Origin of the sequence: Streptomyces sp. NBC_01410 (assembly GCF_045040195.1) — a bacterium.
Classification (GTDB): domain Bacteria; phylum Actinomycetota; class Actinomycetes; order Streptomycetales; family Streptomycetaceae; genus Streptomyces.
Genome location: NZ_CP109530.1, coordinates 6646633 through 6702691, shown reverse-complemented (window position 1 = coordinate 6702691; position 56059 = coordinate 6646633). Strand labels below are relative to the sequence as shown.

General features: G+C 70.6%; 55 protein-coding genes (2 of these 55 running past the window's edge). 28 read left to right on the top strand and 27 right to left on the bottom strand.

Annotated features, from left to right (window positions below):
- Window positions 1–971 carry the 5' portion of a protein phosphatase 2C domain-containing protein gene (locus tag OG741_RS30755; RefSeq protein ID WP_405603229.1) on the bottom strand. The gene continues 457 nt to the left of window position 1, outside the view, so the window shows 971 of its 1428 coding nt (coding positions 1–971); its start codon is at window positions 969–971; its stop codon lies off the left edge, out of view.
- Between the two features lie 317 nt (window positions 972–1288).
- Between OG741_RS30755 and OG741_RS30750 the strand changes: the two genes are divergently transcribed.
- The 3 genes from OG741_RS30750 to OG741_RS30740 all read left to right on the top strand — a co-directional run bounded on the left by OG741_RS30750 (window position 1289) and on the right by OG741_RS30740 (window position 3277).
- Window positions 1289–2281: a helix-turn-helix domain-containing protein gene (locus tag OG741_RS30750; RefSeq protein WP_405603228.1), complete on the top strand. Its 993-nt coding sequence runs from the start codon at window positions 1289–1291 to the stop codon at window positions 2279–2281.
- 23 nt (window positions 2282–2304) lie between these two features.
- Window positions 2305–2787, top strand: a complete 483-nt coding sequence (locus OG741_RS30745) for a DUF456 domain-containing protein (protein WP_405603227.1) — start codon at window positions 2305–2307, stop codon at window positions 2785–2787.
- Between the two features lie 124 nt (window positions 2788–2911).
- Window positions 2912–3277, top strand: a complete 366-nt coding sequence (locus tag OG741_RS30740) for a PPOX class F420-dependent oxidoreductase (RefSeq protein WP_405603226.1) — start codon at window positions 2912–2914, stop codon at window positions 3275–3277.
- 152 nt (window positions 3278–3429) lie between these two features.
- On the opposite strand, the gene rsgA is transcribed toward OG741_RS30740, so the two are convergent.
- Window positions 3430–4539, bottom strand: a complete 1110-nt coding sequence (gene rsgA, locus OG741_RS30735; RefSeq protein ID WP_405603224.1) for a ribosome small subunit-dependent GTPase A — start codon at window positions 4537–4539, stop codon at window positions 3430–3432.
- Between the two features lie 430 nt (window positions 4540–4969).
- Between rsgA and OG741_RS30730 the strand changes: the two genes are divergently transcribed.
- Complete coding sequence (locus tag OG741_RS30730) at window positions 4970–6034, top strand: nitrous oxide reductase family maturation protein NosD (RefSeq protein WP_405603223.1); 1065 nt, start codon at window positions 4970–4972, stop codon at window positions 6032–6034.
- A gap of 35 nt (window positions 6035–6069) precedes the next feature.
- Window positions 6070–7137, top strand: coding sequence for a methyltransferase (locus OG741_RS30725; protein ID WP_405603222.1), 1068 nt, complete (start codon window positions 6070–6072; stop codon window positions 7135–7137).
- A gap of 74 nt (window positions 7138–7211) precedes the next feature.
- Here the strand turns inward: OG741_RS30725 and OG741_RS30720 are convergent, their stop codons facing one another.
- The 7 genes from OG741_RS30720 to OG741_RS30690 all read right to left on the bottom strand — a co-directional run bounded on the left by OG741_RS30720 (window position 7212) and on the right by OG741_RS30690 (window position 12516).
- Window positions 7212–7544, bottom strand: coding sequence for a TcmI family type II polyketide cyclase (locus tag OG741_RS30720; RefSeq protein WP_405603221.1), 333 nt, complete (start codon window positions 7542–7544; stop codon window positions 7212–7214).
- A 75-nt stretch (window positions 7545–7619) separates the two neighbouring features.
- Window positions 7620–8093 (bottom strand): SRPBCC family protein, encoded by a 474-nt coding sequence (locus OG741_RS30715; RefSeq protein WP_266482450.1) that lies wholly within the window; start codon window positions 8091–8093, stop codon window positions 7620–7622.
- A 1-nt stretch (window position 8094) separates the two neighbouring features.
- Window positions 8095–8352 (bottom strand): acyl carrier protein, encoded by a 258-nt coding sequence (locus OG741_RS30710; protein ID WP_142213054.1) that lies wholly within the window; start codon window positions 8350–8352, stop codon window positions 8095–8097.
- Between the two features lie 16 nt (window positions 8353–8368).
- Window positions 8369–9619 (bottom strand): ketosynthase chain-length factor, encoded by a 1251-nt coding sequence (locus tag OG741_RS30705; protein ID WP_405603220.1) that lies wholly within the window; start codon window positions 9617–9619, stop codon window positions 8369–8371.
- A complete protein-coding gene (locus tag OG741_RS30700; protein ID WP_405603219.1) occupies window positions 9616–10884 on the bottom strand; it encodes a beta-ketoacyl-[acyl-carrier-protein] synthase family protein in 1269 nt (422 codons plus the stop codon). Before OG741_RS30700 ends, OG741_RS30705 begins: the two co-directional genes overlap by 4 nt.
- Complete coding sequence (locus OG741_RS30695; protein WP_405603218.1) at window positions 10881–11324, bottom strand: cupin domain-containing protein; 444 nt, start codon at window positions 11322–11324, stop codon at window positions 10881–10883. The genes OG741_RS30700 and OG741_RS30695 overlap by 4 nt, the downstream gene beginning before the upstream one ends.
- A gap of 70 nt (window positions 11325–11394) precedes the next feature.
- Window positions 11395–12516, bottom strand: a complete 1122-nt coding sequence (locus OG741_RS30690) for a SchA/CurD-like domain-containing protein (protein ID WP_405603217.1) — start codon at window positions 12514–12516, stop codon at window positions 11395–11397.
- 216 nt (window positions 12517–12732) lie between these two features.
- On the opposite strand from OG741_RS30690, the gene OG741_RS30685 reads away from it, so the two are divergent.
- Window positions 12733–14373, top strand: coding sequence for an FAD-dependent oxidoreductase (locus OG741_RS30685; protein WP_405603215.1), 1641 nt, complete (start codon window positions 12733–12735; stop codon window positions 14371–14373).
- Window positions 14374–14555: 182 nt separating this feature from the next.
- The gene (locus OG741_RS30680) at window positions 14556–17258 is read left to right on the top strand and encodes a SpoIIE family protein phosphatase (protein WP_405603214.1); all 2703 of its coding nucleotides are present in this window, start codon (window positions 14556–14558) and stop codon (window positions 17256–17258) included.
- A 45-nt stretch (window positions 17259–17303) separates the two neighbouring features.
- On the opposite strand, the gene OG741_RS30675 is transcribed toward OG741_RS30680, so the two are convergent.
- The 3 genes from OG741_RS30675 to OG741_RS30665 all read right to left on the bottom strand — a co-directional run bounded on the left by OG741_RS30675 (window position 17304) and on the right by OG741_RS30665 (window position 19644).
- Entirely contained in the window at window positions 17304–18002 is a 699-nt protein-coding gene (locus OG741_RS30675; protein WP_405603213.1) for a DUF1775 domain-containing protein, read from the bottom strand.
- Between the two features lie 32 nt (window positions 18003–18034).
- Entirely contained in the window at window positions 18035–18649 is a 615-nt protein-coding gene (locus OG741_RS30670; RefSeq protein WP_405603211.1) for a hypothetical protein, read from the bottom strand.
- Window positions 18650–19047: 398 nt separating this feature from the next.
- Window positions 19048–19644, bottom strand: coding sequence for a histidine phosphatase family protein (locus OG741_RS30665; protein ID WP_405603210.1), 597 nt, complete (start codon window positions 19642–19644; stop codon window positions 19048–19050).
- Between the two features lie 270 nt (window positions 19645–19914).
- Here OG741_RS30665 and OG741_RS30660 point away from each other — a divergent pair, with 270 nt between their 5' ends.
- Window positions 19915–20130, top strand: a complete 216-nt coding sequence (locus tag OG741_RS30660; RefSeq protein WP_266482417.1) for a CbtB-domain containing protein — start codon at window positions 19915–19917, stop codon at window positions 20128–20130.
- Window positions 20131–20161: 31 nt separating this feature from the next.
- Entirely contained in the window at window positions 20162–20929 is a 768-nt protein-coding gene (locus OG741_RS30655; RefSeq protein WP_405603209.1) for a CbtA family protein, read from the top strand.
- Between the two features lie 94 nt (window positions 20930–21023).
- On the opposite strand, the gene OG741_RS30650 is transcribed toward OG741_RS30655, so the two are convergent.
- From OG741_RS30650 to OG741_RS30635, 4 genes are read right to left on the bottom strand one after another with little or no spacing between them, the layout of a single operon-like run.
- Complete coding sequence (locus OG741_RS30650; protein ID WP_405603208.1) at window positions 21024–22130, bottom strand: sensor histidine kinase; 1107 nt, start codon at window positions 22128–22130, stop codon at window positions 21024–21026.
- A 5-nt stretch (window positions 22131–22135) separates the two neighbouring features.
- Entirely contained in the window at window positions 22136–22933 is a 798-nt protein-coding gene (locus tag OG741_RS30645; RefSeq protein WP_405603206.1) for a response regulator transcription factor, read from the bottom strand.
- A 47-nt stretch (window positions 22934–22980) separates the two neighbouring features.
- Window positions 22981–25704, bottom strand: coding sequence for a LuxR C-terminal-related transcriptional regulator (locus tag OG741_RS30640; RefSeq protein ID WP_405603205.1), 2724 nt, complete (start codon window positions 25702–25704; stop codon window positions 22981–22983).
- Entirely contained in the window at window positions 25701–26249 is a 549-nt protein-coding gene (locus tag OG741_RS30635; protein WP_405603204.1) for a TetR/AcrR family transcriptional regulator, read from the bottom strand. Before OG741_RS30635 ends, OG741_RS30640 begins: the two co-directional genes overlap by 4 nt.
- A gap of 283 nt (window positions 26250–26532) precedes the next feature.
- Between OG741_RS30635 and OG741_RS30630 the strand changes: the two genes are divergently transcribed.
- Both OG741_RS30630 and OG741_RS30625 read left to right on the top strand, forming a co-directional pair.
- Complete coding sequence (locus tag OG741_RS30630; protein ID WP_405603203.1) at window positions 26533–29115, top strand: molybdopterin-dependent oxidoreductase; 2583 nt, start codon at window positions 26533–26535, stop codon at window positions 29113–29115.
- Complete coding sequence (locus tag OG741_RS30625) at window positions 29112–30068, top strand: FAD binding domain-containing protein (protein WP_405603201.1); 957 nt, start codon at window positions 29112–29114, stop codon at window positions 30066–30068. Before OG741_RS30630 ends, OG741_RS30625 begins: the two co-directional genes overlap by 4 nt.
- 70 nt (window positions 30069–30138) lie before the next feature.
- Here the strand turns inward: OG741_RS30625 and OG741_RS30620 are convergent, their stop codons facing one another.
- Window positions 30139–31326, bottom strand: coding sequence for a YihY/virulence factor BrkB family protein (locus OG741_RS30620; protein ID WP_405603199.1), 1188 nt, complete (start codon window positions 31324–31326; stop codon window positions 30139–30141).
- A gap of 17 nt (window positions 31327–31343) precedes the next feature.
- Here OG741_RS30620 and OG741_RS30615 point away from each other — a divergent pair, with 17 nt between their 5' ends.
- The 14 genes from OG741_RS30615 to OG741_RS30550 all read left to right on the top strand — a co-directional run bounded on the left by OG741_RS30615 (window position 31344) and on the right by OG741_RS30550 (window position 44696).
- Entirely contained in the window at window positions 31344–32978 is a 1635-nt protein-coding gene (locus OG741_RS30615; protein ID WP_405603197.1) for an acyl-CoA dehydrogenase family protein, read from the top strand.
- A gap of 304 nt (window positions 32979–33282) precedes the next feature.
- On the top strand, window positions 33283–34560 hold the full coding sequence (locus OG741_RS30610; RefSeq protein WP_405603196.1) for a GAF domain-containing protein: 1278 nt from the start codon (window positions 33283–33285) through the stop codon (window positions 34558–34560).
- A 63-nt stretch (window positions 34561–34623) separates the two neighbouring features.
- On the top strand, window positions 34624–35190 hold the full coding sequence (locus tag OG741_RS30605) for a GNAT family N-acetyltransferase (protein WP_405603194.1): 567 nt from the start codon (window positions 34624–34626) through the stop codon (window positions 35188–35190).
- A gap of 96 nt (window positions 35191–35286) precedes the next feature.
- Entirely contained in the window at window positions 35287–35370 is an 84-nt protein-coding gene (locus tag OG741_RS30600) for a putative leader peptide (RefSeq protein ID WP_313904670.1), read from the top strand.
- Window positions 35371–35486: 116 nt separating this feature from the next.
- The gene (locus tag OG741_RS30595) at window positions 35487–37184 is read left to right on the top strand and encodes a nitrite/sulfite reductase (protein WP_405603193.1); all 1698 of its coding nucleotides are present in this window, start codon (window positions 35487–35489) and stop codon (window positions 37182–37184) included.
- Window positions 37181–37360 carry a hypothetical protein gene (locus OG741_RS30590; RefSeq protein WP_361912163.1) on the top strand — a complete coding sequence of 60 codons (180 nt, stop codon included), beginning with the start codon at window positions 37181–37183 and terminating at the stop codon, window positions 37358–37360. The genes OG741_RS30595 and OG741_RS30590 overlap by 4 nt, the downstream gene beginning before the upstream one ends.
- Window positions 37357–38055, top strand: a complete 699-nt coding sequence (locus OG741_RS30585) for a phosphoadenylyl-sulfate reductase (RefSeq protein WP_405603192.1) — start codon at window positions 37357–37359, stop codon at window positions 38053–38055. Before OG741_RS30590 ends, OG741_RS30585 begins: the two co-directional genes overlap by 4 nt.
- A complete protein-coding gene (cysC, locus tag OG741_RS30580) occupies window positions 38037–38609 on the top strand; it encodes an adenylyl-sulfate kinase (RefSeq protein ID WP_405603191.1) in 573 nt (190 codons plus the stop codon). The genes OG741_RS30585 and cysC overlap by 19 nt, the downstream gene beginning before the upstream one ends.
- Complete coding sequence (gene cysD, locus OG741_RS30575) at window positions 38606–39556, top strand: sulfate adenylyltransferase subunit CysD (RefSeq protein ID WP_405603190.1); 951 nt, start codon at window positions 38606–38608, stop codon at window positions 39554–39556. The genes cysC and cysD overlap by 4 nt, the downstream gene beginning before the upstream one ends.
- A 2-nt stretch (window positions 39557–39558) precedes the next feature.
- Window positions 39559–40902, top strand: coding sequence for a sulfate adenylyltransferase subunit 1 (locus OG741_RS30570; RefSeq protein ID WP_405603188.1), 1344 nt, complete (start codon window positions 39559–39561; stop codon window positions 40900–40902).
- A gap of 218 nt (window positions 40903–41120) precedes the next feature.
- A complete protein-coding gene (locus tag OG741_RS30565; protein ID WP_405603186.1) occupies window positions 41121–42230 on the top strand; it encodes an aliphatic sulfonate ABC transporter substrate-binding protein in 1110 nt (369 codons plus the stop codon).
- Window positions 42231–42278: 48 nt separating this feature from the next.
- Entirely contained in the window at window positions 42279–43067 is a 789-nt protein-coding gene (locus OG741_RS30560) for an ABC transporter ATP-binding protein (RefSeq protein ID WP_405603185.1), read from the top strand.
- Window positions 43054–43944, top strand: coding sequence for an ABC transporter permease (locus OG741_RS30555; RefSeq protein ID WP_266482357.1), 891 nt, complete (start codon window positions 43054–43056; stop codon window positions 43942–43944). Before OG741_RS30560 ends, OG741_RS30555 begins: the two co-directional genes overlap by 14 nt.
- A gap of 8 nt (window positions 43945–43952) precedes the next feature.
- Window positions 43953–44696 carry a sirohydrochlorin chelatase gene (locus OG741_RS30550; RefSeq protein WP_405603184.1) on the top strand — a complete coding sequence of 248 codons (744 nt, stop codon included), beginning with the start codon at window positions 43953–43955 and terminating at the stop codon, window positions 44694–44696.
- 19 nt (window positions 44697–44715) lie between these two features.
- Here OG741_RS30550 and OG741_RS30545 read toward each other — a convergent pair whose 3' ends face one another.
- The 7 genes from OG741_RS30545 to OG741_RS30515 form a co-directional block, all read right to left on the bottom strand.
- Entirely contained in the window at window positions 44716–44952 is a 237-nt protein-coding gene (locus OG741_RS30545; protein ID WP_405603183.1) for a hypothetical protein, read from the bottom strand.
- Window positions 44939–45190 carry a DUF6400 family protein gene (locus OG741_RS30540; RefSeq protein WP_405603182.1) on the bottom strand — a complete coding sequence of 84 codons (252 nt, stop codon included), beginning with the start codon at window positions 45188–45190 and terminating at the stop codon, window positions 44939–44941. Before OG741_RS30540 ends, OG741_RS30545 begins: the two co-directional genes overlap by 14 nt.
- A gap of 245 nt (window positions 45191–45435) precedes the next feature.
- Window positions 45436–46008: a TIGR03086 family metal-binding protein gene (locus tag OG741_RS30535; RefSeq protein WP_405603181.1), complete on the bottom strand. Its 573-nt coding sequence runs from the start codon at window positions 46006–46008 to the stop codon at window positions 45436–45438.
- Window positions 46009–46082: 74 nt separating this feature from the next.
- On the bottom strand, window positions 46083–46712 hold the full coding sequence (locus OG741_RS30530; protein WP_405603180.1) for a DsbA family protein: 630 nt from the start codon (window positions 46710–46712) through the stop codon (window positions 46083–46085).
- 71 nt (window positions 46713–46783) lie between these two features.
- Window positions 46784–47152 (bottom strand): DUF4440 domain-containing protein, encoded by a 369-nt coding sequence (locus tag OG741_RS30525; protein WP_405603179.1) that lies wholly within the window; start codon window positions 47150–47152, stop codon window positions 46784–46786.
- Window positions 47145–47693: a DUF1697 domain-containing protein gene (locus OG741_RS30520; protein WP_405603177.1), complete on the bottom strand. Its 549-nt coding sequence runs from the start codon at window positions 47691–47693 to the stop codon at window positions 47145–47147. Before OG741_RS30520 ends, OG741_RS30525 begins: the two co-directional genes overlap by 8 nt.
- Before the next feature lie 77 nt (window positions 47694–47770).
- The gene (locus OG741_RS30515) at window positions 47771–48970 is read right to left on the bottom strand and encodes a S8 family peptidase (RefSeq protein WP_405603176.1); all 1200 of its coding nucleotides are present in this window, start codon (window positions 48968–48970) and stop codon (window positions 47771–47773) included.
- A gap of 370 nt (window positions 48971–49340) precedes the next feature.
- Here OG741_RS30515 and OG741_RS30510 point away from each other — a divergent pair, with 370 nt between their 5' ends.
- Window positions 49341–51611: an MMPL family transporter gene (locus OG741_RS30510; RefSeq protein ID WP_405603175.1), complete on the top strand. Its 2271-nt coding sequence runs from the start codon at window positions 49341–49343 to the stop codon at window positions 51609–51611.
- A gap of 182 nt (window positions 51612–51793) precedes the next feature.
- On the opposite strand, the gene OG741_RS30505 is transcribed toward OG741_RS30510, so the two are convergent.
- The 3 genes from OG741_RS30505 to OG741_RS30495 are packed head-to-tail and all read right to left on the bottom strand — an operon-like array spanning window position 51794 to window position 54869.
- A complete protein-coding gene (locus tag OG741_RS30505; RefSeq protein ID WP_405603174.1) occupies window positions 51794–53089 on the bottom strand; it encodes an ABC transporter substrate-binding protein in 1296 nt (431 codons plus the stop codon).
- Window positions 53089–53931 carry a carbohydrate ABC transporter permease gene (locus OG741_RS30500; protein ID WP_405603173.1) on the bottom strand — a complete coding sequence of 281 codons (843 nt, stop codon included), beginning with the start codon at window positions 53929–53931 and terminating at the stop codon, window positions 53089–53091. Before OG741_RS30500 ends, OG741_RS30505 begins: the two co-directional genes overlap by 1 nt.
- Complete coding sequence (locus tag OG741_RS30495) at window positions 53928–54869, bottom strand: carbohydrate ABC transporter permease (RefSeq protein WP_405605849.1); 942 nt, start codon at window positions 54867–54869, stop codon at window positions 53928–53930. Before OG741_RS30495 ends, OG741_RS30500 begins: the two co-directional genes overlap by 4 nt.
- 113 nt (window positions 54870–54982) lie before the next feature.
- Here OG741_RS30495 and OG741_RS30490 point away from each other — a divergent pair, with 113 nt between their 5' ends.
- Window positions 54983–55834, top strand: coding sequence for a phosphotransferase enzyme family protein (locus tag OG741_RS30490; RefSeq protein ID WP_405603172.1), 852 nt, complete (start codon window positions 54983–54985; stop codon window positions 55832–55834).
- A 151-nt stretch (window positions 55835–55985) separates the two neighbouring features.
- Window positions 55986–56059, top strand: the 5' end (the start) of a protein-coding gene (locus OG741_RS30485) for a hypothetical protein (protein ID WP_405603171.1). It continues 370 nt past the right edge of the window; only the first 74 of its 444 coding nucleotides appear in the window; the start codon lies at window positions 55986–55988; its stop codon lies beyond the right edge, outside the window.

Sequence of the window (56059 nt, the reverse complement as noted above, 5' to 3'; positions counted from 1 at the left end):
CGGCACTCGGGATCGGCGGAGAGCAGCAGACAGCGCAGATGGGCGGTGTACTCCTCCGGCTGCACGCCGAGCTCGGCGGCGCCGGCGCGCAGTTTGCCGAAGGTGCGGTCGGTGAGCCGGTGCAGCCCGGACTTGAGGTCGCCGCGGCGGCCTGCCCTGATGTCCTCGGAGAGCCGGGCGTGGCTGCGGCCGACGGCTTCGCCGATCCAGCGGCAGGCGTCGGCGGCGGCGAGATGGGCGCCCTCGGCGGCGCGGGCGCCGCTGGCGACGGCGACCAGGACGAGTGCGGCATCGCCGGTGCCGAATCGGGCGGTGAGCAGGGCGTCGCGGCGCGGCTCGCCGCGGTAGCGGGCGGAGTCGCCGCGACTGGAGACGGCGCGCAGGGTGTACGTGCCGTAGCGGGCGCCGTCGAGCACGGTGTCGGCGACGAGTTCGTCCAGGTCCTGGGGCTCGGCCGGGGGCAGGGCGGTGGGCTCGGCGTCGTAGGTGGGCGGGCCGTCGCCGATGTGGCCGGCCTGGGGACGGGCGGGAGGCGTGGGCGGCGGCGCGGCAGGAGGACCGGCCGACTCCTGGGGAGGGAGCGGGACTTGGGCACGCGGGAGGTGCGGGGGCGGGGGCTCGGTGCGCGGCGGCTCCCACGACGCGCGTTGCCTCGGGGGCGCGGCCGGCCGGTCCGGGGTGCTCGGCAACGCGGCGGGCGGAGCGGGAGCGGAGACGTCCGCGGGGTGCGTCTCCCACCAGGCGCGCGGGCGCACCCGGTCCGGCGTCAGACCCGGTTCCGGGTACCGCTCCGGGTCCGGTTCTCGCGACTCGGGTGCGTCGTCCGCAGCCACCGCATCCGCCGCCGAGTCGAATCGGTCGTCAAGCGTGTCGCCCGCTCTCGACGCGGGCCCGGTGTCCGGGGCGGACGCGTCGTACAGCCGGTTCCACCAGTCGTCCTCGGTGGCCGGCCTCTCCCCCTGCTGACTCATGCCCTTATTGTCCACCGCAAGGGCCGTACGAAAACGGGGCATCCGGAAAATAGGCGTCCGACGGGTGGCCCGCCGGGCGTCCCAACCCCCCACGGGAAGGACGTCCGGCGGACCGCTTCGTGGTCGGCGCAGGGCGTATGCGCCGGCCACGAGCTGTGCGCGAAATGCGCCTTTTCCGGGGGTTGTTGGTACTGCGGTGGCGCCACATTGGCAGAGCGGCGGCCGGAGCAGGGATGATGTGCGAGGCGGAAATACGCCGTGGCCTGTTTCCGCCATCGCGGCCGAAGAAGTGCACGTCCGGGGAGGGGTGGGGTCTGGTGCTGGGAGCGATAGGTCTCGACGAGAGACAGGAGTCGGCCTACCGCGCGCTCGTCGCGCTCGGAGCCGCGGAGGTCACCGATCTCGCGCACCGGCTGGCCCTGCCGGAGCCGGACACGGAACGCGCGCTGCGCCGACTGGAGCAACAGGGCCTCGCCGCGCAGTCCTCGGCGCGTACGGGACGCTGGGTGGCGGCGCCGCCGGGAGTGGCGCTGGGGGCGCTGCTGACCCAGCAGCGGCACGAGCTGGATCAGGCCGAACTGGCGGCGGCGCTGCTCGCCGAGGAGTACCGCGCGGAGGCCGCCGAGCCCGCCGTGCACGATCTGGTCGAGGTGGTGACGGGCGCGAGCGCCGTCGCGCACCGTTTCCTACAACTGCAGCTGGGTGCGACCGAGGAGGTCTGCGCCCTGGTCACCGGCAATCCGGTCGTGGTCACCGGAACGGACAACGAGGCGGAGGAGAAGGCGGCGGCGCGCGGCGTCACCTACCGCGTGGTGGTCGAGCGCGAGGTGCTGGCCATGCCCGGTGGGATCACCGAACTGAGCGCGGCACTCGGCCGCGACGAACAGGTCAGGGTGGTGGAGCGGGTCCCGACCAAGCTGGTCGTCGCGGACCGGACCCTGGCGATGGTGCCGCTGACCGGGCAGGGAGCCGAGCCCGCGGCCCTCGTCGTCCATGCGAGCGGGCTCCTCGAATCGCTGACGGGCCTGTTCGAGGCGGTGTGGCGGGACGCCCTGCCGATACGGCTGGGCGCGCGCGGCGACATCTGTGAGGAGGCGGCTCCCGGGCCCGACGCCACGGATCTGGAGATCCTTTCGCTGCTGCTCGCCGGGATGACGGACGCGAGTGCGGCCAAGCAGCTGGACCTGGGACTGAGGACCGTTCAGCGCCGGGTGAAGGGGCTGATGGAGCTGACGGGCGTGACGACCCGGCTGCAGCTCGGCTGGCATGCCTACGCGAAGGGCTGGGTGGCTCGCGACCTGCGCGGTTGAGCGGGATCCTGCACCCTTGGCAGATGGGCGTGTGGCAGCTCCTGCTGGTCGGCCTGGTGATGCTGCTGGGCCTGCTCGGGGTACTCGTTCCCGGTGTGCCCGGGCGGTGGCTGGTGTGGGCCGCGGTCATGTGGTGGTCGCTGCACGAGAAGACCGGAACGGCCTGGGCCCTGCTGGTGGGCGCGACGGTGGTCCTGCTCGTCGACCAGGTGCTGGTGTGGCTGCTGCCGCCGCGCCGGCTGCGCGGGGTCGGGGTCACCCGCCGGATGGTCGTGTCCGCGGGTGTGGGGGCGCTGATCGGCTTCTTCCTGATACCGGTGGTGGGCGCGATCCCGGGATTCATCGGAGGGATCTACGGATCCGAACGGCTGCGGCTGGGCGGGCACGGGCCCGCGGCGGCCTCGACGCGAACGGTGATGCGGGCGGTGGGGACGAGCGTGCTGGTGGAGCTGTTCGCGTGTCTGCTGGTCATGGGGGCATGGCTGGGCGCGGTGCTGGCGAACTGAGCGGTTCCCGTCATCGGGGGCTCCGCCCCCGCACCCCCGCGCCTGAACCCGGACAGAAGTCCTAGGACCCGACTGGGTCCCGTATCCGATGCGGCGGACGAGGTACGCGTGTGAGGCTGCGTACATGACCGAATTCAGCGAGGCCGAGCGCGCGTATCTCGCGTCCCAGCGGCTGGGACGGCTGGCGACCGTCGACCCGAAGGGCCAGCCGCAGGCGAACCCGGTCGGCTTCTTCCCCCAGGACGACGGGACGATCCTGATCGGCGGGTACGCCCTCGCGACGACGAAGAAGTGGCGCAACCTGCAGGCGAATCCGAAGGTGGCGCTGGTTGTCGACGACATTGTGAGCCTGCGCCCGTGGAGGGTGCGGGGGGTGGACATCCGGGGGGACGCGGAACTGGTGACGGGGCCGCATGAGCTGGGGCCGCACTTCAGTGAGGAGCTGATCCGGATCCACCCGAAGAAGATCCACAGCTGGGGCTTGGAGTAGGGGGTGCTTTGGGGCTTCGCCCCCTGGACCCCGTATGCGACCTCCGGCCGCATGTCCTCAATCGCCGGACGGGCTGAATGTGCGGCCCTGCCGCACATTCCAGCCCCGCCGGCGATTGAGGCGCGGGGGTCCGGGGGCAGCGCCCCCCGGTGTTACCGCACGCCGCCGCGCTTCGCCTCAAACGCCGCCCGGCCCTCCGCCCCCTTCTGCTTCCAGTCGCGCCGGATCTCCGCCCGCAGCCTCGCGTCCGTCTTCGCGACGATGCGCTTGTTCTCCCGCAGCAGCTTGCGGTAGCTGTCCAGCCGCCGCTCCGGCAGCGAACCGTCCTCGACCGCGGCGAGCACCGCGCACCCCGGTTCCGCTGCGTGCGCGCAGTCGTGGAAGCGGCACTCCTGCGCGAGCTCCTCGATCTCGGAGAAGACCTGCCCGACGCCGGCTTCGGCGTCCCAGAGCCCGACGCCCCGCAGCCCCGGGGTGTCGATGAGTACGCCCCCGCCGGGCAGGGCGAGGAGGTTGCGGGTCGTGGTGGTGTGGCGACCCTTGCCGTCGATGTCGCGGATGGCCTGCACGTCCATCACGTCTTCGCCGAGCAGCGCGTTCGCGAGCGTCGACTTGCCCGCCCCGGACACGCCGAGCAGCACGCTCGTCCCGCCGGACACGACCGCGGCGAGCACTTCGACGCCTTCGCCGGTCGCCGAACTGACGGGCAGCACCTGTACGCCGGGCGCCGTCGTCTCCACGTCCTGTACGAGATACGAAAGCCCCATCACGTCGGGCACGAGGTCGGCCTTGGTGAGCACGACGAGCGGCTGCGCCCCGCTCTCCCACGCGAGCGCGAGGAAGCGCTCGATCCGCCCGAGGTCGAGTTCGGCGGCGAGCGAGACCGCGATGATCGCGTGGTCGACGTTGGCGGCGAGGATCTGCCCCTCGGAGCGGTTCGACGAGGTGGAGCGTACGAAGGCGGTACGGCGCGGCAGATACGTCCGTACGAATCGGGGGTCGCCGTCCCGGTCGACGGCGGCCCAGTCACCCGTGCAGATCACCCGCAGCGGATCGTGCGGGGTCACGAACGCGGTGTCGGCGCGGACGAGTCCGTCGGCGGTGACGACATCGCACTGCCCTCGGTCGACCCGTACGACCCGGCCGGGCAGCAGCCCCTGCTCGGCGTACGGAGCGAATGCGGCGTCCCAGCTCCCGTCCCAGCCGTAGCCGGACAGCGGGTGCGAGGAAGCCTGAGAAGAAGTGGAAGAAGAGAAAGACAAGGGGAAACCCTTCACAGGGGTGGCCCCGGCATCGCGCGCGTCGGCGCGCAGGGAGAAGGAAGGTCAGCCGGAGACCACAGGGGTGGGCATGATGATCTTCTGGACCTGGGCAGCACCCAGCGCAGCGACAGTCATCACGGTCCTCACCTCCTGTTCTCCTACGGCGACCCCGTGCGGCGATGTCGTACCGCCGCCGGGAACGAGGCAACGATGCCCGGCGGCGGTGTGAGGCGTCAACCTGTTTTCCGGCCCGGCGGCGCTGCCTGAACAAGCCCCCGGCCCCGGGGAGTTCCCCTCGCGGCCGGCGCCGACGGTGGAGCCTCGCCCCGTCACCTGTTCGGCCGCCCCCGCTTGGGCCACTCGCGCACGTTATGTATCCATACGCTCACGCCGTGTGGCGAGCCCCCATGATCGCCCATAGCTTCGCCTCATGACGAAACGACAGCTCATGTGCCTGACATGCATCGCAGTCGTCGTGGTCTCGGGACTGGGCGCAGCCGCCCCGTCCTCCGCCGCGGCCATGCACACGGTGCACCCGGGCGAATCGATCCAGGAAGCGGTGGACGCCGCCGAGCCGGGAGACACCATCGTCGTCTCACCCGGTACGTACCGTGAGAGCGTCCTTGTCACCAAGGCGGACCTGACCCTGCGCGGCTGGGGGTCGGCGACCGTCATCAAGCCGGCGGCGGCCACCACACCTGCGGCCAACTCCTGCGCCGCGAGCGGCAACGGCATCTGTGTGATGGGCACGGCGGCCAAGACGGTCGACGGCGTGACCATCCGGGGACTGACTCTCACAGGCTTCAAGAAGAACGCCGTCTGGGCCTCCGACACCGACCGTCTGTCGGTCCGGAACGTGATCGCGGAGAAGAACGGGGTCTGGGGCATCGCCCAGCAGAGGTCCACCCGTGCCGTGTTCAAGGGCAATATCGTCCGGGACAACGGCGATGCGGGAATCTTCATCGCGAACACGGTCGACGCAGAGGGTGGGGCGACCGACACCGGGGGCGCGGTGATCGCGGGCAACCAGCTGACCGGGAACCGTATCGGAGTCACCGTCAGACGGGTCCGGAACCTCACGGTCCGCGGCAATCACATCAGCGGGAACTGCGCGGGCGTGTTCGTCGTGGGCGACGAGTCGAAGCCCGCGGCCGGCGCGATGACCCTGCGAGCCAACATGATCGTCGCGAACAACAAGTCGTGCCCGGCCACCCCCCGGCTCCCCGCCATCCAGGGCTCCGGAATCGTCCTGACCGGCTCCGAGTCGACGGAGATCCGTGCCAACTACGTCGCGGACAACGTCGGGGCCTCGCCCCTGTCCGGCGGAATCGTGCTGTTCCAGAGCTTCGTGGGCGCCCAGAACACCGCCAATGTCATCAAGAACAACCAGCTGGAGGGCAATAAGCCCGCGGACCTCGCCAATCGCGGCAGCGGTACGGGCAACACGTTCGTCGGCAATGTCTGCCAGGCCTCCGAGCCCGCAGGAATGTGCTGACCGGTGTTCCCCTTCACCTGGAGAATCGAGGCGGTATGACCACCGTAAGTCCCAGACCCACGCCGGCGGCCGGCGCCACTGCCGAGCCGGCCGCTCCCCCGCCGGCCATGCGGCTGCGGGAGCTCGTGTTCGGGGCGGCCTGCGCCGCCGCCGTACGCGCGGCGGCCCGGCTGGGTGTCGCCGACGCCCTCGGCGAGGAACCCGCGACGGCCGAGGAACTCGCCGCCGAGCTGAACACCGAGCCGCAGCCGCTGCGCCGGCTGCTGCGCGCCCTGTCCTGCTACGGCGTCTTCGCCGAGACACAGGACGGGAGCTTCTCCCACACCCAGATGTCCCGGATGCTGCGCGAGGACGATCCGGGCAGCCTGCGCTACATCGCCCTGTGGTGTACGGAGCCGTGGACCTGGGACGCCTGGCCCCGCCTCGACGAGGCGGTGCGTTCGGGCGGGAACGTGTTCCAGGAGCTCTACGGCAAGGGCTTCTTCGAGTATCTGCACCAGGACGCGCACGAGTCGGCGCATGTGTTCAACCGGGCCATGACCACGTCCAGCGTGCAGTCGGCGCTGGAGGTCGCGGAGCTCCTCGACCTCACCGGCGTGGGCGTGGTCGCCGACATCGGCGGCGGCCAGGGCCATGTGCTGGCCAGCCTGCTGGAGAAGCACCCGGGCCTGCGGGGCACGCTGCTGGATCTGCCCGATGTGGTGGCGAAGGCGGATCCCCGGCTGCTTCCGGGCGGTTCGCTCGCCGAGCGGGTGCGCATCGTGCCCGGGGACTGCCGTGAGGACATCCCGGTCGAGGCCGATCTCTACATCATCAAGAACATCCTGGAGTGGGACGACGAGTCCACCCGCAGGACCCTGCGGAACATCGTCTCGGCGGCCCGCCCCGGGGCGAGGGTCGTCGTCATCGAGAACCTCGTCGACGACACCCCCTCGATGAAGTTCACCACCGCGATGGATCTGCTTCTGCTGCTCAACGTCGGAGGCGCCAAGCACACCAGGGCGAGCATGGTGGAGCGCATCACCCGGGCGGGACTGCTGATCAGTGAGGTCCGCCCCGTCAACGCGTATCTGCACGCCTTCGAGTCGGTCGTCCCCGGCTGATCCGGCTCTGGCACGAACGCCTCGGGCCCGGCTCCCATCGGAGCCGGGCCCGGGGCGTTGTGCCGTGTCGGGTGTCAGACGGCTGCGTCGCGCTCCCAGGCGTAGAACTGACGGGCCATCGCGTCCTTCGGGCTCCGCCAGGTCTCCGGGTCGTACGGGCTGACGAAGGCCTGGAGCCGGTCGCTGATGTCCTTGAACGAGGGGTGTTCCGTCACCTTGGCGATCTCGGGGCCAGGTGGCCGTTCCGACTCGATCAGATGCAGATACACGTCGCCGAACTGGAACAGCTTGCGCCGGGTCACCCCGACGAGGTGCGGCAGTTCGCCGGCGTCGGAGGCCGCGAACAGCTTGGCGATGTCCGGAGCCGATTCCGGCGCCATACGGGCGACGATCAGAGCGTGGTGCACAGGAGGTTCCTTTCCCGGCCGGGCTCCTCGCCCGGCCTGGTTTCCTCGTCGGACGGCTTCAGTTGACGGACGGCGTCAGTTGACGGCGGCGGAGCGGCGCTCGCGGTCGCGCTGCTCGATCTTGTCCCGGATGAGCTCCAGCTGGATCTTGGAGTTGCGGTTGATGTTGTCGGTCATCCAGTCGTCGTCGACCGGGGCGTCCGGCTTCATCGCGAAGTCCTGCGTCCAGTGCATCCGGGTGCCGCCCGGGACCTCCGTGTACTCCCAGCGGATGTTCATGTGCTCGAAGGGGCCCGTCTCGACCCGGCGGGCCGTGACCTTGCGCTTCTTGCGGTCGGTCGTACGCTCCGAGACCCAGCTCCAGACCTTGCCGTTGTCGTCGGGGTGCATGGTGAGGCGGAAGGTGGTGGTGCTGCCCTTCCGCTCCATGATGTCGACCGACGCGTACTCGCTGAACAGGCCGGGCCAGTTCTCGATGTCGTTGGTCATGTCCCAGACGAGGTCCAGGGGGGCGGCGACGGTGATCTCGTTCTCGGTGTGTCCGGGCACGTCAGGCTCCAGTCATGAGGGTGTTGTTGACGAGGTCGAGGAACTCCCGCGGGGTCTTGCAGCGGTCCGCGTCGGGAGGCAGCGGACGGCCGTGCCGGTTCTCCAGCTCGCCGACGATGCCGAGCAGGCCCAGGGAGTCGAGGCCGAACTCGTCGAAGCCGGAGTCGGGCCGGTTCGCGAGGTCGACGGGGTCCACGGTGAGACCGGCGCCCTTCTTCATCAGGGCGGCCAGTTCTTCGATGGTCAGTCGGTCGGACATGGGGGACTCTCCTTCTTCACTCGGGGGTGTCGGTGGCGCCGCGCAGCACCAGGGCCGCGTTCGAGCCCATGAGGCCGCGGCTGAGCACCAGGGCGGTCCGCAGCTGCGCCGGACGGGCCCGGCCGGTCACGACGCTGAGGTCGTGGCAGACGTCGAAGACGTTGGGCGTGGGCGGCACGACGCCGTGTTCCATGGCCAGTACCGCGGCGGCCACATCCAGCACCGGTCCTCCGCAATAGGCCCGCCCGATGCCCGTCTTGGGCGCCGTGACCGGTACGCGCCGGCCGTGTGCACCCAGCGCGTCGGCGATCGCCAGCGCCTCGGCGCGGTCCGCCTCCGGCACGCCGAGCGCGTCCGCGAAGACCACGTCGATCTCCTCGGGCGCGCACCGGGCCTCCGCCAGCGCCCCGCGGATCGCCTGGGCCAGCCCCGCGCGGGACTGCTCCCACCGGGAAGGACCGGTGAAGGTCGCGCCGTGGCCGGCCACCACGGCACGCGGCTTGGCACCGCGCCGCAGGGCCGCCGCCTCCTCCTCGACCACGAGCATCGCGCCGCCCTCCGCGGGCACGAATCCACACGCGTCCGAGGTGAACGGCCGGTAGGCGCGCGCCGGGTCCTCACAGGTGCTCAGATCCTCGTACCCGAGCTGGCAGACGACCGAGTACGGCGCCAGGGGCGCTTCCGCGGAGCCGACGACGACCGCGTCGGCTCCGTTGCGTACGGCTCTCGCGGCATGCGCGAACGCGTCGAGCCCGCCCGCTTCGTCGCTGGCCACGACGCCGCAGGGGCCCTTGAACCCGGCCCGGATGGAGATCTGGCCGGTGCTCGCCGCGTAGAACCAGGCGATGGACTGGTACGGGCCGACATAGCGGGGGCCCTGCCCCCACAGCCGCTGCAGTTCGCGCTGGCCGAACTCACCGCCGCCGGACCCGGCGGCGGTCACCACACCGACCGCGAACGGCGAGCCCTCGTAGTCGGCGCGGCCCAGCCGGGCGTCGTCGAGGGCGAGATCGGCCGCGGCCATCGCGAAGTGCGAGAACCGGTCCGTCTGGACGAGATAGCGCTCCTCGATCAGCGAACCGGGGTCGAAGTCCCGCACCTCGCCCGCGACCCGGAGCGGCAGGTGCTCGCACCCCTCCCGGGTGACCCGGTCGAGCACACTGAGGCCCTCCAGGGTCGACTTCCAGAAGACCTCGGTGCCGGCCCCGTTGGGGGCTATGGCGCCTATACCTGTGACGACCGTCCGCCGGATCCGGCTGGGGCTCATCGCGCCCTCCCATTCGGTCTGGTCATGACGACCGCGGACTGGAAACCGCCGAACCCACTGCCGACGGAGAGCACACTGCGCAGCTTCCGGGGGCGTGCGGTGCGCGGCACATAGTCCAGGTCGCACTCGGGATCGGGGGTCTCGTAGTTCGCGGTCGGCGGGACCACTTGATGGGCCATGGCCAGGACGCAGGCCACGAGTTCGATCGCGCCGATGGCGCCCAGCGAGTGACCCACCATGGATTTGATGGAGCTCATGGGCGTCTTGAAGGCGTGTTCGCCCAGGGAGCGTTTGACCGCGGCCGTCTCGTGACGGTCGTTCTGCTTGGTGCCCGAGCCGTGCGCGTTGACGTAGTCGATCGCCGTGGCGTTCAGCCCGGCGTGATCGAGCGCGGTGTTGATGGCCCGGGCCATTTCCAGGCCCTCGGGGGTCAGTCCCGTCATGTGGTAGGCGTTGCCGAAGGTGGCGTAGCCCCCGATCTCGCAGTAGACGGTCGCTCCGCGGGCCCTGGCGTGTTCCAGTTCCTCCAGGATGAGGACCGCGCCGCCCTCGCCCATCACGAACCCGTCGCGGTTGAGGTCGAACGGCCGCGACGCGTGGGCCGGGTCGTCGTTGTTCGGCGACGTCGCCTTGATCGCGTCGAAGCAGGCCACCGTGATCGGTGAGATGGGCGAGTCCGACGCGCCGGCTATGCAGACATCGACCCGGCCCTCCTGGACGGAGGCGAAGGCATAGCCGATCGCGTCGAGTCCCGAGGTGCAGCCGGTCGAGACGGTCTGTACCGGGCCGTGGGCGCCGGCCTGTTCGGCGACCGCGGAGGCGAGGGTGCTCGGCGAGAACGCGCGGTGCAGATGCGCTCCCGCCGGGCGGTGGTCCACGTCCCAGCGGGCGCCGGATTCGCTGACCGCGACGTAGTCGTGCTCCAGGCGAGTGGTGCCGCCGACGGCCGTGCCCAGAGAGACACCGATCCGCCAGGGGTCCTCCTTCTCGGGGTCGAGCCCGGCGTCGGACATCGCCTCACGTGCGGCCACCAGCGCGAACTGGATGTACCGGTCCGAGCGCGCCACCTGGTCCCGGTCGAGACCGTGGGCCTCGGGGTCGAAGTCGACCTCGGCGGCGATGCGGGAGCGGAAGCCCTCCGGGTTGAAGAGCGTGATGCCCCGCGTCGCCGTACGGCCGTTCGCGAGCAGGTCCCAGAACTGCCGGGCGCCCACTCCTCCGGGGGCGACGATACCGACCCCGGTGACCGCCACCCGCCGGTTCACGAAACGGCCCCAGTCCGTTCCGGCGGCCTGCCCTGCTCGGCGCCTTCGCTGTTTTCGGTGGGCTCGGTGTCGACATGCCCGAGCTCGGGGCGCGGGGCCAGCGGGCCGAGGTGGAAGACCATGCGGGCCTCCACGTCCCCCACGTTGCGGAACCGGTGGCGCATGTTCAGGGGGATCATGAGCCCCTGATCGGGCCGCATCGCGTGCGTCTCGCCGTCAAGGTCCACCTCGAGGAGACCGCTCACCACGTACACGAATTCCTCGGAGTACGGGTGGTAGTGCTCGCCGATGCGCTCACCGGGCTGCACGATGGCAAGGCCCATGAAGCCGCTGGTCGCGCCCACCGCGGTCGGGGTGAGCATGGCGCGCAGGTCACCGCCGCGCCGACGGTTGGGCTGGGTCTCGCTGAGATCCACAATGCGTGGGCTGTGCTTCGTCATGTCTGGTTCCTCCAGGTGCGGTGCCCCCGACGGCTCGGCCTGCCAGGCCGCGACGCGCCGGACGTACGGGTCAGGACTCCGGCGGCGCGTTGCGGTCGGTGATCAGCTCCATGGCGGAGTGCTTGAGGAAGCGCGCCATCTCCTTGTCGGTCTCCGAGACGCCCTCCTCGCCGACGGCGAGCAGCCGGGCGAGCGTGGCGGCCTTGCGGGGACCGCTCATGCCGAGCGCGAGCGCGGGCTGCGCCTCGAGCTTTCCGGTCATGTCGACCAGCCGGACCACGATGTCGTCGCGCTGGAAGATCGTGCTGCTCGCGATGGGGCTGTCCGGGCTCTGTGCCGCCGCCTCGTCCTGCTTGGCGAGCAGCCGGGCCAGCGCCATGCCGCAGCCTTCCTTGGCCGGGTAGTACAGCGCGTGCCGCGTGAGCTCGGCCGAGTGCTGCCCGTCCGCCGCCACATGGTGTACGGCGGGCAGTGCGGCCCGGGTGAAGAACACCCGCGCGGAGTTGGGGTCGTTGAGGTCCCGGTCCTGCTCCAGATACGGGTTGATGGCCTCCTCCACCTCACGGACCTCGGGCTGCTTGGCCACGTGGCGCAGTGCGGCGAGAAGGTCGCCCTGCACCTCGATGGCCCGTACGACCCGGTTGCCGTGCATGAAGAGGGAGGTGCGGCGCAGCCGGGTGTGTTCGTCGACCCTGGCCGAAGGCGAGGTGTAGCCGGAAAGGATCTTCGCGACCTTCTTCTCGGTGCCCGGCTTCACCGTGAAGGTGAGGGCGTGCCGGACGATTCCGTCGCCGAGCCTGGGCGATGCCTGGAGGCGGCCCTTGAGCTCCTCGGGCGCGGAGGTGACGGTCTTTCCGGTCTCGCGCAGAACGCTGAAGCGCAGCGAGCGGGTGTCGCGTACGCAGCTGTGCAGCGGCTGGACCGTCTCGACGTGCTCCTCGCTGTTCACCCAGGCCAGGAAGGGCGGCGCGCTCTCCCACTCGCTGGTGATGAGCCACTGGGAGGGGTTCTCGATGGACTGGCACAGCTGGTCGCTGATGTGGCCGGGGACCGACGCGACCTGGTTGCGCAGGTGCTCGTACGCCTCCAGGAACTGGTTCTGTGCGCCGTCGTGGAGATCGAGCAGCAGAACGACTCGAAGCCTTGAGCCGTCGAAGGCGGACTGAGATATCCGTTCCGACAGGGTTGTCATCTCTCACACTCCTTAGCGTCACCGCGCGGGTCAACAGCCCTGCGGATACGGACGGTCCGCCTCCCGTGAGTCGGGGGCGCTCCCGAAAACGATCGTGGTCCGGTACTTCGACTGGCGCGAGAGCTGAGAACCAAGCGGGTGAATGCGCGAGGCAACCGCCGTCGCACAGGGCATGGAAAGTGCATCCCCCAAGGGCGGCAGGAGCTGGAGTTACTGATGGATGAAAACGTCGGCCAAAGCGCTGAGCGCGTGCAGGTCCTCATCGTGGGCGGGTCCCTGGTGGGCCTGTCCACCTCGGTGTTTCTGGGCCGCCACGGCGTCAGACCTCTGCTGGTCGAGAAGCATTCGGGCACTTCGACCCACCCGCGCGGCCGCGGCATGAACGTGCGCACCATGGAGCTGTTCCGGATTGCCGGGGTGGAGGCACAGATCCGGCAGGCCGCGTCGGTCCTCGCGGACAATCACGGGATCCTGCAGGCCGGATCGCTGACCGGCGACGACCAGGAGTGGCTGTTCAAGGAGATCGACCCGGGTGGCAAGCTCGCCCGGTTCAGCCCGTCCACATGGTGTCTGTGCAGCCAGAACGACATCGAGCCGCAGCTCATGGCCCGCTCGCGCGAGCAGGGAGCCGATCTGCGGTTCTCCACCGAGCTGCTCTCCTTCGAACAGGACGAGACGGGTGTCACGGCGATCGTGAAGAACCGGGAGACCGGCGACCACTCCACCATTCGGGCGGACTATCTGGTGGCGGCGGACGGGCCGCGCAGCCCGGTCAGGGAGCAGCTGAGGATCGGGCAGAGCGGCAACGGCGATCTGTTCCACAACGTGAGCATCACCTTCCGTTCCCGGGAGCTCATCGACGTACTGGGCGACAAGCGCTTCATCGTCTGCTACCTGACCAAGCCGGGAGCGGACGGCGCCCTGCTGCCGGTGGACAACGCGCAGCAGTGGGTCTTCCACGCGCCCTGGCACCCCGAGCAGGGCGAGCCCCTCGAGGACTTCACCGACGAGCGCTGCGTCGAGCACATCCGGCGGGCCGTCGGCGCGCCCGGCCTGGATGTCGAGATCACCGGCAAGGCGCCGTGGCACGCGGCGGAACGCGTGGCCGACCGGTACGGCTCCGGGCGGGTCTTCCTGGCCGGGGACTCGGCGCACGAGATGTCCCCGACCGGCGCTTTCGGCTCCAACACCGGAATCCAGGACGCCCACAACCTGGCGTGGAAGCTGGCGATGGTGCTGGACGGCTCGGCGGGTCCCGGACTGCTCGACACCTACAGCGCGGAGCGGCAGCCGGTGGCCCGGGCGACGAGCGAGCGGGCCTCGGCGCGCTCGGCGGAACACAGCCACCCGGGCTATGCCCCGGCACCCACGCAGGCCGGTGGCCCCAAGGGCGGGATCCTCTCGGTGGCCATGGGGTACGGCTATCCGCGCGGCGCGGTCCTCGGCGCCGATCCCGAGCGTCCCGTGGTGCCGGAACGGATGCGGCTGGCGGGCGACCCGGGCACCCGGTCTCCGCACATGTGGGTGAGCAGTCCCGGTGGCCGGCAGTCGACGCTTGACCTCTACGAGCGGTCGTTCGTGCTGCTGAGTGCCGAGGGCGGCGAGTGGCGTGCGGCGGCGCGGAAGGTCGCCGAGCGGCTGTCCGTGCGGCTGGACGCGTACGCGATCGGCGAGGGTCCGGACGCCGATCTGGTTCCGGAGGGTGACACCGACTGGGCCGCGTTGCACAGCGTGACGGAGCAGGGCGCGGTGCTGGTGCGCCCCGACGGCTTCGTGGCCTGGCGGTCGCCGGGAGCGGTGAGTGATCCCGAAGGGGTGCTGCACGAGGTCATGGCGACGGTGCTGAGCCGGTCCTGAGGCCGCCGAGCGCGCCCTGAACGCGTCCTGATCATCCCGCCGAGTCCCTTTGGTCGCCCGTGCGACCAAGGGGACTCGATCGTTCCGGTTACGGAATCTGTCGCGAACACGTCGCGCAGGCGGCCTTCGCGCTCTACGGTTCGCAGATAGCTCACCGTAGGCGGGAGGTGTAGAAATAGGACATGGCCGGACGCTACGGCCGCCCGCGCTCGGTTCTGAGAATGCGAACTGTCGCAGGTCAGGTCTTTCTCCTGCAGCTGGCGATCGTGGTGTTGCTGGTGGCGGCCGCCATGGTGGCGCTGGTGCTGCAGTCCAGGTCCGACAGCGAGCGCGAGGCCAAGAACCGGTCCGTCGCCGTCGCCGAGACCTTCGCCAATTCGCCGGGTATCGAAGCAGCGCTCAAGGCTGCCAACCCGACCCTCGTGCTGCAGCCGCGCGCCGAAGAGGCCCGTATCCGCTCCGGGGTCGACTTCATCGTCGTACTCAACACCGAAGGGATCCGCTACACGCATCCGCTGCCCGACCGGATCGGCAAGAAGTTCGTCGGCAATCTGCAGCCCGCGCTCGCGGGTGAGGTCACCACCGAGAAGATCATCGGGACCATCGGGCCGCTCGTCCAGGCCGTCGTCCCGGTCATCGGCTCCAACGGCAAGGTTGTCGGGCTGGTCTCCGCCGGGATCACCATCGAGCATGTCAGCGGAGTCGTCGAGGACCAGTTCCCGCTGCTGTTCGGCGCCACCGGGGCGGTGCTGCTCGTCACCACGGGCGGTACGGCGCTGGTGAGCAGGCGGCTGCGCCGCCAGACGCACGGTCTCGGGCCGCTGGAGATGACCCGCATGTACGAGCACCACGACGCGGTGCTCCATGCCGTGCGGGAAGGCGTGCTCATCGTCGGCGGCGACGGCCGGCTGCTGCTCGCCAATGACGAGGCACGACGGCTGCTCGCCCTTCCGGAGCATGTGGAAGGCGTCCCGGTCACCGAACTCGGGCTCGATCCGCTCACCGCCCGGCTGCTGGCCTCGGGGCGGACCGCCACCGACGAACTGCATCTCGTCGGCGAACGGCTGCTCGCCGTGAACCAGCGGTCGACCGACCAGGCCGGCGGGCCCCCCGGAAGCGTTGCGACCCTGCGGGACACCACCGAGCTGCAGGCCCTGAGCGGAAAGGCCGATGTGGCGCGGGGGCGGCTCAAGCTGCTGTACGACGCGGGCACCGAGATCGGCACCACGCTGGATGTGGTGCGCACCTGCGAGGAGCTGGCGGAGTTCGCGGCGGCCCGGTTCGCGGACTACGCCACCGTCGACCTGGTGGAGGCCGTTCTGCGCGGCGAGGAGCCGCCGGTCACCGGCGCGGGCACGGACATGCGCCGCACCGCCTTCAGCGGTCTGCGCGAGGACACCGCGCTCTACCCGCTGGGCAAACTTATCCGCTTCGTGCCGTCCACCCCGCTCGGCTTCGGCATCCGCATGGGCGAGGCCGTCCTGGAAGCGGATCTGTCCGCGTACACCGGATGGCAGGACCAGGACCCGGACCGGGCGCGCAAGCTCGTCGAGTACGGCATCCATTCGATGATCGCGGTGCCGCTGCGGGCCCGCGGGGTGATCCTCGGCGTGGCGATGTTCTGGCGCTCCGAGAAGCCCGAGCCGTTCGAGGAGGAGGACCTCTCACTCGCCGAGGAGCTGGTCGCGCGGGCCGCGGTGAGCGTCGACAACGCCCGCCGCTACACCCGCGAGCACACCATGGCGGTGACCCTGCAGCGCAGCCTTCTGCCCCGCGTCCTGCCCGAGCAGAACGCCCTCGACGTCGCCTACCGCTACCGGCCCGCGCAGGCCGGACTCGGCGGGCTCGGCGGCGTCGGCGGCGACTGGTTCGACATCATCCCGCTGCCCGGCGCGCGGGTCGCGCTCGTGGTGGGCGACGTCGTCGGCCACGGTCTGCACGCCGCCGCCACCATGGGCCGGCTGCGCACGGCGGTCCACAACTTCTCGACGCTGGACCTGCCGCCCGACGAGCTGCTGTGGCATCTCGACGAGCTCGTCGCCCGTATCGACCAGGACGAGGCGGGCGACGGCTCGGCGGGCTCGAACGGCTCGGACGCCTCAGTCACCGGAGCCACCTGCGTCTACGCGATCTACGACCCCGTCACCGGGATCTGCGCGATGGCGCGCGCCGGCCATCTCCAGCCGGCGATCGTCCACGCCGACGGCACCGCGGTCTTCGCCGATGTGCCCGGCGGCCCGCCGCTCGGGCTCGGCGGTCTGCCCTTCGAGACGCTGGAGCTTCAGCTGCCCGAGGACAGCCGGCTGGTGCTGTACACGGACGGCCTGGTCGAGGACCGTGACCGGGACATCGACGAGGGCCTGACGCTGCTGCGCCACACGCTGGCGGACAACGCGGACCGCACGCCGGAGGAGACTTGCGAGGCGGTGCTCAAGGCGCTGCTGCCGGCGCGCCCTCGCGACGACATCGCGCTGCTGGTGGGCCGTACGCGCGTACTGGACTCCACCAGGGTGGCCGACTGGGACGTGCCGCCCGATCCCGCGGCCGTGCGGCGCGTACGGGCCGCGGTGACGGGCAAGCTGGCCGAGTGGGAGCTGGAGGAGGAGGCGTTCACGACGGAGCTGATCCTCAGCGAGCTGGTCACCAACGCGATCCGGTACGCCACGGGCCCGATCCGGGTACGCCTGATCCGTGACCGCACCCTGATCTGCGAGGTCTCCGACCACAGCAGTACGTCCCCGCATCTGCGGCAGGCGGCGATCACGGACGAGGGGGGCCGGGGCCTGTTCCTGGTCGCGCAGTTCGCGGACCGCTGGGGCACGCGGTACACGCCCGACGGCAAGGTCATCTGGACGGAACAGCCGCTGAACTCCGGCGGGGAGTGACGCAGGGCGGGCCGGGCGAGCCGCTTGACGCGCCCGGCCCGGACATCAGGCGGAGCCGGTTCCCCGGTTGCGCCTGAACCACCAGAGGGCGAGGCCCGCGGCGACCACCACGGCGGCGACGACGATCGCGACGGTGGTTCCGTTGCCGTCGTCGTCCTTCTCGGCCGCTTTCTCGGTTGTGGAGGTGCTCGGCTCCGTCGTGGGCGCGGAGGCGGACGGGGTCGGGGTCGGGGTCGGTGCGGCCGTGCTCGCCGTCGCACCCGGCGCCGCCGGCTTCAGGGCGAGGACCGGGGCCGGGTTCTCCGGCTCCGCGCCGCCGCTCGGAAGCTCGATCCAGCGGTCCACCGAACCGTCGCCGTACGTCTCGATGGTCTTGAAGGCGAGCGACTTGGCGTCCGGCAGCTGGGTGACGGTGATGCTGTACACCGCGTCCGTGCCGGTGGCCAGCGCCTTTCCGCCGACGGTGTAGCCGCCTTCCGACGGCGTCAGCTTCCAGCCCGCGGGCGCCTTCGCGAGACTCACCGCGTCGGGCGCGATGCCCTTGGGCAGCACGATCTGGAGCTTTGCGATGCCCGACGTGTCCGACTCCGCCTCGGACGTGAACGTCAGGGTGACGTTCTTCGCCAGGGCGCGCGGGTCGGATGCGCTCACCTCGACATGGGCCGCAGCCGGTCCGGCCAGGGCGAGCACCGCGGCGAAGGCCGCCGCGGCGGCCGCGGGCAGGGTGAAGGTCCTTCTGGTCATGGGGGTCAACTCCCGTGAAACAGCACGAACGGTCAGGGGCGGAACGACAACTGCCCATGACCGGGCGGCCCCCGGCGGACGACGTCATACGCGAGGACGGCACACGCGGGCCCGCCCGGGTGCCGCCGTGGTCCGGCCGCAGCGGGCGCGCCGTCCGGGCCCTGGCACGGATGCGTAAGCCAACTTCCCGTCCAGCGCGCGACGGTGGAGCGGACCGTGGCGGCGAGCTGGCCCAACGCACGGGGGATCGCGGCCAGTTGGTCGTCCGTCTGCTGAAGCAGCACGGCGACGGCGAGGGCGGCCAGCGTGTGCGCGAAGAGCATCGGCATCGGGTGGGTCCCGTGGGCGCCGTGGTGGTCGGGTCCGGTCCGCGCCAGCAGTTCGTGGAGAACCAGCTGGGCGGCGCAGGTCGCGGCCACCACCACGCCGAGCGAACGGCGCCGCCGGGCCCAGGGCAGCGCGCCGAGAAAGACGAGGCCCGCGGCGGCCAACAGCAGCGGCCAGGCGACGGGTTCCGCTGCGGCGACATGATGACCCGCGCCGGCGAGACCCGCGCTCGCGACGCCGAACACACCGGCGCGGGCGCTCCGCACGCCCCAGCGGGTGCGCGGCGCGCGGCGAGACGGGGGGTCGAGGGTCTGCGGCATGCCGGAGCCATCATTCACGAGGCGGGGGGTTGTTCCCCACCCCGCCCCTTCCCGTAACCAAGGGGCTTCGCCCCCTGGACCCCCCGCATACGGCCTTCGGCCGCATGTCCTCAATCGCCGGACGGGCTGAATGTGCGGCCCAGCCGCACATATCAGCCCCGCCGGCGATTGAGGCGTGGTCCCGGACGCGACATTCAGCCCCGTGGGGGTCCCCCCGGACGAAGTCTGGGGGAGTTTGAGGCGCGGGGGTCCGGGGGCGGAGCCCCCGCAAGGGGTCCGGGGCGGAGCCCCGGTGGGGGCTGGGGACTTGCCCCCAGTTCGGGATGGGGGTACCTCCCACGGCCGCCAGGCCGTAGGGGGAGGGCGGGTCGGGGAACAGCCCCGCCGCAGGCGCACCCTCAGCCCGAGTCCGCGCCCAAAGACCTCCCGCACCGCAGGTTCCACCGCCCCGCCCGCCCGCTCAGTTCCGTCAGCGTCAGCGGTGCGACGTCCAGCCTCCAGAACGCCTCCGCGGGCAGCGACAGCGCGTGCACGACCGCCGCCCGTGCCACCGCCGGTTCGACGACCGCCAGCACCCGCCCGGCGTCGTCCGGCAGCGACCGCAGCCAGCCGCCCACCCGTTCGCACAGCGCCAGCAGCGACTCGCCGCCGTGCGGCGCGGCCGCCGGGTCGGTCAGCCAGGCCGACACCGCCTCCGGTTCGCTGGCGCCGACCTCGTCCAGCCGCCGCCCCCGCCAGCGCCCCATGTCCCAGTCGCCGAGTTCCCCCAGGACCTCGGCGGGAGGTGCCGCCGCCCCCAACTCCGCGGCCGTCTCCCGGCAGCGCCGGGAGGGCCCGCTCAGGAACCGGTCCGCCCTCGCCACCACACCCGCCGCGGCCCGCGCGCGCCGCGCTCCCGCCTCGTCCAGCGGACCGCCGTCACCGTCGCCGTCGAAGCGGGCCTCCCGCAGTGCCGCACTTGTCGCAGGTGAGACCAACATCACCCGTACCGTCATCCCGTACGCCCTTCTCCCGCCGCGGCCCATGGCCCAAGCACATCACGGGTGTTGGGGCGCCCCGTTACGCCCCCGTGCGCCGTAGCGTCGCAGGCCGACAAGCGGTACGGTCGCGTGGACATGACGACGGTGTGACGGAAGTCCGGTGAGAATCCGGCACGGTCGCGCCACTGTGAACCCGTTCCCCTGTGGGAAGCGCGGGAAGTCAGACCCAGCACCTTCGTCTGAGGCACCACGATCGGGACGCGTGTTCCCCCAGGAGGTTCTGCCATGGCACATTCTGCCGCGCCCGCCACCGCCGCACCGGCCATCACCCCCATCTCTCTGACGGCGATCGCTCCGTGGGCGCTGTTCTTCGGCGTTCTGATGCTCGTCCTGCTCTACTTCGTCGGCGCCGAGCAGGGAGCCACCTCGCTCATCTCCGGTGAGAACGTGCACGAGTGGGTCCATGACGGACGCCATCTGCTCGGCTTCCCCTGCCACTGATTCCCCTGCCACTGAAATCTAGGGGAACCTCATGAACTCCATTTCTGTCAGAGCCCTGCTCGTCCGCGGCATGCTCGCGGGCCTGATCGCGGGCGTCTTCGCGATGGCCGTCGCCTATCTGCTCGGCGAGGGTCCGGTCGATGCCGCCATCGCGTTCGAGGAGAGCCACGCCCATGAGCACGGCGGCGAGGAACTCGTCAGCCGCACCATGCAGTCCACGGGCGGTCTCGCCACGGGTGTGCTGGTCTTCGGCGTCGCGATCGGCGGCATTGCCGCCCTCGCGTACTGTTTCGCGCTCGGCCGCATCGGCCGGTTCGGCCCGCGTGCCACGGCCGCGCTGGTCTCGCTCGGCGCGCTGCTGAGCGTGTACGTCGTGCCGTATCTGAAGTACCCGCCGAATCCGCCCGCCGTCGGCGACCCCGACACCATCGGCAAGCGGACGACGCTGTACTTCCTGATGATCCTGCTCAGCGTCCTGCTCTCGATCGCCGCCGTGATCCTCGGCAAGCGCCTGGCCCCCAGGCTGGGCAACTGGAACGCGACCGTCGCCGCCGCGGCCGCGTTCGTCGTCGCCGCCGGGGTCGCGTTCGCCTTCCTGCCCTCGTTCAACGAGGTACCGAAGGGCTTCCCGGCCTCGGTGGTCTGGGAGTTCCGACTGGCGACGCTCGCGATCCAGGTCACGGTCTGGACCGTCTTCGGACTGGTCTTCGGCCACTTCGCCGAGCGGCTTCTCGCTCCTGCGCCCGCAGCGGCGGAGGGGAAGAGCACGGCGTCGCCGGCGCCGGCCGCAGCGAACTGACCCACCGGGGCTCCGCCCCGGACCTCGCATCTCAAAGGCCGGACGGGCTGAATTCTCAGCCCGTCCGGCCTTTGACGACAACGCCCCACACGACCTACGCCGCGGGCAGCGACACCTCGAAGCGGCAGCCGCCGGTCACATTGTGTACGTCGGCCTTGCCCGCGTGCGCCTCGACGATGCCGCGGACGATGGCGAGGCCGAGACCCGCGCCCGCCGGGGGCGTACGAGCTTGGGTGCCGCGCCACCCGGTGTCGAAGACCCGCGGCAGGTCCTCCTCCGGGATGCCGCCGCAGCCGTCGGTGACGGAGAGGACCACCCAGTCCTCGCGGCGTTCGGCGGCGACGGCGACCGTGCCGTCGGCGGGTGTCCGGCGGATGGCGTTGACCAGGAGGTTGGCCAGGACACGGGTCATCTCCTTGCCGTCCACCTCGACCGGGACCTGCTCGACCATGTCCCCGACGAGCCGTACGCCGTGTTCGCGGGCCAGCGGGTCGGCACCGGCCAGCGCCTCCCCCACCAGGTCGTACACCGACATCCGGGTGGGTGTCAGGGCCAGTGTGCCCGCGTGGATGCGCGAGAGCTCGAAGAGGTCGCCGACCATGGAGTTGAGGCGGTCGACCTCGGTGCGCATCTGGCGGTGGTAGCGGGCCGGGTCGGCGACCATCCCGTCCTCCAGGGCCTCGGACATGGCGCGAAGTCCGGCGAGCGGGGTGCGCAGATCGTGCGAGATCCAGGCGACGAGTTCGCGACGGGAGGTCTCCAGGGCGCGTTCGCGCTCGCGGGACGCGGCGAGCCGGTCGCTGGTGGCGGCCAGTTCGCGGCTGAGCGCGGCCAGTTCCGCGGTGGAGGTGCCGTCGGGGGCGGAGAAGGAGCCGCCGTCGCCGAACGAGCGTGCCGCCAGGGTGAGTTCACGGCTCCGCGCGACGACCCAGCGGCCGAGCAGCAGTGCGGTGGCGAGCGAGACGACCGCCGCCATGGCGACGACCGTGGTGACGACGGTGAGGTCGTGCGGGGACAGGAACATCGCCTGGGCGACGGCGAGCGTCCCGGCGAGCATGGCGGTGACCGCGACGGCGGCGACGACGGTGAGCGAGACGGCGACGGACCGGTGGCGCAGCAGACGCAGGGCCAGCGCCCCGAGCAGACCGCTGGCGGCGGCCCCGAGGAAGGCGAACAGGGCGATGAGAAGCATGTCGTTCATGGTGGTCAGGCCTCTTCTCGCGGCAGCGCGCCGCGGTCCTGCGGCACCTCTTCGCGCGGACCGTCTTGCCGCGGCACGTCTTCCGGCGGACCGCCATCCCCCCGTACCTCTTCCCGCGGCACGTCGAAGCGGTAGCCCACGCCCCACACCGTCTGGATCAGCCGGGGCCTGGCCGGATCGTCCTCGATCTTGCCGCGCAGCCGCCGTACATGGACCGTCACGGTGGACAGGTCGCCGAACTCCCAGCCCCACACGTCCTGCATCAGCCGCTCCCGGCCGATCGCCTCGCCGGGGTGCCGCATCAGATGCGCGAGCAAGTCGAACTCCCGCAGGGTCAGGCCCAGTTCACGCCCGTCCTTGGTGGCGCGCCGGGCCGCCGGGTCCAGCACGATGCCCGCGGCGGTCAGCTCGGGCCCTGTCCGCCGTTCGCCGACGGCGCCCCTGCGCCGCAGTACGGACTCGACCCTCAGCACCAGCTCGCGCGGGCTGAACGGCTTGGTCACATAGTCGTCCGCCCCGATTTCGAGCCCGAGGATCCGGTCGTCCTCGTCGCCGCGGGCGGTCAGCATGATCACCGGAACGTTGGCGGAGGAACCGGCCCTGAGCCTGCGGCACACCTCCAGGCCGTCCATCCCCGGCAGCATCAGATCGAGGACGACCAGATCGGGCAGCCGGTCGGCGGCGATCCGCAGCGCCTGCAGCCCGTCGGCGGCCCGGTCCACGGTGAAGCCCGCGCGCTGCAGATAGCCGGTGACGACTTCGGCGACGGTCGGATCGTCGTCGACGACGAGAATGTTGTGCATACCGCAAGTGTGCTCTGTGCCGCCAGCGGTCCGGGCCCCGGTCCCCCTTACGAATCTGTGACGCCCCGGGAAAAGCCCATGTGCCCGACGACATCCGATTCGTCCGCCTGAACACGTCGATCGAGGGCGGTGGCGAGTTCGCGGCGGGTGGTGACGCCGAGTTTGGCGTAGGCGTGCTGGAGGTGGTTGTTGACGGTGCGCACCGACAGCTGCAGCCCGTCGGCGATGTCCTTGCTGCGGGTGCCGACGGCGGCGAGGAGAGCGACTTCGCGTTCGCGGGCGGTGAGCGCGGCGGTGGGCGCCGCGGCGGTCAGCAGAGCGGTACGCGCGTTCTCGCAGCGGCCGGCGATGGCGGCGGCCCGGCCGGCGGCAGCGGTGGCACGGCGGGACCGGCCGGCGTGTTGCCACGCGGAAGCGGCTGCCGCGGCCGCTTCGGCGGCCGGCAGGTCGGCACCGGCCTGCTCGAATACGGCGGCGACGGCGAGGAGTTGGTCGGGGGCGTCGGCGGCCAGGGCGGCGGCCAGGCGGGCGCCGGCGCGGGTGAGGGCGCTGTCACTGTGCCGGGCGAGTTCGGACAGCCGCCCGGAAACCTCCTTGGCGCCGCCGAGACGGGCGATGTCCGTGAGCAGGATGGCCTCAGGGGTGACCAGGCCGGCGGCGCGGGCGCGCCGGGCCGCGCCGGTCAGGACGGTGCGGGCCTGGGCGAAGTGTCCCCGGGCGGCATGCAGCCAGGCCTCTCCCAGGAGCTCCTCGCCCGCGAAGACGTCCGGCCACAGGCAGTCCCGGGCCTCGGCACAGGCCTGTTCGGCCGCGTCGAGGTCGCCGAGTACCGCCGCGCAGGCCGCCAGGCCGCTCAGCGCCGGGCCGAGCGGTCTGATGTGCTGGTGCGTACGGGCCAGCGCGGCGGCCTCGGCGTACCAGCGGCGCGCGCTCGCCGGATGCCCGGCCAGCCACTCGGTGCGGCCCAGACTGAAGGCCAGCCAGATCTGGTGGACGGGAGTCGTGCTGGCCCCGGCCAGTTCCGCGTATCCGCGCAGGCCCGCCTCACGGGCTTCGGCCAGCCGTCCGAGGCTGCTCAGAGCATGGTTCACCAAGGTGAGCTGGACTGCCGGGTGGGGACTGAGGGTCTGGTGGCCGACCGAGAGATGGGCGGCGTGGGCGCGTTCGGCCCAGGCCACCGCGTCGCCGGTGCGGCCGACCAGTTCAAGCCCGAGCGGTTTCATCATGGCGCCGGTGAGCCAGGCCACCGGGTCCGGAGCCTGGTGGATGTCTTCCTCCAGGTCCTCCAGCAGGGCCAGCCCACGGGCGGGCTCGCCCGAGGCGATCCGCATGGACCCCTCGTTGTGGTCCAGCATCCGCAGGCCGTCCGCGGTCGTGACCCGGGCGCGGGCGGCGTCATTGACCTTCAGTGCCTCGTCCGGCTGCGCGGCTCCCCAGAAGAGATTGAAGCTCCGCGCCATCGCGACGGCCAGCTGGTCCTGCTCGCCCGTGGTATCCGCGGCGGCGTAGGCCAGTACGGCTTCGGCCCGCTGCGGATCCCCCAGCTCGAAGTACGTCTCGCCCAGCATCAGCCGGGTGGCGGTGGTGTGATGCTCTTCGGGCAGGGCCACCAGCAGCAGGCCGGCCTGCCTGTAATCGTGGGCGTACCGGGCCTGCGCCGCCGCCCGGACCAGCATCGCCGGATCGGCCGTGCCGGTCGCCGCCAGCCGCCAGGACGCGACGTGCAGTGCGTCGTCACGGCGCTTCAGCCCGCGCGCCTCGACCCGCGCCGCCTGCCGGCACAGCAATTCCCGCCGCCGCAGCACCGGCAGCTCCGCCCGCAGCACCTCCCCGTACAGCCGATGTGCCAGCGTCACCGATGTGCGGCGTCCGTCCAGCCCCGCGCGCACCAGACCGGCGGACTCCAGACCGGCCACCACCGCGGGCGACGCGGCCTGCTCCGCATCGGCCAGTGGCAGCGGCTCGCACAGCGCCAGCAGTTCCAGTACGGGACGTGCCGCGGCACCGGCGGCGGCCAGCCGAGCGCCGATCAGCTCGGCCAGCCGTGCTGTCCCCCGGACCGGCCCCCGCTCCAGCTGCCAGATCTCCCCGTCGCTGACGAGGGCACCCCGCTCGAGCGCCCCGGTGACCAACTCCCGCAGATACAGCGCATTGCCGCCGCAGGCCTCGTGCAACTCCCGTACTGCCCACTGGGCCACGGGACCACCCAGCACCGCCCCCAGCAGCTCCTCGGCCTCGCCACGGTCCAGCTCCGCCAGCTCCACGCGCCACACCGCGTCCCCGCGGCACAGCGCGTCCACCGCCTCCCCCACCGGCGCGCCGGTACACAAGGTCCCGAGGAGTCGCACCACACCCGCATCCATCAACTGCCGCAGCAGCACCGCGGAGGCGGCATCCAGCAGGTGCAGGTCATCGATCAGCAGCACCAGCGCTCGTGCGTCCGGTCCGGCCAACCGCCGCGCCACCGCCGCGAAGCCGACCACCGGATCCGACAGATCCACCCCCGCCGGCACCAGATGCGCGATCGCGCCCAAGGGCACCGCCCCCGCGGCGGCACTCGCCGTCGCGCGCGCAACCCGGAACCCCGCCCCCTCCGCCCGCGCCAGACACTCCTCCACCAGCCGCGACTTGCCCACACCCGCCGACCCGGCCACCACGAATCCCCGGCACCGCCGGTCGGCCAGCCCGCGGGCGAACAGCTCCAACTGCCCGCCCCGGCCCACGAACACATCCGTGAAGCCGGGCGCTGTCACCGGGCCGGCCATCGTCATGGGCCGTCTTCCCCGGTGAGTCCGACGATGAGGGCGTCGGCGGCGGGGCGCAGCAGCACGGCGGCCTCGGGCGTCAGTTCCAGCCCCCGGACGAGGGCGATGGCGATGTCGGCGGCCTGGGCCGGGGTCACGGTCCGGGTGCCGGCCGTCGCGAAAGCCTCGGCGAGCAATGCGTGCAGGTCCTTGGTGAACTGCTGCACGATCGGCCCGCACAGCCGGTCGGCGGCATCGATCAGCTCCGCGGCGTGCGGAGAGTCCTCGACGACCTTCTGGAAGAGGCCGAGCTTGACCCCGAGGATCCCCTGGACGCGTTCGCGGGCGGTGCCGTCGGCGGCCGCGGCCTCTCTGGCCCGGACCAGCGCCTGGCCGTGCAGGCGCTCGGCGAGCCGCCGGAAGGCGTCGTCCTTGTTGCGTACGTACTGATAGACGGCGGCGCGGGACATGCCCGCCGCCTTGGCTATGTCCTCCATGGTCGCGCGGCGCACACCGTGCTTGGTGAAGGTCTCGTATGCCGCGTCGAGTACCTGGTCGAGTCGGGAGCTCACACTGACACTCTATGCACGAAACGTCAGAATGCTCAAGGCGCTGGACGGTACGGGCGACCGCGAGGGGTGCCCGGTTTCGCCGACGAGCGGCCGCGCGATCGCGACGGTTTACTGGCGGGAGGAGCTGATCGGAGCCGCGCGCCAGAGCGAAATGAGCAAAAGTTACTCATCCCGTCGCGCCCCCGAACCACCACAGTGGTCCCGACTGCAACAAGCGGGCCGCGCGGCAGCGGCAGGCCGAAGAGCCACTTCTCCCCTCCCAGATCTTTCAAGGACTTTGCCCATGGATGTCACGGTCAATGGATCCGCCCGTCAGGTCGGAGATGAAGCGGACGCCACCGCGGTCCAGCTCCTGCGCGAGACGCTGGGTCTGACGGGGACCAAGCTGGTCTGCGGGGCGGGCGTGTGCGGGGCGTGCACCGTGCACGTCGACGGTGTCCCCACGGTGGCGTGCCTGACCCCGGCGTCGGCCCTGGAGGGCGCGTCCGTCACCACCGTGGAAGGTCTGCACGGCAAGCACCCTGTGCAGAGGGCGTTCGCCGCCCATGACGCGCTGCAGTGCGGCTACTGCACGCCCGGTTTCGTCATGGAGGCGACGAGCTTCGTGGACCGCTGGCGGGCCGAGCACGGCGACACCGCCCCGTCGCGGGCCGAGATCGCCTCCGCGCTGGCGGGACACCTGTGCCGCTGTGGCGCGTACGAGGGGATCTACGCCGCCGTCGCCGCGGCCTGTACCGGCGCCCACGACACCGATGACGCTCCGCCACCCCGCGTGGAGGCGATGGCGAAGATCAACGGCACAGCGCTGTACACGACGGATGTCCACATGGACGGCCTCCTCGAAGGGGTCATCGTCCGCTCCCGGCACCCGCACGCCCGGGTCACGTCGGTGACGGGCGGCGACCGGGTGGTCGATCTCCTGCCCGCCGACCGTACGGTCCGCTACGTCGGCCAGCCGATCGCCGCCGTGGCCGCCGAGAGCCTGCCCGCGGCCCAGGCCGCCGCCGAGCGGGTACAGGTGGCCTACGAGGTACTGCCGGGTGTCGTGGACCTGCACCGCGCCGAGCTCCCGGACAGTCCCGTGGTCTATCCCACCAAGCAGGAGCGGAAGCAGGCTCCCAGCTCGTCCGAGGGGCTTTCGATTCCCGCGAGGTGGCACGGGAACATACGGGGCCCGGTGCCGATGAACTGGCGCAGCGGCCTCGCCGTCAAGAGGATCGAGCAGGCCCGTGAGCAGGGCGAGGACCGGCTGGTCCAGGCCACGTTCACCGCCGAACCACAGGTGCACACCCCATTGGAGCCGCACGCGTGCCTGGCTTCGTGGGACAAGCGCGGCGAGCTTCATCTCTGGGTATCCACCCAGGCCGTCGGCGTGGTCGCCGAGCGGGCCGCCGAGCGATTCGGTCTGAAGCCCGGGCAGGTGCATGTCTCCGCGGAGCACGTCGGAGGCGGCTTCGGTTCGAAGCTCACCCTGACCAGCGAGATCGTCGCCGCGGCGGAACTGGCCCGGCGCCATGCCGCCCCGGTGCGGGTCGTCCTGGGCCGGGCCGAGGAACTCACCGACGGCGGTTACCGGCCCGGCGCCCGGGCCGAGATCGCCATGCTCACCGACGCCGACGGGAAGCTGGCCGCGCTGACCCTTGATGTGCACGGAGACGGCGGCACCTCCATCGGCTCGGGGGTGGCCGCGCTGGGCCGGTTCATGTACGGGCACGCCCCGCGGCGGCTCAGGGACTACGACATCGTCACCCACCGGCCTCCCGCCACCCCGTTCCGCGGGCCGGGCGGACCGCCGCTGGCCTGGGTCCTGGAGCAGACCGTCGACGAAATGGCCCACCGCATCGGGGAGGATCCCATCGCGCTGCGCCACCGCTGGGACGGCAACTCCAAGCGGCGGGCCCTGTACGACCGGGCAGCGGCTCTTCCGATGTGGACCGGGCGGCCCGCCGCCGGTTCCCAGACCGGTCGCTTCCGGCGCGGTGTGGGCGTCGCCGCCGCCAACTGGATGTACTTCCTCGACCGCGGCACGCAGATCGAGCTCACCGTCGAGGACGGCATCGTGGTCGCCCGGACGACCACCCAGGACATGGGCCAGGGCTCCCGGTCCGTCATCGCGGATGTGATCGTCTCCGAACTGGGCCTGCCGCCGGGGCGGGTCCGGGTGGAAATCGGCAGGACCGGGACCGTCCACGGGCCCGCTTCGGGCGGCAGCCGCACCACCCCCTCCATCGGCCCGGCCGCCCGTGACGCGGCCGTTCGCCTGCGTTCCGCGCTGGCCGACAAGGCCGAATCGCGCGGCACCGGCGGATCACTGGAGCAGCGTCTCGCCGACGCCGAGGGCCTTCGGGTGGTCGGCCGCCGTCCACGGGACCGCCGTGGCTATGTCACGCCCGTGGAACTCGACCACCTGGTCGTCGGCCGGGGGTTCAGCGGCGCCGTCCATGTCACCGAGGTCGAGGTCGACACCCGCCTCGGCCGGACACGGGTCACGCGCGTGTGGGGCGGGATCGCCGCCGGCCACATCTACTCGCCGGTGCTGGCCCGCAGCCAGTGCCAGGGCGGTGTCATCCAAGGCATCGGGTACGCCCTGTACGAGGAGCGCATCACCGACCCGCTGACCGGTGTCGTGCTGAGCGACAACCTCGAGGACTACCGCATCCCCGGCATCGGCGACATCCCCGAGATCGACATCCACTTCCACGAGGCGGGCTTCGAGCACGCCGACGGCGGCGGGGTCGGCCTGGGAGAGGTCTCCACGATGCCGGTAGCGGCAGCCATCGGCAATGCCGTCCACGCCGCCACCGGGTGGCGCCCCCACCATCTGCCGATCCGCCCGGACCGCCTCCTGGAAGGACTGCGCCCGTGAACCAGCCCCTCACTCTCGACGAGGCCGCGGCGGTCGTCGCCGACAACGGCGGAGAACTGCGCGCCGGTGGCACCGACACCGTCGCCCGCCGGCGTGGCGGAGTCACGCGCGGCGCGTCCGTCCAGATTCCCCTGCTTCCCGCCCTGCGGGGCATCACCCGCCAGGCCGAAGGGACCACGCGGATAGGCGCGTTGACCGGTGTGGCCGAACTCGCCGAGGACCCCTGGCTTCAGGCGGACTACCCGGCCCTGACGATGACCGCGGGCGCCCTGGCCACACCGCAGATCCGTAGCGCAGGCACCCTGGGCGGCAATCTGCTCCAGCACAACCGCTGCTGGTACTACCGCAATCCGCACTTCAGTTGCTACCGCGACGGCGGCGACGGCTGTCCGGCGCGCACCGGGGTCCACCTGCACGCCGCGGTGATCGACCAAGGCCCCTGCATCGCACCGCACCCCTCGTCGATCGCGATCGCCCTGCTCAGCTACGACGCCCAGGTCGACGTTCACGAACGGGGAACCCTCCCCGTGGCGGAACTGTACGGTGACGGATCCGACCCCACCCGAGACCATCTGCTCGCCCCGCAGCAGATCCTCACCGCCGTCACCCTACCGGCTCCCGTCCCCGGCGAACGTGCCGCGTACAACCGGGCCATCAGCCGCGCCAAGGCGGAATGGCCACTCGTCGAAGCGGTGGCCCGCGTGATCGTCTCCGACGGCATCGTCACCACGGTCGCCGTCGCCGCGGGCGGCATCGCCCACACCCCGCTGCGGCTGCCGGACGTCGAGGATGCCCTTCTCGGGCGCGAGCCGACCCCCGAGAACCTGTTCACCGCCGCGACCGCGGCCACTGAACACTGCTCACCGCTGCCGCAGACCCGCTACAAGGTGGAGCTGCTTCGCGACACCGTGCTCGACGTGCTCGAAACGGCGATCCGGGCCGGGACCACCTGACATCAGGGCCGGTTGACGCGGGGACGCACCCCTGGGTGTCAGGTCCGGCTACCGCCCGGCCGGACAGAACCTAGTCCTTGTTCTCCTTGTCGCGGCTGTCCCGCCCGTTGTCCCGGCCCGTGTGCAGCCGGGACCTCACGTCGTCGGGCGGCAGGAAGCGCGACCACCGTTCGGGGAACTCCGAGGGCATGTCCCCGCCGCCTCCCCCGTCCCCCTCGCCGTCTTCGTCCTCCTCGTCGTCCTCGCCGTCGTCATTGAAGACATGCGCCGCCTTCGCCCGTGCCACGAGCTCCGCCGCGTTGGCCGCGCGCAGCCGCTCGTTGGCCGCGCGGGCCGCCGCCGTGGCAACCGACGGCCAGACGCGGTCGATCGCGGCGTTGACCGCCGCGCCCACCAGGACCGCGAAGGCGGTGAGGCCGATCCAGAGCAGGACGGCGATGGGGGCCGCGAGCGAGCCGTAGATCGTGGGGCCCTCGACCGTGCTGGTGAGGTAGATACGCAGCAGGAAGCTGCCGAGCACCCACATCCCCAGCGCCACCAGCGCGCCCGGGACGTCCTCGATCCACGGGGAGCGGACGGGGACGGACACGTGGTAGAGCGTGGTCAGGAAGGCGACCGAGAGCAGGGTGACCACCGGCCAGTACAGGACGCTGACCACTTCCGTGCCCCACGGGACGAGCTCCACCACCCGGTCAGGGCCGACGACCGCCAGGGGGAGCACCACCGCGCCGATCAGCAGGGCGACGATGTAGAGCAGGAAGGCGAGCAGCCGGGTGGCGACGATGCCGCGCTGGCCGTCGAGGCCGTACATCACGGTGATCGTGTCGATGAAGACGTTGACCGCCCGCGATCCCGACCACAGGGCGATGGCGAAGCCGATGGAGATGATGTCCGGCCGGCCGCCGTGGGTGACGTCCTCCAGCAGGGGCTTGGCGATCTCGTTGACGCCACGCTGGGACAGCACCGTGCCCACGGCGTCCAGGATGTTCTCCTCGATCGAGGCGACGGTCGTGGTGTCGGTCCAGTCGTCGACGTAGCCGAGGAGACCGATCATGCCGAGCAGCAGCGGCGGCAGCGACAGCAGGGTGAAGAACGCCGCCTCGGCGGCGAGGCCGAGGATGCGGTACTCGATGCACGAATTGACCGTGTCTTTCAGCAGCAGCCATGCCATCTTCCGCTTCGAGACGTTGCGGTAGAGGACCCGGGCCCGGTGGAGTCGGCCCGATGGCCGCTCGGGTGTTTCGTTTGCTGCCTGCACCTCCTTACCGTAGCGGCATGGCACCCAGCACCCACACAGTGACCAACCAGGCTCCGCCCCTGGTGGGGTACGACGTCTACACGTCCGACCAGGCCCTCACGGAGGGCGTGGAGCGGCATGTCGCTCCCGAACTCCTCGACGGTGTAAGGGAGGACCTTTCGCTCCTCGGGCGCACCGCAGGCTCCGCCCAGGCCCAGGAATGGGGGGTGCAGGCCAACGAGAATCCGCCAAAACTGCGGACGCACGACCGGTACGGGAACCGGATCGACGAGGTCGACTTCCATCCGGCCTGGCACCGGCTGCTGGGCAAGGCCGTCTCGTCCGGGCTGACCAATGCCTGGGGCCGGCCGGCCGGGCATGTGCGCCGGGCGGCCGGGTTCCTGGTGTGGACGCAGGCCGAGGCCGGGCACGGCTGCCCGGTGTCGATGACACACGCCTCGGTGCCCGCGCTGCGGACGGACCCGGCGCTGGCCGCCGAGTGGGAGCCGCGCCTGACGTCCGAGGTGTACGAGCAGGGGCTGAGGCCCGCCTCGGTGAAGGCGGGGTCCCTGTTCGGGATGGGGATGACGGAGAAGCAGGGCGGCAGCGACGTCAGGGCCAATACGACCCGGGCCGAGCCGATCGCCGGCGACGGGGAGTACCTGCTCACCGGTCACAAGTGGTTCTGCTCCGCTCCGATGTGTGACGGTTTTCTGGTACTCGCCCAGGCAGCCGGTGGTCTGACCTGCTTCCTGGTGCCGCGGGTCCTTGAGGACGGGACCCGGAACGTGTTCCGGATCCAGCGGCTCAAGGACAAGCTGGGCAACAAGTCCAACGCGTCGAGCGAGGTCGAGTTCGAGGGCACCTGGGCGCGCCGGGTCGGCGAGGAGGGCCGCGGGGTGCGCACCATCATCGAGATGGTGGCGGCGACCCGGCTGGACTGTGTCGTGGGATCGGCCGCGCTGATCCGGCAGTCCGTGGCGCAGGCGATCCACCACAGCGCCTATCGCAGCGCGTTCGGCGGGCTGTTGATCGACAAGCCGCTGATGCGCAACGTACTGGCCGATCTGGCGCTGGAGTCGGAGGCGGCCACGACGCTGGCGCTGCGGCTCGCCGCCGCGTACGACGCCGATACGGAGGAGGAGCGGGCCTTCCTGCGGCTCGCGGTGCCCGCCGCCAAGTACTGGGTGACCAAGCGCTGCACGCCGACCGTGGCCGAGGCCCTGGAGTGTCTGGGCGGCAACGGCTATGTCGAGGAGTCGGGGCTGCCGCGGCTGCTGCGCGAGTCGCCGCTGAACTCGATCTGGGAGGGCTCGGGCAACGTACAGGCGCTGGACGTGCTGCGCGCGATCCAGAGGGAGCCGCAGGCGCTGAACGCCTTCCTCCAGGAGGTCGGAAAGGCTCGGGGCGCCGATCACCGGCTCGATGCGGCGATCAAGGATCTGCTGAGTGAACTGGCCGATCTGGACGGCATCGAGGCACGGGCGCGCAGGCTGGTGGAGCGGATGGCGCTGGTGCTTCAGGGGTCGCTGCTGGTGCGCTGGGCGCCGCCGGAGGTGGCGGACGCGTTCTGCGCCTCACGGCTGGGCGGGGACTGGGGCACCGCCTTCGGCACGCTGCCGCACACGCTCGATCTGGCGTCGGTCGTGGAGCGGGCGCGAGCCGTGGTGTGACAGGCAGCTGGGGCGTGCCAGGCGTCGCAGGGGAGGAGCGACTTCCCAAACACGCCCCAGGGCTGTCGGGGTGGTGCTGCGCCGACACGGCACCACCCCGCGCTCCGTCATGCGCCCGCTGTGCGGTGCACGACCACCGGCGAACCGGTGCACCGTCACTTTCGTACAAGTGCACGCCCGTTCGCGAGGGTTGCAAAGGGTTGCAGCCTTGTCCGCCGTATCGCCACGGAGGCCCGCCCGCGAGGGGCAGGATTGAGCCAGGCTGCCCCCACGCTCGGACGCTGGCGTCGCCCAGGAGGACCCAGTGCACAACACACCGCTCGACCTGGCCAGGCTCTCCGGCATGGACACCGGGGAAGCCACCCGGCTGCTGAAGGGGGTACGGGACGCCGCGCTCAGCGGGCGCCGGTCCCGGGTCGCCCCGCGGGCCGACATCGAGGAGTCGTGGCAGCGGATGCTGCGCCGCGGTGTGGATCCCGACCGGGACCGCAGGGCCGGGCTGCTCCCGATGGAGGAGATCGAACGCCGTCGGCAGGCATCCCCGCTGCGGGAGGTGCTGCCCGTCCTGCGGGACGGTCTCGTCTCGATCGCGGAGGCCGGGCAGCACATCATGGTCGTCGCGGACCCCGAGGGGCGGGTGCTGTGGCGCGAGGGCAAGTCGTCGGTGCTGCGCAAGGGCGACGCGCACGGCTTCGTCCTGGGCGCCGACTGGAACGAGAGCCTCGTCGGCACCAACGGCGTCGGCACTCCCCTGGTCTCCCGGCGGCCCGTCCAGGTGCACTCCGCCGAGCACTTCGTCTCGACCCACGACACCTGGACCTGTGCGGGCGCTCCGGTCACCGATCCGCGCGACGGCAGGCTGATCGGGGTGGTCGACGTCAGCGGACCGCTTGCCACGATGCATCCGGCGACCCTCAAGCTGGTCACCACAGTGACCCGGCTCGCGGAGGCGGAGCTGCGCAACGCGCACTTCGCGGCGCTGGACCGGCTGCGAACGGTGGCGTCGCCACTGCTCGCGCGGCTGACGGGCCGTGCGCTGGCCGTGGATGTGAACGGCTGGCCCGCCGCGGTCACCGGGATGCAGCCGCCCGGCCGGCTGCCGCTGCCGAAGTCCCTCGGCAGCCGCGTCTGGCTGCCCTCGCTGGGCATGTGCTCGGTCGAACCGCTGCCCGGCGGCTGGCTGGTGCGGCCGGAAGAGCGGTCCACCGCTGCGCCGACCCGGGTGGTTCTGGATCTCAGCCTGCCCCGGCGGCCTTTTGTGACCGTCTCGGGCGAGGCGGGCAGCTGGGCCAAGGAGCTCAGCCCGCGCCATGCCGAGCTGCTGTATGTCCTGGCGCTGTATCGCGACGGGCGCAGCGCGGCGCAGCTGGCGCAGGACATCTTCGAGGACCCGACGCGGACGGTGACGGTACGGGCCGAGATGTCGCGGCTGCGGCGGCATCTGGCACAGGTGCTGGCGCACCGCCCGTACCGCTTCGCAGAGGATGTCGAGGTGGAGCTGGTCGGGCCGCCGGAGCCGGCCGAGCTGCTGCCGCACTCGACGGCCCCGGCGGTGCGCCGTGCGCGCCGCGGGGAGCGGTGACCGCGCGCGCACGCTCCGGCACCGCCTTTGGCCAGTTCACGGTGGCGTGATTTTCTGGCGCACATGAGCATCACTGTGACCACGTGGTCCCTGGAACAGACCTCGCCCGCGGATCTTCGCCCGCCCCCCGCGCCCGAAGGAGATCTGCGGATCGTCCGCGCCGAGGTGCCCTCGCCCGAGTTCAGCCGCTTCCTGTACTCGGCCGTCGGCGGTGACATCCACTGGAACGACCGGCTCGGCATGACGTACGCGCAGTGGGAGGAACTGCTGGCGCGGCCGGGCACCGAGACCTGGGTGGCGTACGAGAAGGGCACCCCGGCCGGTTATGTGGAGCTCGAGGCGCAGGACGGGGGCTCCGTCGAGATCGTCTACTTCGGCCTGGTCCCGGCCTTCCGCGGCCGCCGCATAGGCGGCCATCTGCTCAGTTATGGAGTCGCGAGGGCCTGGGACCTGGCGGAGCGATGGCCGGGTCTCCCGCCGACGAAGCGGGTCTGGCTGCACACCTGCTCCAAGGACGGCCCGCATGCGATGGACAACTATCTGCGGCGGGGCTTCACTCTGTTCGACACGAAGGTCGAGCAGGAGCCCGAGACGGCCACGCCCGGCCCCTGGCCCGGTGCGCACGGCTGAGTGACGGGCGCCACACCGTCTCGTGATGCGGGACGGTCTTGTCCACATTCTGGATAATGGTGGACTGCCCTTGGACCGCCATGACACGCTTCCGTCATGTCTGGAACTGGAATTGCCTTGGTGAGTCGGCGGCACGTCGACCTCGGCCGCATGTCCAGCGCCATCTGTCCGGCCTGCTGAAAGAACAGCACAGCCGAGTCTCCCGCATTCTTCTCAATCCCCCTGCGCACCGTCGCGCCTCCGCGCGAGTGTGCAGCTCAGAGCCGCCCTCCTGCAGTCTCGAAGGACATACCGCCATGGCCGCCACCCCCGAAAAGCCCGCCACCGCCACGCCCCGCCGCAAGGCCGGACGCCACCGCGGCGAGGGCCAGTGGGCTGTTGGCCACATGACGCCGCTGAACGCCAACGAGCAGACCAAGAAGGACGACGACGGTCTCAATGTGCGGACACGCATTGAGACGATCTACGCCCACCGCGGCTTCGACTCGATCGACGGCGCCGACCTGCGCGGACGGATGCGCTGGTGGGGGCTCTACACCCAGCGCAAGCCCGGGATCGACGGCGGCAAGACCGCGATCCTGGAGCCGGAGGAGCTGGACGACAAGTACTTCATGCTGCGCGTCCGTATCGACGGCGGGCGGCTGACCACCGATCAGCTGCGGGTCATCGGCGAGATCTCGCAGGAGTTCGCGCGCGGCACGGCCGACCTCACCGACCGGCAGAACGTCCAGTACCACTGGATTCGCATCGAGGACGTCCCGGAGATCTGGCGGCGTCTCGAAGAGGTCGGCCTGTCGACCACCGAGGCCTGCGGTGACACTCCCCGCGTCGTCCTCGGCTCGCCCGTCGCCGGTATCGCCGAGGACGAGATCATCGACGGCAGCCCTGCCGTCGACGAGATCTACCGCCGGATCGTGGGCAACCCCGCCTTCTCCAACCTGCCGCGCAAGTTCAAGTCGGCGATCTCCGGATCGCCGCTGCTGGACGTCGCGCACGAGATCAACGACATCGCCTTCGTCGGCGTGAACCACCCGGAGCACGGCCCCGGCTTCGACCTGTGGGTCGGCGGCGGTCTCTCCACCAACCCCAAGATCGGTGTCCGGCTGGGCGCCTGGGTCCCCCTCGACGAGGTGCCCGATGTCTACGAGGGCGTCATCTCGATCTTCCGCGACTACGGCTACCGCCGGCTGCGCACCCGCGCCCGGCTGAAGTTCCTGGTCGCCGACTGGGGCGCCGAGAAGTTCCGCCAGGTCCTCGAGGACGAGTACCTGCAGCGCGAGCTGGTGGACGGGCCCGCCCCCGAGCAGCCCGTGCAGCAGTGGCGCGACCACGTCGGCGTGCACCGGCAGCAGGACGGACGCTTCTACGTCGGGTTCGCGCCGCGCGTCGGACGGGTGGACGGCGCCACGCTCACGAAGATCGCCGAACTGGCCGCCGATCACGGCTCGGGCCGGCTGCGTACCACCGTCGAGCAGAAGATGATCGTGCTCGATGTCGAGGAGGCGCAGGTCGAGTCGCTCGTGTCCGGTCTGGAGGCGCTGGACCTGCGGGTCAACCCCTCGCCGTTTAGGCGGGGCACGATGGCCTGCACCGGTATCGAGTTCTGCAAGCTGGCAATCGTCGAGACGAAGGCGCGCGGCGCCTCGCTGATCGACGAACTCGAGCGCCGCATCCCCGAGTTCGACCAGCCGATCACCATCAACATCAACGGCTGCCCCAACGCCTGCGCCCGTATCCAGGTCGCGGACATCGGTCTCAAGGGCCAGCTGGTCCTGGACGACGAGGGCAATCAGGTCGAGGGCTTCCAGGTGCACCTGGGCGGCGCGCTCGGCCTGGAGGCCGGGTTCGGCCGCAAGGTCCGTGGCCTGAAGGTCACATCGGCCGAGCTGCCCGACTACGTCGAGCGGGTGCTCAAGCGCTTCCAGGCGGAGCGCGAGGACGACGAGCGCTTCGCCGTCTGGGCGGCCCGCGCGTCCGAGGAGGCTCTCTCATGAGCGAGCGTGCCGCGCCCTTCTACTGCCCCTACTGCGGCGACGAGGACCTGCGTCCCAGCGAGCAGGGCCACGGCGCCTGGGAATGCGGGGCCTGCAATCGAGCCTTCCAGTTGAAGTTCCTCGGGCTGCTGACCCGCGGACTTCAGCGCAATGACGGTGGAGGGAACGAGATATGACGACCACTCAGGACACGAGCCTGAAGGAACTCGCCGAGCGGGCCGGGCGGGAGCTGGAAGACGCCTCCGCCCTGGAGATCCTGAAGTGGGCGGCCGAGACCTTCGGCCCGCGCTTCTGCGTCACCTCCTCGATGGAGGACGCGGTGGTCGCCCATCTCGCCTCCCGTGCCCTCCCCGGCGTCGATGTCGTCTTCCTCGACACCGGCTACCACTTCCCCGAGACCATCGGGACCCGCGACGCGGTCGAGGCCGTGATGGACGTCAACCTCATCACGCTCACGCCCCGTCAGTCGGTGGCCGAGCAGGACGCCGAGTACGGCCCGAAGCTGCACGACCGCGACCCCGACCTGTGCTGCGCCCTGCGCAAGGTCAAGCCCCTCGAAGAGGGACTGACCGCGTACGAGGCGTGGGCGACTGGCCTGCGCCGCGACGAGTCCCCGACCCGGGCGAACACACCGGTCGTCGGCTGGGACGAGAAGCGGCAGAAGGTCAAGATCTCGCCGATCGCCCGCTGGACGCAGGACGACGTGGACGCCTACGTCGCCGAGCACGGCGTGCTCACCAACCCGCTGCTGATGGACGGTTACGCCTCGGTGGGCTGCGCACCCTGCACTCGCCGGGTGCTGGAGGGCGAGGACGCCCGGGCCGGCCGCTGGGCCGGGCGGGGCAAGACCGAATGCGGGCTGCACGGATGACGATTCTGGGAGACAAGCACGTGACTGGGGCCACCATCTGGCTCACCGGGCTGCCGAGCGCGGGCAAGACCACCATCGCCTACGAGCTGGCGGAGCGGCTGCGCGCCGAGGGCCACCGGACCGAGGTGCTCGACGGCGACGAGATCCGCGAGTTCCTTTCCGCGGGCCTCGGCTTCAGCCGCGAGGACCGGCACACCAACGTCCAGCGGATCGGCTTCGTCGCCGAACTGCTGGCGTCCAACGGCGTCAAGGCGCTGGTGCCGGTGATCGCTCCGTACGAGGACAGCCGCGAGGCCGTCCGCAAGCGCCACGCCGCCGAGGGCACCGAGTACGTCGAGGTGCATGTCGCGACTCCGGTGGAGGTCTGCTCCGTACGCGATGTGAAGGGCCTCTACGCCAAGCAGGCCGCCGGCGAGATCAGCGGTCTGACCGGCGTCGACGACCCGTACGAGGAGCCGCAGAGCCCGGATCTGCGGATCGAGTCGCACCAGCAGACCGTGCAGGAGTCCGCGGCGGCGCTTCACGCGCTGCTCACTGAGAGGGGTCTGGCATGAGAGCCGTCGCTGCGTTGAACGAGGCCGCAGACAATTCCGGGGGCTCCAGCCCGTACGCACTGTCGCACCTGGACGCGCTGGAGTCCGAGGCGGTGCACATCTTCCGCGAGGTGGCGGGAGAGTTCGAGCGGCCGGTGATTCTCTTCTCCGGCGGCAAGGACTCCATCGTCATGCTGCATCTGGCGCTGAAGGCCTTCGCCCCGGCGGCGATCCCCTTCTCGCTGCTGCACGTGGACACCGGACACAACTTCCCCGAGGTGCTGGAGTACCGCGACCGCGCGGTGGCGCAGCACAGTCTCCGGCTGCACGTGGCGTCCGTGCAGGAGTACATCGACGCCGGGAAGTTGCGCGAGCGTCCCGACGGGACGCGCAATCCGCTGCAGACGGTGCCGCTGACCGAGGCGATTCAGCAGCACCGTTTCGACGCGGTGTTCGGCGGCGGCCGGCGCGACGAGGAGAAGGCGCGCGCCAAGGAGCGGGTGTTCAGCCTGCGGGACGAGTTCTCGCAGTGGGACCCGCGCCGCCAGCGGCCCGAGCTGTGGCAGCTCTACAACGGCCGCCACGCGCCCGGCGAGCATGTCCGGGTGTTCCCGCTGTCCAACTGGACGGAGTTGGACGTCTGGCAGTACATCGAGCGCGAGAAGATCGAGCTGCCCGAGATCTACTTCGCGCACGAGCGTGAGGTCTTCGCCCGGGGCGGCATGTGGCTGACCGCCGGCGAGTGGGGCGGCCCCAAGGAGTCGGAGAGCGTCCAGACGCGGCTGATCCGCTACCGCACCGTCGGCGACATGTCCTGCACCGGCGCCGTCGACTCCGACGCCACCACGCTCGACGCCGTGATCGCCGAGATCGCCGCATCCCGGCTCACCGAGCGGGGCGCCACCCGCGCCGACGACAAGATGTCCGAGGCCGCGATGGAAGACCGCAAGCGCGAAGGGTACTTCTAGCCATGAGCACCACCACGACCGATCAGCTCGCCGGGATCTCGGCCACCACCCTGCTGCGCTTCGCCACCGCCGGCTCCGTCGACGACGGCAAGTCCACCCTCGTCGGGCGGCTGCTGCACGACTCCAAGTCGGTGCTCACCGACCAGCTGGAGGCCGTCGAGCACGCCTCCCGCTCTCGCGGCCAGGAGACACCGGACCTGGCGCTGCTCACGGACGGTCTGCGGGCCGAGCGTGAGCAGGGCATCACCATCGACGTCGCCTACCGCTACTTCGCCACCGCGCGCAGGCGGTTCATCCTCGCCGACACCCCGGGCCATGTGCAGTACACCCGGAACATGGTCACCGGCGCGTCCACGGCCGAGCTGGCCGTGGTGCTGGTCGACGCCCGCAACGGCGTGGTCGAGCAGACCCGCCGCCATGCCGCCGTCGCCGCCCTGCTGCGCGTCCCGCATGTCGTCCTCGCCGTGAACAAGATGGACCTCGTCGACTACGCCGAGCCCGTCTTCGCCGCGATCGCCGAGGAGTTCACCGCCTACGCCGCGTCCCTGGGCGTCCCCGAGATCACCGCGATCCCGATCTCGGCGCTCGCCGGCGACAATGTCGTGGAGCCCAGCGCCAACATGGACTGGTACGGCGGACCGACCGTCCTGGAGCACCTGGAGACGGTCCCGGTCAGCCACGATCTGACCGGCTGCCACGCCCGGCTTCCCGTGCAGTACGTGATCCGTCCGCAGACCGCCGAGCACCCCGACTACCGGGGATACGCGGGCCAGATCGCGGCCGGTACGTTCCGCGTCGGCGAGCAGGTCACGGTGCTGCCGGCGGGCCGTACGTCGAAGATCGCCGGGATCGATCTGCTGGGCGAGTCGGTGGACATCGCCTGGACCCCGCAGTCCGTCACCCTCCTGCTGGAGGACGACATCGACATCTCGCGCGGCGACCTCATCGTGCCGAGCGGGGACGCGCCCGCGACCACCCAGGACGTCGAGGCGACGGTCTGCCATGTCGCGGACCAGCCGCTCACCGTCGGCCAGCGGGTGCTGCTCAAGCACACCACCCGCACGGTCAAGGCGATCGTCAAGGAGATCCCCTCCCGGCTCACCCTCGACGACCTGTCCCAGCACCCGAACCCCGGGCATCTGGTCGCCAACGACATCGGCCTCGTCAAGGTCCGCACGGCCGAGCCGCTCGCGCTCGACTCGTACGCCGACTCCCGCCGCACCGGCTCGTTCCTGCTGATCGACCCCGCGGACGGCACCACGCTGGCGGCCGGCATGGCGGGCGACTCCTTCGCCACGACCGCCGAGGCCGTGCACGTGGCCGACGACGAGGGCTGGGACTTCTGATGACGACCGACTTCTACGGCACGTTCGCGAAGGAGGGCGGCCGCGTCGGCAGCGGCACCCTCGGCGCGGGCACGGGCGGGGTGGCGCGATGTGCGCGATGACGTACGCGCACTGCCTGCGCGCCCGCACCCCCCGCACCCCGCACCGCCGAAGACCGCCGACTCCCCGGCCGCGTCCGATGTGACGTAAGAACCGGGCCTCCGAGAGGAAACCCTCCCGTGCCTGCCACCCGTACGACCCTGCGCCGCAGCATCGCGGCCGCCGCCGCTCTGCCGCTGCTCGCTGTGGCACTCACCGCCTGCGGCTACGGTTCCGAGGCGAAGAAGGACGACAAGGTCGCTCCCGCCGCCAAGGGCGAGAAGCTTTCCGCCGACACCGTCAAGGTCGGCTACTTCCAGAACCTCACGCACGCCACGGCGCTGGTCGGCGACCAGGAGGGTCTGATCCAGAAGGAGCTGGGCGGCACCACGCTCAAGTCGACCACCTTCAACGCCGGTCCCTCCGAGATCGAGGCGCTCAACGCGGGCTCCATCGACATCGGCTTCATCGGCCCCTCGCCGTCCATCAACGGCTACACCAAGTCCAAGGGCAAGAACCTGCGCATCATCGGCGGCTCGGCCTCCGGCGGTGTGAAGCTGGTCGTCAACCCGGACAAGATCAAGACCCTGGACGACGTCAAGGGCAAGAAGATCGCCACGCCTCAGCTCGGCAACACCCAGGACGTCGCGTTCCTGAACTGGATAGCCGAGAAGGGCTGGAAGGTCGACGCCCAGAGCGGCAAGGGTGACGTCTCCGTCGTCCGTACGGAGAACAAGGTGGCCCCCGACGCCTACAAGTCCGGTTCCATCGACGGCGCCTGGGTGCCGGAGCCGACGGCGTCCAAGCTGGTCAGCGAGGGTGCCAAGGTGCTGCTCGACGAGTCGACGCTGTGGCCCGACAAGAAGTTCGTGATCACGAACATCATCGTGTCGCAGAAGTTCCTCAAGGATCACCCGGACGTCGTCGAGGCGGTGCTGCGCGGTTCGGTGAAGACCAACGCGTGGATCAACGCCAACCCGGACAAGGCGAAGGCGTCCGCGAACGCCAAGCTCAAGGAGCTCACCGGCAAGGCGCTGGCGCCCGAGGTGATCGACCCGGCGTGGAAGTCGATCCAGTTCACCGACGACCCGCTGGCCGCCACGCTGCAGACCGAGGCGGACCACGCGGTGAAGGCGGGGCTGCTGGAGGAGCCCGACCTGGCCGGCATCTACGACCTGACGCTGCTCAACAAGGTCCTCAAGGCCGAGGGCAAGCCCGAGGTCGCCGACGCCTCGCTCGGCGTCAAGTAAGCCCGCAGGCAACCCCGCATCCGACCGATTTCCCAGGAGGTGACGACCATGGCCACAGCGATCGCCAAGGCCGAGGACCGCGTGACGGTCGAGCACGCCGCCCGTCTCGACCATGTCTCGAAGTCCTTCGCCGGACCGTCCGGGCAGCAGCTCGTCCTGGACGACATCACCCTCGATGTCGCTCCGGGCGAGTTCGTCACCCTCCTGGGAGCCTCCGGGTGCGGAAAGTCGACACTGCTCAACCTGGTGGCAGGGCTCGACCGTCCGACCGCGGGGTCCATCGCGACCCCCGGCGGGCGGCCCGCCCTGATGTTCCAGGAGCACGCCCTGTTCCCGTGGCTGACCGCGGGCAAGAACATCGAACTGGCGCTGCGGCTGCGCGGTGTGCCCAAGGCCGAGCGGCGCGCCGAGGCGCAGCGGCTGCTGGAGCTCGTACGGCTCCAGGGCGCGTACGGCAAGCGGGTGCACGAGCTCTCCGGCGGTATGCGGCAGCGCGTCGCCATGGCCCGGGCCCTGGCTCAGGACAGCCAACTGCTGCTGATGGACGAGCCGTTCGCGGCGCTGGACGCCATCACCCGGGACGTCCTGCACGACGAGCTGACCCGTATCTGGCGCGAGACGAACGTCTCGGTCCTCTTCGTCACGCACAACGTCCGCGAGGCGGTGCGGCTGGCCCAGCGTGTGATCCTGCTGTCCTCCCGCCCGGGCCGGATCGCCCGCGAGTGGACCGTGGACATCGAGCAGCCGCGCCGGATCGAGGACGCCGCCGTGGCGGAACTGTCCGTCGAGATCACCGAAGAACTGCGTGGGGAGATCCGCCGTCATGGCCAGCACTGAGACCAAGGCCGTCGGCAAGACCGACGATCTGGCCGGACTCGAAGCCGGACTCGACGCACTCGACGCGGTGCAGGTACGCCGTACGCCCGTGCGCGAGGTGCTGGTCAAGAAGATCCTGCCGCCGCTGACCGCCGTCGCTCTGGTCCTCGTCGTCTGGCAGGTCCTGGTGGCGACCAAGGTCACCGACGAGGGAAGCCTGCCCGCACCGTCCGCGGTGTGGGACAGCGTGTCCGACATGTGGCTCCAGGGCACACTGCTCGAGGTCGTCTGGACCAGCGTCTCGCGCGGTCTGCTCGGCTTCCTGCTGGCGCTCGCCATCGGTACGCCGCTGGGGCTGCTGGTCGCCCGGGTGAAGTTCGTCCGGGCCGCGATCGGTCCGATCCTGTCGGGTCTGCAGTCCCTGCCGTCCGTGGCCTGGGTGCCGCCGGCCGTCATCTGGCTCGGGCTGAACAACTCGATGATGTACGCGGTGATCCTGCTGGGCGCCGTGCCCTCGATCGCCAACGGCCTGGTGTCGGGCGTCGACCAGGTGTCGCCGCTCTATCTGCGGGCCGGCCGCACCCTTGGCGCGACCGGGCTCAAGGGCACTTGGCACATCGTGATGCCTGCGGCACTGCCCGGCTATCTCGCGGGCCTGAAGCAGGGCTGGGCCTTCTCCTGGCGCTCGCTGATGGCGGCGGAGATCATCGCCTCCTCCCCCGATCTCGGCCTGGGACTCGGGCAGTTGCTCGAGAACGGCCGCAACAACTCCGACATGCCGGGCGTCTTCCTCGCCATCCTGCTCATCCTGATCGTCGGTATCGCCATCGACCTGCTGATCTTCAGCCCGCTGGAGCGGTGGGTGCTGCGCAGCCGCGGACTCCTCGTCAAGAACTGAGCCACCTCATGCCACGGCCCGTCCTCCTCGTCATCGCCCACGGCAGCCGCGATCCGCGGCACGCCGCGACCGTGCATGCCCTGGTGGAGCGTGCCCGGTCGCTGCGGCCGGGGCTGCGCGTGGAGACGGGCTTCCTGGACTTCAACGCGCCGTCCGTACCGAGGGTGCTGGAGCGTCTCGCGGCCGAGGGCGCATCGGACGTGGTGGCGCTGCCGCTGCTGCTGACCCGCGCCTTCCACGCGAAGGCCGACATCCCCGCCGTACTGCGCAAGGCCCCGCCACGCCTGGGCATCCACCAGGCCGATGTTCTCGGCCCGTCCCCCCTGCTGCTGTCCGCCCTCGAACGGCGGCTGTACGAGGCCGGGCTCGACGCGTCCCACAAGCGCTCGACGGGCCTGGTACTGGCCTCGGCGGGCTCCACAGACCCGGAGGCGATCGCAGTGATCGCAGATGTAGCGCGGGAGCTGCGGCACACCGGTTGGTGCGCCGTGCGGCCTGCGTTCGCCTCCGCATCTCTTCCCCGTACCGAGGACGCGGTGCGGGCGCTGCGCGACGAGGGCTGCGAGCGCGTGGCGGTGGCGCCGTATGTCATCGCCCCGGGGCGCCTCCCGGACCGCATCGCCGCGGGTGCGCGGGAGGCGGACGTGCTCGCCGACGTCCTGGGTCCGGCCCCGGAGCTGGCGGAGCTGCTTTTCCGGCGTTACGAGCAGGCGCGGACGCCTGCCCGCGCTGCGCTCGCCTTTACGGGGTGATCACGCCGACGTACGAGCGCTACGGCGGGCACGCACCGCGCGATCCGGCGCCGAAACCGGTCTCATGGGCCCACAGATGGGCGCAGTTGGAGCACTGCAGATGGAGCAGGCTCCCCTTGTTGGACAGCAGATAGCGCCAGTGGTCGCTGCAGGTGCGCCCCGCCAGGCAGACGGCGCAGTCCCGGTGGTCGGCGCATCCCGGGCACGGCACCCAGGCCCGGCGCCCGGCATCGGCCGTCGGATCAAGCGGCAGCATGGCCCTCGCCCTCCCGTCCCGGAAGGACCCCGGCCGACACGAGCCGGTCGTAGGTCTCCTGCTGCTGCGGGTCCAGGTTCGAGTACAGCAGGCGGTACGCCTCCTGCTCACCCTCCAGCACGGCCACCGGGTCCCAGTCGTCTCCGACGGCCTCGAGCACCGCGGCGCGCCGCCTGGCCTCGTCGACGGTCAGGTCGATCTCGAACTCATGGTGATCCGGAGTCTGGTCGTGGATCATGCGGTGCTTCTCTCGCCGGGTCGGTGGCCGAACCCGTCGTGTCTATCAAGGGCCTTCGAACCGAGGAAGCGTCAGCTCAAAGGGGCCGTCACCGCACGAAACGGACCGTCGACCCACTGAAGTCACTTCCTTCTCATAACGGGACATAAGGCGCCATGCGACTTCCGTCGTGTGAGGGACTGCACACGATGCTCCGTCCGCCGGCCCGTCCGCCCGTCCGGCGCGACGGCAGGCGCGGCCACCTTTCAGGCCCGCGGGTCGCGCCCGCTCGTCGCCAGCGCCCGCTCGAAGGCGGAGGCATCGTCCCCCACGCGGACAGGATCGGCGAAGCCGTCGTACTGGCGGTAGACCTCGGCGTGCTCCTCGACCACCCCGAGCACGAACTGGCCCGTCTCGTCCGGGACTTCGAATTCCTGGCCGATGGAGCGAGCCAGGTCCCAGCCGTGGACGGCGAGCTCCTTGACGAGGAGCGAGGCGATCTCGGGGGCGGGCATCGTCATGAAGCCGAGGTCCACATCGCCCTCCCAGACCGCCGGATCGGACCAGGCGGCGAGGGCACGCTCCAGCTGGGCCGCGTACTGCACGGCCCAGTCGTCGGACGCCGTGAAGTCGCGCTTGGTGAGCTCCTCGGGGAGCTGCTTGCGCAGGGCGCGGTGCTCCAGGCCGTGGGAGGTGTACAGAACGAGGTGGTTGACGAGCTCCCGGACCTCCCAGTCCTCGCAGACGGACGGGGCCGACAGCTGCTCGGCGGTGACCAGGCGGGCGACGCGGGCGGCTTCGGCGGCACAGGTGGTGAGGTGCGTGTGGATGCTGTTCATGCCCGCGAAGCTATTCCCGCCGCTTCCGGCCGGTCTTGAAGGAACGCGACACCTGAAGGAACGCGGCACCGCCGTCAGTCGAAGTTCAGGCTCCCGGTGCGGGTGCGCTTCAGCTCGAAGAAGTCCGGGTACCCCGCGATCACCCGGAAGCTGTCGAAGAGCCGGGCTGCCTCCTCGCCGCGCGGGATGGAGTTGAGGACGGGCCCGAACCAGACCGTGCCGTCGACATGGATGGTGGGCGTGCCGACATAGGCCTCGACGGCGGGGTCCCTGCCCGCGTCATGGCTGCGGCGTACGGCATCGTCGTACGTCTCGTCGTACACGGCGTCGGCGAGCGTCGCAGGCAGGCCGAGCTCGGCCAGCGACTCGGCGACGACCTTGTCGAAGTCCTTGCTGTCCTGCTCGTGGATACGGGTGCCGTAGGCGGTGTAGAGCGCGCGCAGTATTCCGTCACCGTGCTGCTCGGCCGCGGCTACCGCGACCCGTACCGGGCCGATCGACTTGTCGACCAACTCGCGGTACCACTGGGGCAGTTCATTGCCCTGGTTGTGGAGATACAGACTCATCGGCCGGAAGCGCAGCTCGATGTCCCGTTCCTTCTCCACCTCGAGGATCCACCGGGAGGTGATCCAGGCGAAGGGGCAGGCAGGGTCGAACCAGAAGTCGACGACGGTCTTTGTTGCCTCGGTGCTCGTGGCGTTCATGGCCTCAGCGTAGGCAGGGAATGGCCCCGGACCACGGGCCACCCTACGCTTGATTCACTGGGCCATTTCGTCTACTCGCCGCCGCAGCGCGTGCCCTGGTGGAAGTAGAGCAGCCAGCCCTCGTCCGTCAGCCGCCACAGCGAGCTGCGGTGGGCGCGATGCGCTCCCGTCTCGGTGTCGAAGGTCAGATGCACCACGTCGGGGGCGAGCTGGGTGCCCTGCATCCGTGAGGCGGTGACCGGCCGCTGCGCGGACGCGTCCCGCGAGGCGAGAGCCTCGATGATCGCGTCCCGGTCCCGGATACGGCCCGAGGTGCCGCAACCCCGGTAGTCCGGGTGAAGCAGCTCGGCGATCCGCGTCGGCGAGAGACGTACGGCCGGGTCGAGCAGGCGGAACTCCGCCTCCATGGCGGCGTTCACCGCCTCCACCGGGTCAGTCACGGGTCAGCTCCGCCAGTTTGACGACGGTGTTCCAGTTACGGCTGGTGGCGACGATGCCCTTGAACAGACTGGGTTTGCCGAGCGCTTCGGCCAGTTTCGAGCGACCAAGGCCGTTGGGCGCGTACAGATACAGCGCTCGGTCGCCGAGCCGGAACTCCTCCGGCAAGAACGCCGCCGCGTCGAACGGCGCGAGCCGCTCGGGTCCGACGGGCTCCGAGAAGTAGGTGACGTGCAGCTGCTTGCCCTCCAGCTCATCGGCCGGGAAGGGGCAGTCGTCGACCACGTCCTGCAGATACGGGCCGCTGCGCACCAGGCAGTCGACGCCGAAGCCGAAGCGCTGGTGGATGGCACGCTCCAGCGCGGTGGCGAGCGCCTGCTCGTCGTCCGACGCACTGTTGAAGACGGCGTTGCCGCTCTGCAGATACGTGGCGACGTCTCCGTGGCCCAGTTCCGTGAGCAGTTCACGGAGTTCGGCCATCGGGACCCTTTTGTGCCCGCCCACATTGATCCCGCGCAGGAGTGCCGCATACCTCGTGGTCATGGGCACACCATAAGGCGGCCGCCGCGCCCCGTGGGGGAGGGCACGGCGACCGCCGGCTCAGCGTCGCGGTCCGTCGGTTACTCGACGACCTTCAGCAGCTTGTTGGGCGTGCCCGCGCTGGGGTTGGTGATCTTGTCGGCCGTGGCACCGTCGGTCAGCGCCTTGGCCACCTGCTCCGGGGTCGCGTCCTGGTGGGCGCCGAGGTAGACCGCCGCGGCGCCGACGACGTGCGGGGTCGCCATGGAGGTGCCGGAGATGGTCTTGGTGCCCTCATCGCTGTCGTTCCACGCCGAGGTGATGTCCGAGCCCGGGGCGTAGATGTCCACGATCTCACCGAAGTTGGAGAACTCCGACTGCGCGTCCTCCTTGGTGGAGGAGGCGACGGTGATGGCCTCCTTGACACGCGCCGGGGAGCCCTGGCTCGCGTCCGAGGACTCGTTGCCCGCCGCGACCGCGAAGGTGACGCCGGAGGCGATCGCCTTGCGGACGGCCTCGTCGAGCGCCTCGTCGGCGCCGCCGCCGAGGCTCATGTTGGCGACGGACGGGCCCTGGTGGTTCTTGGTGACCCAGTCGATGCCCGCGACGACCTGCTCGGTGGTGCCGGAGCCGTTGTCGTCGAGTACCCGGACGCCGACGACCTTCGCCTTCTTGGCGACGCCGTGGGCGGTACCGGCGATGGTGCCGGCGACATGGGTGCCGTGGCCGTTGCCGTCGTCGGCGGAGTCGTCGTTGTCGACGGCGTCGAAGCCGTGCGCGGCGCGGCCGCCGAAGTCCTTGTGCGAGATGCGGACTCCGGTGTCGATGACGTACGCCGTCACACCTTCACCGGCGCTGTCCGGGTAGGTGTACTTCTTGTCGCCGGCGGTGTCGGCCTGGTCGATGCGGTCCAGACCCCAGGACGGCGGGTTGTCCTGGGTCGCGTTGATCGAGAACTTCTTGTTCTGGACGACCTTGGCGACGGCCGGGTCGGCGGCGAGGCGCTTGGCCTCGGTCTCCGAAAGGCCGCTGGCGGAGAAGCCGTTGATGGCGGAGCTGTAGTTGCGCTGCAGCTTGCCGCCGTACTCCTTGGCCAGGTCCTGCTTGTCGGCCTTCTTGTCCAGCATCACGATGTAGCTGCCGGCGACGGCGCCTTCGGCGTTCGCGCCGTAGACGGTGCCCTCGGCGGGAGTTGCGGCTCCCGCGAAGGACGTGCCGAGTACGGTCACTCCGGCTGCGGCAGCCACGGCAGTTATGGCGGCGGTGAGCTTGATCCTGCTCGCGCGCTTGTGAGTTGCCATGAAGAGGGGACTCCTCGTCATTCAGTTTTTGTGGGGGGATTGGCCCGCGGACGAAAAAATTCCGGGGGCCGACTCGAAACCCTGACCGATTGACGCGCCCAGATCAAGACCTTCATGCAGCTGTGACTTAGTCAACAAGGGTTCGTAATAAGGAATCGGCCAGCACCGCACAAGTCGGACTTTGCTCCCAACCCCTTTACATGTAAGGGGCTTCCATCCTCCTTGTCGGGGACGCGAGCACTCCGAAAGGAGGAGAGAACACCGTGCGGGGTCACCGAGGAGCAGGAGGAGAAGGCTTGATTCCGCCCTTAGTTTCGAAGCGAAGACGACGGCGCCGCGCCGACGTCACGCGTGAGGGGGCAGGGCTGTCATGGCAAACGCAGGAGGGGGTCCGCGCGGAGTCGCCGCGCGGGCGGGCGGCTGGAGCGCTCAGCACCGCTGGGCCGCCGTGGGGATCTGGGTACTTTTCGTCCTGCTCGCCATGGTGGCCGGTTCGGCGGCGGGCCAGGTGGAGCTCAAGGAGAGCGATCAGCTGAAGGGTGAGACCACCCAGGCGGCCCGGATCACGGAAGAGGCGGGCATCGAGGAGCCGGCCGGCGAGTCCGTGCTCGTCCAGGCGCGCAACGGAACGGCGAAGGCGACCGACGCGGAGTTCCGCCAGGCTGTCGACGCGGTCATCAAGGCCGTCGGCGGCACCGGTGAAGTGACGGGCGTGAAGTCTCCGTACGACACCAAGAGCATTTCCAGGGACGGACGCAGTGCGCTCGTCCAGTTCGATGTGCGCGGGGACCCCGAGACGGCGGGTGAGCGGATAGAGCCCGTCCTGAACGCCGTCGCCAAGGTCCAGGAGGAGCACAAGGAGCTGCGGATCGAGGAGATCGGCGGCGCCAGCATGAACAAGACCTTCGACGACGCCTTCGGTGACGACTTCCAGCAGGCGGAGCTCCTGGCGGTGCCGATCGCGCTCGGCATTCTGCTGGTCGCCTTCGGCGCGCTTGTGGCAGCGCTGCTGCCGGTACTGCTCGCCATCACCGCCATCATGGCGACGATGGGTCTGATGGGGCTCGCGAGTCATCTGATGCCGATGGGCGACTCCGCAAGCTCCGTGATGCTGCTGGTGGGTCTGGCGGTCGGTGTCGACTACTGCTTGTTCTATCTGCGGCGTGAACGCGAGGAGCGCGAGGCGGGCCGCGACGGCCGCACGGCGATCATGATCGCCGCCGCGACCAGCGGACGTGCCGTCGTCGTCTCCGGTGTGACGGTGTGTGTGGCGATGGCGGGCATGCTCTTCACCGGGATCGGCGAGTTCAAGTCGATGGGCCTCGCCTCGCTGATCGTGGTGGCCGTGGCCATGGTCGGCTCGGTGACGGTGCTGCCTGCGCTGCTCTCGCTCCTCGGCAATCGGGTGGAAAAGGGGCGCATCCCCTTCCTCAATCGTGCGAAGCGCGGTGCGAGCGGTCCGGACGGCGGGAGCCGGGTGTGGAGCCGGGTGCTCGGCGGCGTACTGAAGCGGCCCCTGGTCTCCCTGGTGGTGGCGGCCGGCGCGCTGGTCGCGATCGCGCTGCCCGCGGTCGGCATGAAGACCCAGAACTTCACGCTGGACCAGGAGTTCGGCGACTCGCTGCCGATCGTGGCGACGTACCAGCGGGTCAACGAGGCGTTCCCGGGCGGTACGGATCCCGCGGAGGTCGTCGTCAAGGCGGACGACATCAACGCCGCACCGGTCAAGCAGGCGATCGCCGACTTCCGTGAGCGTGCGGTGAGTTCGGGCGCCTCCCGCGGCCCGGTCGAGGTCGTCATGCACGACGCGCAGAACCTCGCGTTCGTCTACGTACCGCTCGTCGGCGGCTCCGACCAGGACAAGGCGGGGAAGAGCCTGGACATCCTCCGCAATGAAGTCCGGCCGGCGACGCTCGGCAAGGTCGACGGCGTCGAGGCGCCCATCAGCGGTCAGGTCGCGGGGTCGAAGGACTTCAACGACCAGCTCACCGGAGCGGTGACCCCGGTCTTCGCCTTTGTGGTGGTGTTCGCCTTCGTCCTGATGCTGCTGTCGTTCCGCTCGCTGACGATCGCGATCACGTCGATCGTGCTCAACCTGCTGTCGGTGGGCGCGGCCTACGGCATCCTCACCGCGGTCTTCCAGCACGGCTGGGGCGCCTCGCTGGTCGGCGCGGAGGGCGTGGGAGCGATCATCTCCTGGCTGCCGCTGTTCCTGTTCGTGATCCTCTTCGGCCTCTCGATGGACTACCACGTGTTCGTGGTGTCGCGGATCCGCGAGGCGAAGCTGGCGGGGCGCGGCACACGGGAGGCGATCACACACGGCGTGGTGACGACGGCGGGCGTGGTCACGAGCGCGGCGGTCATCATGGTCGCGGTGTTCGCGATCTTCGGCACGCTGTCGATGCAGTCGATGAAGCAGATGGGCGTCGGCCTCGCGGCGGCGGTGCTGATCGACGCGACGATCATCAGGGGGGTGCTGCTTCCGGCGATCATGGCGCTGCTGGGCGAGCGCAACTGGTACTTCCCGAAGTGGCTGCGGTGGCTCCCGGACCTGACCCACGACGAGCCGGCACTCCCACCGAGCCGGCCGGCCCCGGGCACGCGCCACGACGACGACCGCCCGGACCCGGTGCGGGTCTGAGGGTCTTCCCCGGGGCTCCGCCCCGGACCCCGCGCCTCAAACGCCGGCGGGGCTGAATTATTCAGCCCGTCCGGCGTTTGAGGACATGCGGCCGAAGGTCGCATACGGGGGTCCAGGGGGCGAAGCCCCTTGGTTACGGGATGGGGCGGGGTGGGGAGCAGCCCCCGCGCAGCGGCACCCGCCTACCGCTGGTAGCGCGCCAGCACCAGATTTCCGTCCCTCACCAGCCGCTTCCTCAGCTCGCCCGTACCGATCGCCCCGCTGTAGTACTCCTGCAGCGCCGGCGTCGCCACCTTGTCCTTCCACTCCGGATAGCCCCGCACCGACTGCGCGGGCGCCGACCGCAGTTCACGCGCGAGCGCCGCGCCCGTCGCCCACCCGTCCTTCTCGGTGTGCAGCGCCGGATCGGCGAGCGCCTCGGTGCCGGTCGGCAGCATCCAGTCGCCCTTCGCCAGACGCACCATGTTCCCCGGCCGCAGCATGAAGTCGATGAACTGCGCCGCCTCCTTCTTGTACGGACTGTCCTCGGCGACCGAAAGCGTCTGCGGGCTCACCCCCTGGGCCGGCCCCTCGGGTCCGGCCGGCGCGGGCAGCACCGTCCACTCGAAACCCTTGGGTGCCTGCTGCACGATCTGCTGCCGGTAGGAGAAGCCCAGCGGGACCATGGCGTACTTGCCGCCGAAGAATCCGGGCAGCGTGTCCGAGCCGCCTGAGCCCAGGGTGGTGGGCGATGCGCTCTTGTCGGTGTTGACCTGGGCGTGGATGGTGCCGGGCACCACCGAATCGCCGTCCGTGAACGCGACGGTGACCTTCCCGTCGTCCCCACGGTGGAACAGCCGCCCGCCTGCCGAAAGGCCCAGGTTGAGGGTGACGGAAACCGGTTCCTTGAGCGGCCAGGCGATGCCGTACTTCCCCTGCCCCATCTCGGCCGTCAGTGTTTTGGTGACGTTCCGGAACTCCTCCCAGCTCCAGGGCCGCCGATCCGTCGGGAGACGGACCCCCGACGCGTCGAGGATCTTCTTGTTGGCGATCAGGACGCGTGGCTCCTGGAGGAAGGGGACGCCGTAGATCCCCTTGCCGAAGGTCGTCGTCTCCCAACTGCGTTGCGGGATGTCGGACCTGAGGCGCTGGGGCAGCAGCTCGCTGAGATCGGCGAGATAGCCGCCGTACGCGAAGTCGGCGAGGTCGTCGGACGCGTCATGGATGACGTCCGGCGCCTCGCCGCCCTCGAAGGAGGTCAGCAGCTGGTCATGGACGCTGTCCCAGCTGCCCTGGACGTACTGGACCTGGATGCCGGGATGGCTCGCGTTCCACTCGTGCACCAGCTCCTTGTTGGCGTCGACGGACTCCTTCTGCCAGGCCAGCGACTGGAAGCGCAGCGTGATCCTCCCGTCGGTGTTCCCGGCTCCGCCGCCCGAGCATCCGGTCAGCACAAGAGTGAGCGCGGCGGCCGCCGCCGTCAGCATCCGTACGCGCATCAGGACTTCACCGCCCCTGCGAGCATCCCGCCCGTGATCCGCTTCTGGATGATCGCGAAGATGACGAGGGAGGGGATCGTCGCGAGGAACGCGGCCGCGGCGAGCGGCCCGAGGTCGGCGACGCCCTCCGCGCCGAGGAAGTGGGTGAGGACGACCGGCAAGGTCTGTTTCTCCGGGGTCTTGAGCAGGACGAGGGCGAAGAAGAACTCGTTCCACGCAGTGATGAACGCGAACAGCGCGGTGGCGACGATGCCGGGCGCGAGCAGCGGCGCGGTGACCGAGACGAGGGTGCGTGCCCTGCCCGCGCCGTCGACGGCCGCGGCCTCCTCCAGCTCGCGCGGCACGGCCCGTACGTAGCCGACCAGCATCCAGAGCGCGAACGGCAGCGACCACACCACGTACACCATGATCAGACCGAACAGGGTGTTGATCAGATGCAGGTTCTTGAGGATCAGGAACAGCGGAATGATCACCAGGACGAACGGGAACGCCTGGCTGACCACGACCCAGCCGGTGGCGGCGGTCGAGAGCTTGGTGCGGTTGCGGGCCATGACATACGCCATGGGTGTCGCGATCACGACGGCGATGAGCGCGGCGGCGAGGGCCGCGACGAGGCTGTTGCCCGCGGCCCGGAGAAGGGGCTGTTCGTCGAAGGCCTGGCGGAAGTTGTCGAGGGTGGGGTTCTCGGGGATCCAGGTGGGGTGCAGGGAGCCGAGTTCGCGTGGCGGTTTGAAGGCCGTGGAGATCAGCCAGAGGAAGGGGAACGCGAGGAAGACGAGGTAGCACAGAAGCGCGAGGTACTGGCCGGTGCGGCCCGATCTGCTCGTGCGCAGCGCCGTCACTTCTCATCGCCTCCCTTGAGCCGTCCTACGAGATACAGGGCGAGCAACACCGAGATCACCGCGACCATGACGCAGCCCATGGCCGCGGCGTAGCCGAACTGGCCGTAGCGGAAGGCCTCTTCGTAGGCGAAGAGCATGGGGAGACGGGTGCGTCCACCGGGTCCGCCGTTGGTGAGCACATAGACCAGGGCGAACGAGTTGAAGTTCCAGATGAAATTGAGCGCGGTGATGGCGAGGGCGACGGGCCTGAGGGCGGGCCAGGTGACCGTGCGGAACCGGCGCCAGGCGCCCGCGCCGTCGAGGGCGGCTGCCTCGTGGAGTTCGTACGGGGTGTTCTGCAGGCCCGCGAGAAGCGCGACGGTGGTCTGCGGCATGCCCGCCCAGATCCCGACCACGATCACGGCGGGCAGGGCGGTGGCCAGTCCGGTGAGCCAGTCCCGCCCGTCGCCGAGGCCGAGATCGCGGATCGTCTCGTTGAGAATTCCGGCGTCCGGGTTGTATACGAGCCGCCACATGATGCCGACGACGACTTCGGGCATGGCCCAGGGAATGATCGCGAGCGCCCGGGCCAGCCAGCGGAAGCGGAGGTTCTGGTTGAGCAGCAGGGCAAGGCCCAGGGCGAGCGCGAACTGGGGGACGGTGACGCCGGCCGCCCAGAGCAGGCCGATCCTGAACGAGTCCCAGAAGAGGGTGTCGTGGATCAGGTCCTGGAAGTTGAGCGTGCCGATCCACTCGGTGGGCTCGGTGCGGCCGGCCTGGGAGTCGGTGAAGGCCAGCGAGATGCCGTAGAGGAGAGGGCCGACGCTCAGGACGAGGACCGGGATGAGGGCAGGCAGTACGAGGAACCAGGCACCGTGGTCGAGTTGCTTTCCCGGTCGCGGCTTTCCGGGCGACCGCCTTCCCGACTGTCTCTCGGACCGCGGCGCAGTGCTCGCCAGTGTCACAGATTCGACTCCCCCCAGTCCCGGTGGTCGCCTCGGCGGCCCCGTCATCGTGCTGACGGTCCGTCGGTTCGTCAACCCAACCTGCGGGGATGCGAAACTTTGTCGCCATGAACGAGACACGGGCACGCGCCGTACTGGCGGCCGCCGGACTGCCCGCCGACGCCACGCTGCTGGCGCTCGGCGAGAACGCGGTGTTCGGGGCGGGCGAGGTGGTCGTCAAGATCGGCCGCGACGCGGAGCTGCTGGCACGTGCGGAACGTGAACTGGCCGTCGGAGCCTGGCTGGAGGAGTCCGGGGTCCCGGCCGTCCGCCCGGCGGAGCCGAAGCCGCGCTTGGTGGAGGGTCATCCGGTCACCGTCTGGCACCGGCTGCCGGACTCGGTACGGGAGGCGGAGCCGGCGGATCTGGCAGGGCTGCTGCGGCTGATTCACGCCCTGCCTTCGCCCGCGTTCTCGCTTCCGCGGCGGGATGTACTGGGCGGTGTCGACCGGTGGCTGCGGCTGGCGGGGGACGCGATCGACCCGGCGGACGCGGCGTATCTGCGCGAACGCCGGGACGCTTTCGCGGATGCGGCGTCCGCACTGACACCCCACCTGCCGCCCGGCCCGATCCACGGCGACGCGCTCCCCCGCAATGTCCACGTCGGCCCGGACGGCCCGGTCGTGGTGGACCTCGAGACCTTCTCGCAGGACCTGCGCGAACACGACCTGGTGGTCATGGCATTGACGCTCGACCGCTACGGGCTGGCGCCGGAGGCGTACGAGTCGTTCACGAGGGCGTACGGGTGGGATGTGCGCGAGTGGGACGGATGCGGGGTACTGCGGGGCGCACGGGAGACGGCGAGCTGCGCGTGGGTGGCGCAGCACGCGCCGACGAACCCGAGGGCGCGGGAGGAGTTCGCGAGGCGGGTGGCGTCGCTGCGGGAGGGAGCGGAAGGCGTCCGCTGGTACGCGTTTTGAGCTTCCCCACCCCGCCCCTGTCTGCGGGCTGTCCCGGAACGCCGAGCGGAGGCAGGACCCGGATACTGCGGCATCTCGCGGTCCGGCCCGGGCCCGGTAGTGTCTGGTCGCAGGCCGGGTGGCTGCCGAACATTCCCGAGAGTGGAGTCAGGTGAAGGACGACGAGATACGCGCGCGCTTCGACGGCCGTGGCCGCGTCGAACTGCTGCCCGGCAATGACACAGC

What these genes read in the sequence shown, in the direction of transcription:
- OG741_RS30685 (WP_405603215.1), top strand. Translation starts at nt 12,733, where the DNA reads ATGGATGAAAACGTCGGCCAAAGCGCTGAGCGCGTGCAGGTCCTCATC.
- OG741_RS30600 (WP_313904670.1), top strand. Translation starts at nt 35,287, where the DNA reads ATGTCTGGAACTGGAATTGCCTTGGTGAGTCGGCGGCACGTCGACCTC.
- OG741_RS30585 (WP_405603192.1), top strand. Translation starts at nt 37,357, where the DNA reads ATGACGACCACTCAGGACACGAGCCTGAAGGAACTCGCCGAGCGGGCC.
- OG741_RS30730 (WP_405603223.1), top strand. Translation starts at nt 4,970, where the DNA reads ATGACGAAACGACAGCTCATGTGCCTGACATGCATCGCAGTCGTCGTG.
- OG741_RS30515 (WP_405603176.1), bottom strand. Translation starts at nt 48,970, where the DNA reads ATGGCAACTCACAAGCGCGCGAGCAGGATCAAGCTCACCGCCGCCATA.
- OG741_RS30590 (WP_361912163.1), top strand. Translation starts at nt 37,181, where the DNA reads ATGAGCGAGCGTGCCGCGCCCTTCTACTGCCCCTACTGCGGCGACGAG.
- OG741_RS30665 (WP_405603210.1), bottom strand. Translation starts at nt 19,644, where the DNA reads ATGACGGTACGGGTGATGTTGGTCTCACCTGCGACAAGTGCGGCACTG.
- OG741_RS30595 (WP_405603193.1), top strand. Translation starts at nt 35,487, where the DNA reads ATGGCCGCCACCCCCGAAAAGCCCGCCACCGCCACGCCCCGCCGCAAG.
- OG741_RS30710 (WP_142213054.1), bottom strand. Translation starts at nt 8,352, where the DNA reads ATGTCCGACCGACTGACCATCGAAGAACTGGCCGCCCTGATGAAGAAG.
- OG741_RS30615 (WP_405603197.1), top strand. Translation starts at nt 31,344, where the DNA reads ATGGCACCCAGCACCCACACAGTGACCAACCAGGCTCCGCCCCTGGTG.
- OG741_RS30660 (WP_266482417.1), top strand. Translation starts at nt 19,915, where the DNA reads ATGGCACATTCTGCCGCGCCCGCCACCGCCGCACCGGCCATCACCCCC.
- OG741_RS30505 (WP_405603174.1), bottom strand. Translation starts at nt 53,089, where the DNA reads ATGCGCGTACGGATGCTGACGGCGGCGGCCGCCGCGCTCACTCTTGTG.
- OG741_RS30490 (WP_405603172.1), top strand. Translation starts at nt 54,983, where the DNA reads ATGAACGAGACACGGGCACGCGCCGTACTGGCGGCCGCCGGACTGCCC.
- OG741_RS30520 (WP_405603177.1), bottom strand. Translation starts at nt 47,693, where the DNA reads ATGACCACGAGGTATGCGGCACTCCTGCGCGGGATCAATGTGGGCGGG.
- OG741_RS30630 (WP_405603203.1), top strand. Translation starts at nt 26,533, where the DNA reads ATGGATGTCACGGTCAATGGATCCGCCCGTCAGGTCGGAGATGAAGCG.
- OG741_RS30540 (WP_405603182.1), bottom strand. Translation starts at nt 45,190, where the DNA reads ATGATCCACGACCAGACTCCGGATCACCATGAGTTCGAGATCGACCTG.
- OG741_RS30535 (WP_405603181.1), bottom strand. Translation starts at nt 46,008, where the DNA reads ATGAACAGCATCCACACGCACCTCACCACCTGTGCCGCCGAAGCCGCC.
- OG741_RS30675 (WP_405603213.1), bottom strand. Translation starts at nt 18,002, where the DNA reads ATGACCAGAAGGACCTTCACCCTGCCCGCGGCCGCCGCGGCGGCCTTC.
- OG741_RS30690 (WP_405603217.1), bottom strand. Translation starts at nt 12,516, where the DNA reads ATGACAACCCTGTCGGAACGGATATCTCAGTCCGCCTTCGACGGCTCA.
- cysC (WP_405603191.1), top strand. Translation starts at nt 38,037, where the DNA reads ATGCGGGCTGCACGGATGACGATTCTGGGAGACAAGCACGTGACTGGG.
- OG741_RS30680 (WP_405603214.1), top strand. Translation starts at nt 14,556, where the DNA reads ATGGCCGGACGCTACGGCCGCCCGCGCTCGGTTCTGAGAATGCGAACT.
- OG741_RS30725 (WP_405603222.1), top strand. Translation starts at nt 6,070, where the DNA reads ATGACCACCGTAAGTCCCAGACCCACGCCGGCGGCCGGCGCCACTGCC.
- OG741_RS30645 (WP_405603206.1), bottom strand. Translation starts at nt 22,933, where the DNA reads ATGCACAACATTCTCGTCGTCGACGACGATCCGACCGTCGCCGAAGTC.
- cysD (WP_405603190.1), top strand. Translation starts at nt 38,606, where the DNA reads ATGAGAGCCGTCGCTGCGTTGAACGAGGCCGCAGACAATTCCGGGGGC.
- OG741_RS30510 (WP_405603175.1), top strand. Translation starts at nt 49,341, where the DNA reads ATGGCAAACGCAGGAGGGGGTCCGCGCGGAGTCGCCGCGCGGGCGGGC.
- OG741_RS30605 (WP_405603194.1), top strand. Translation starts at nt 34,624, where the DNA reads ATGAGCATCACTGTGACCACGTGGTCCCTGGAACAGACCTCGCCCGCG.
- OG741_RS30550 (WP_405603184.1), top strand. Translation starts at nt 43,953, where the DNA reads ATGCCACGGCCCGTCCTCCTCGTCATCGCCCACGGCAGCCGCGATCCG.
- OG741_RS30740 (WP_405603226.1), top strand. Translation starts at nt 2,912, where the DNA reads ATGACCGAATTCAGCGAGGCCGAGCGCGCGTATCTCGCGTCCCAGCGG.
- OG741_RS30695 (WP_405603218.1), bottom strand. Translation starts at nt 11,324, where the DNA reads ATGACGAAGCACAGCCCACGCATTGTGGATCTCAGCGAGACCCAGCCC.
- OG741_RS30555 (WP_266482357.1), top strand. Translation starts at nt 43,054, where the DNA reads ATGGCCAGCACTGAGACCAAGGCCGTCGGCAAGACCGACGATCTGGCC.
- OG741_RS30650 (WP_405603208.1), bottom strand. Translation starts at nt 22,130, where the DNA reads ATGAACGACATGCTTCTCATCGCCCTGTTCGCCTTCCTCGGGGCCGCC.
- OG741_RS30655 (WP_405603209.1), top strand. Translation starts at nt 20,162, where the DNA reads ATGAACTCCATTTCTGTCAGAGCCCTGCTCGTCCGCGGCATGCTCGCG.
- OG741_RS30545 (WP_405603183.1), bottom strand. Translation starts at nt 44,952, where the DNA reads ATGCTGCCGCTTGATCCGACGGCCGATGCCGGGCGCCGGGCCTGGGTG.
- OG741_RS30670 (WP_405603211.1), bottom strand. Translation starts at nt 18,649, where the DNA reads ATGCCGCAGACCCTCGACCCCCCGTCTCGCCGCGCGCCGCGCACCCGC.
- OG741_RS30745 (WP_405603227.1), top strand. Translation starts at nt 2,305, where the DNA reads ATGGGCGTGTGGCAGCTCCTGCTGGTCGGCCTGGTGATGCTGCTGGGC.
- OG741_RS30640 (WP_405603205.1), bottom strand. Translation starts at nt 25,704, where the DNA reads ATGACGATGGCCGGCCCGGTGACAGCGCCCGGCTTCACGGATGTGTTC.
- OG741_RS30560 (WP_405603185.1), top strand. Translation starts at nt 42,279, where the DNA reads ATGGCCACAGCGATCGCCAAGGCCGAGGACCGCGTGACGGTCGAGCAC.
- OG741_RS30705 (WP_405603220.1), bottom strand. Translation starts at nt 9,619, where the DNA reads ATGAGCCCCAGCCGGATCCGGCGGACGGTCGTCACAGGTATAGGCGCC.
- OG741_RS30570 (WP_405603188.1), top strand. Translation starts at nt 39,559, where the DNA reads ATGAGCACCACCACGACCGATCAGCTCGCCGGGATCTCGGCCACCACC.
- OG741_RS30530 (WP_405603180.1), bottom strand. Translation starts at nt 46,712, where the DNA reads ATGAACGCCACGAGCACCGAGGCAACAAAGACCGTCGTCGACTTCTGG.